This is a genomic window from Pseudomonas sp. ICMP 10191 (genome assembly GCF_001467335.1).
In the GTDB taxonomy this organism is placed as follows: domain Bacteria; phylum Pseudomonadota; class Gammaproteobacteria; order Pseudomonadales; family Pseudomonadaceae; genus Aquipseudomonas; species Aquipseudomonas cerasi.
The window spans coordinates 1-57,671 of the sequence record NZ_LKGW01000046.1; the positions used below are offsets into that span (position 1 = coordinate 1).

Below are 57,671 nucleotides of genomic sequence, written 5' to 3' on the forward strand. Positions count from 1 at the left end.
TTCAATGGCAAGGTATCCGGCTCGGCCATGGTCATGCAGTAGCGTTTCAGATCCAGCGCTTTCATCCATGCAGAGCGGCTTGCCGGATTCGAACGCAGGTGTTCGCATGTTCGCCACGTCCATTGCAGCGGAGAAAAGGCGATGCGCAGCAGGTTGTTTCGCGGATAGAGCAGGAAGGGTTTGCCATCGTCGGCACACAGACAATACGGCTCAGGTTGCCAGTGGCGGCTGACACCACGTACTCATGCAACGTTTCGGCAGTCTCGTCATAGACATACACGTAGCCGTCATACAGCTGGCGAAGGGTATAGCTGCGTGTTTTCAGTTTCGGCATCGCTGCCCAGCGGCTGCCCTTGAGTAGCGGTTTCAGCTTCTGGGGCGCGGTATCGTAGCGGGAGCGATCCAGCGCATAGCGCACGGGCACGATGGCGACGTCAGGTCCGCGGAAGGGACACAGGCTGGTGGCCGTGGCGGGAGTTTTGGCGAACGTTGCAGCACGTCGTTGAGTATGGGTGCCGGATTTATCGGTCATGCGTTGCATCCCTGTCTATACGAACTTTTCTGACGGTATTCATCGAGTACGGTTACGCGGAGCTCCGGGGGCAAGCGCTGTTGCTCGGTGTATTGAGCACACCAGGATTGGTAGTGGCCCTGTGGCGAGCTCGTAAAGCCAAGACCCCAGTCGTGGCAGATGTCGGCCCATGTCGCCAGTGCGTACTCGCTGACCAGACCCCATTCAATTGCGCTGTCCACAGCACGCTTCAGCCATATTTCGATTTGATCGTCGCTCTGGTCCAGAAAGGCCAGCGAATCCTGCTTTTTGACCCATTCATAAAGGCGCTCCTCGAAGAGCCATCGATAGCAGCTTTCGAAGGCTTGCAACTGACGTTCGCTTACCAGAGAAAAAGGCGCCCGAGAGACTTTTTGCGCACGTTCGTTAACAAATGTCGTGATCGCTGGATCGAGGTTTTGTTGCCAGCTGCGCAGGGGGGACTGAACCCAGAGTTGATCGATGGGGCCTAGCGTCGAGTTCAAATGTTCAGGGTCATAGCTCGATAGCCAGTAGTGCATCACCAGCGGATCTGCGAAGCGCAGCAGGCTTGAATGACCGAGATAATCAAAGGGATTCAGGAAACGCTGCAAATGTTCAGAGACGATTTTCAAGGGCGCATTGCTGAAAAAAATGCAGGCGTCGATACGCTGTTCAGGATGTCGACGCCACTGCGCAATGAGTTCGGAGGGATGAGCCGTGCGCACAAGTACCGGGCCTAAATCCATGATCTCCGCCCACCGTGTGCCGAGATAAAGCGGAGCGATCTCGATAGGCTCGTCGCACTGGTATAGCTGCTTTACGGCGTCAGGTCTCAGCAATCCGTCAATCAACAGATAATTGGCTTGATTCATTTTTTTCTTTCTTCGGTTGCTTGCGAGCATTGGCTACAAAGTGGGCTGCGTATCATTGCCTGTCGCTGTGCGGAGATCAGCATGTCACCTGATTCGCCAGCTTCTGGTCGCTCTGCATTACCTGGAAGTAGAGGGGTGGCTCCAGAGCCGTTTCCGGGGCTGCCCCCCGAATTGAGCTTTATCTGAGGCCCGGTCGCGGTCACACCACTGGCATCGATCTTGATAAAGGAGCCGCCTGCATTGAGCGTGATTTCCAGCCCCGCTTCGATGATCAGTTTGTTACCGGCTTTGAGATGGATTTCCTGTCCGGCGTGGGCCAGTAATCCATCACCCACTCTGATATGCCGGGTTCCGCCAACCGTGACGTGATCGCTCGCTTTTACCTCGGTCAGCCGGTCGCCATCCACAGTCTGATGTTCCTCGGCCTTGAGCTCGCTGTAGCTGTTGCCTTCGATCCGCTCATGCCGATGATGACCGACCCGGATTTTCTGCTCATGCTCAATGTTCTGCTCCCAGTCGCGCTGGGCATGAATGTAGATCTGCTCCTGGCCTGCACGGTCTTCAATACGCAGTTCGTTGGAACCATTGCCTCCGGGGCTGCTCAGGGTCTTGAATACACTGCGCGTCTGATGTGCTGGCAGGTCGTAGGGCGGGACGTGCTCTGCGTGGTACAGGCAGCCGCTGACCAATGGACGGTCAGGGTCGCCGTCAAGGAACGTCACCAGTACTTCCATACCGATCCGCGGGATAACCATGCTGCCGTAGTGATGACCGGCCCAACCGGACGAAACCCGTATCCAGCAGCTGCTGTGATCATTGGCCTGACCCTCGCGATCCCAATGAAACTGCACTTTGACCCGACCGTGCCGGTCGCAGTGTATTTCCTGATCTTTCGGGCCGGTGACCACAGCGGTCTGGCTGCCGAATATTCTTGGCTTGGGATGATGCCGGGGAGGGCGATACGAGGCTTGCCACGGTGTAGCGAGAAAGGTATTGCGATATCCCTGATGAAAGTCCCCCTTGTTCTGTAATGCATGGGCAGACTCCTCAAGCCCCTGCGGCTGGCGGCCCTCATGACGGACTTCGGTCAACAGCCAGAGGTCGTTCCATTCCTCGTTGGGGTGCTCGCGCAAAGGTAGAAAATGGCCGCTGACCAAGGTGGGTTGATCACTTTGGCCATCGCCCAGTCTGTAATCCTGGCGATGGCGCTCAAGTGCGCGGCTCGCCAGATGCGCTCCTCGATCCCGATGAATGAAGCCGCCCGGGTATTCGTAGTGCTCCAGCTCCGGCCGGGCGTCGTCATATGCCGCGCCTTCCATTTTCAGAAGTGGTTTTTCAAAGTGATAATCGCGATGAGTAACGCTGTTTGTGCGTATTTCCAGGCGCAACCTGAAGCGCTTGATGACCGACTTAGCCGGTACCAGGCCACTGTCCGGCTTATAGATAACCGGGTTTAGTTTCGGAAATACGGTCTGGTCATCACCAAATACCAGTTGATGTGCTGTGTGGCTGTGTTTGAAGTGGTAGTGCAGGCCTTCCTCTTCGCAAAGCCGCTGGATGAAGTGCAGGTCGGACTCGCCATACTGCACGCAGTATTCGCGCTCCGCGTAAGTCGTACCGAGCTGGAAGCTGTAGGCATCGCCCATCAGGTGATGTTCTTTCAATACCTGCTCAATAATCTCCTTTACTGTTCGATTCTGAAAAATACGCTGATTGGTACGATGCCTGAGCCTTGCCAGATTCGGTCGCAAGGTGACTGAGTAGTGCGTAAGACGCCTGCCGGAATCGCCTTGGGAAACCTGATCGATCACTCCATGAATGCCGTTGCCCCTTGATGTGTACTGCAGAAATGCGGGGCAATTCAGCAGGCTTTCGAGATTCAGCGATGCGCGCTCGCTGACCAGCTCAAGCTTGAAACAGAAGGGCTGATTGATAGCTTCATGGCCGGTAAATGAAAGGATTTGAAAATCATGCTCAGGGCCGTCGATGATCAGGCTGAAATAAGGTCGATCAGTGGGGTTAAGCGTCATATGGACCACCGTGCCTAGCCGGTTTATGAAAACCCCGACGATCCTGTCGAACCGCCGGGGCAGCGTAGTTATGCCGACTTAGGACTTCTCCAGTCATCAGACCCGGTAGTAGTGGCCTTTACGTGGTCCCAGGTTATTTTGCGATAGCTGAATTGAACGTCCTCCAGATGTCCAAAGTGCGAGTTCTTCGGATCCTGGCAGTTGTGCATGTAGGACCTGATGTTGACGATGACCGCATCCTCCAGGGTGGTGGTGTAATAGTGTTCCTGCTTGCCATCGATAGACGTCCGGTACCACTTGATTTCGACTTTGCTTAGTGTTGAGCCTGAGCAAAGAGCCTCCAGAAGCAATGGCGAGGTCTTGTCGAAAATTTTCGTGACACACGCAGGACCATGAATGCGTTGGCCAGTAGGCTGCCCTGACTGAGGATCACAGGGTGTAATAATGTTATGGCTGAATGCCTGGATTATTGCTTCATCTTCATGGCCTTCCTGATAGACGTTGCCGACAGAGTCTGTTGTGAAAGCTCCTGCTGTCAGTATTTTCTGATTGGCGTCTATGACAGTCATATAGGCGGGTGTAGGCATTAACGTACTTCCTTACAGTCGGTGGCGCCTCACAAGCAAATCGGCTTGGAGGTCGAAGCATCGCTATAACAAGTTACGTGCCAGGTATCTCTTAAGTCAGTATTGTCAGCTGGTTTGGCCGTTTGAACGGATATGAGGGTGCTGCTCGTTGTGAGTTTTTTCGAGTAATTTGTGCAAGTTTTTGCGCGCTATTTTCATTTTTTTGCGCAGCTTTCCAGGACTCTATCCAAAAATATCCATATTTTATATTTGGCCTTGTTGTATGGGAGGTCATGGATTTTTTCAGTGCTGTTGGCAAGATGGCTGGCCGTTTAGTGGCCTCTCGTGGTTAAGTTTTAAGCAAAATACATCTGTGGATTCTGATGGGCACGCAACAGCGTATTTGGTCAATAGATAGTTAGGTTGTTAAATATTTTGGTACATAAATTATATGCTTTCCTACATATTTTCTTCGTTTGTTTGTAAGAATTTTCCGAAAGTTTAATATTTTCCAAGTGTCGCCTTGCTTGCTGGTTTTCATGGCGATAAGGTCTGTCTGGCTTTATGAGTGGTTGGAAAAATCGTCAACAATGAAATGCGCGCCGTGTGGGAATATGGGCAGTGGCCAATAAAGACAAACTCTCTATTCGATATCTGGATCTGGGCCGGCATCCTGTCGCAATGGGTGATTATGCAGGCGAAGACATCCGTTTTTCTACGGCGTTTGAAGCCTTGGAGCGTGAGTTGGGCGGTGCACAGGCCATTTTCGGGGAAGTGAATGTAGACTGGCTGCGGATCAGAGAGGGCTGCGAACATATTCTTTCAAACCAGTCTAAAGACTTGCGCGTCGCCAGCTGGCTGGCGTGGGCTCTATATGAATGCGAGTCTGTTAGCGGATTATCTGCGGGGCTGGGATTGATTCATTATTTGTGCAAAGAGCATTGGCTGCTATTTCATCCCCAAAAATTACGAACACGTTCAGCGGCCATGCAATGGCTCTTGCTAAAACTCGACAATGCGCTGGGAGAAGATATTTCCATTACTCACCAGCTTCTTGAATTCCAGCAACTGCTCAGACAGCTTGATGGCCTGGATGAGATATTTAATCTGTATCTGGGAAGTGATGCTCCGTTGCTGCTGCCGTTGAGAAGACGGCTCGCCTGTATGATTCAGCGCGCTGAGCAAGTTGAGAAAGAGCCTGTCAAGGTGGTGGAGCGTGTCAAGCAGGCTGCGGTCCAGTTATTTTCAAGTGACTCTTACATCGACAACGAGAAAGACGCCCAGCGGACGTTAAGTGTGCAAGAGCACTCGGTACGCAGCCTTTGTAGATGGTGGCTTAAGCAAAAAACTACAGACCCGCGAGCGTTCCGCCTGGGTCGCTCGCAGACCTGGTATGCAGTGGACAGTCTTCCTGAAAGAAACAGTGAAAAAATAACCCCGTTAAGGAGGTTGCCCGTTGACAAATTGAGCAATTACCAAGAGCGATTCGAACAGGGTCTTTACGCAGACCTTATTGTAGATGTTGAGGCAAGTCTTGCAGGGTCGCCTTTTTGGTTTGATGGTCAGCGAATGGTCTGGAACTGTCTGAAAGCCCTGGGGGGCGAAGCGGCAATGCGCGAAGTAGAAGCTCAGTTTGCTCTGCTTTTAAAGCGCATTCCAGACCTTATTGAACTTCGCTTTCACGACGGTGTGCCGTTTGCAGACACGGAGACATTACAGTGGATCGCCGCTTATATCCTGCCTACCGAGGTCCATGTCGGAAATGCATCTGGCAGCGAAAGTCAGCATGACACTTCAGAACGAAATTCGCTGTACCACGACGCACTGCCGGTTTTGCAGACAAAAGGGCTTAAAGCCGCTGTGCAATTAGTGAATGATCACTTGAACGGTATGGAAGGCGGGCGAGAGCGATTTTTCTGCAAGCTGTACATCGCACGTCTCTGTATCGATGCAAAAAAATACGAGTTGGCGAAGGTTCAACTTGAGTATCTTGATCAGGAGCTTCAATCGGCAAGCCTCCCGGCATGGGAACCCACGATATTCCTCGAGGTGTCTCGGTTGTTATATAGCTGTTATGAGCGAATGGCGCTGAACGACAAGGCCGCGGCGCGCAAAGAAGTGATTTACCAGAGGTTATGTCATCACGACCTTGAAAGATTTATTGATGGCTAACGTACAGTTTAATAAATTGAGGGGAAATGGAATGGCCAGAGAAGGCTCTGTAGCGCCCAAAGAGCGGATCAACGTGACGTTCAAGCCTGCTGTTGGTGGTGCGCAGGAAGAAATAGAACTGCCACTTAAGTTGCTGGTTCTTGGCGATTTCATACAGCGCGCGGACGAGCGAAAGCTTGAGGACCGTAAATCAATCAGTATCGACAAGAACAATTTCGATGATGTGTTGGCGAAGCAGGAGCTTGAGCTGGTACTGAATGTACCTGACCGCTTGCAGGCTGACAGCGGGGCTGACGAGCTGACTGTCAGCATCAAGGTCTCTTCAATGAAAGACTTCAACCCTGCCAGTCTCGTCGAACAGATTCCTGAGCTTAAAAAGTTGATGGAGCTGCGCAACGCCCTCATGGCGCTCAAGGGGCCGTTGGGGAACATGCCTTCTTTTCGTAAGGCCATCGAGCAGGTCATTACGGATGAAACATCGCGTAAGACCGTGCTGGATGAGCTTGGCCTGGATGTCGCCGCGCAACAGTAACATCGGACCCATTGTCAGGAATTAAGATATGAACACAAAAGCCATACCGCAGCGCGATGCAAGTGAACTTCACCTTGGAATTCTCGACCAGATTATTGCGCATACCCGATTAGAGCCTTGTGACGACGCCTATGGTATTGCCAAACGAGGGGTGGCTGCATTTATTGAAGAACTGCTGAAACCGCGTAATAACAACGAGCCGGTCAAGAAAGCGCTGGTTGATCGAATGATTACCGAGATTGACGTCAAGCTGAGTCGCCAGATGGACGAGATCATCCATCATGCAGAGTTTCAGGCGTTGGAAGCATCATGGCGCGGGCTACAGTTACTGATTGATAGAACCGATTTTCGCGAAAATATAAAAATCGAGTTGTTAAGTATTTCCAAGCAAGATCTTCTGGACGATTTTGAAGACTCACCTGAAGTGGTGCAGTCGGGACTCTACAAACATGTGTATACCGCTGAATATGGTCAGTTCGGCGGTAATCCCGTGGGCGCGATCATTGCCAATTATTTCTTCTCGCCAAGCGCTCCCGATGTGAAGACCATGCAGTACGTTTCAAGCGTTGCCTGCATGGCGCATGCACCTTTTATTGCGGCTGCAGGCCCGAATTTCTTCGGGCTTGAGCAGTTCACCGGTCTGCCCGATCTAAAGGATCTGAAAGATCACTTCGAAGGGCCGCAGTTCGCCAAATGGCAAAGCTTTCGGCAGCGGGAAGACGCCCGTTATTTCGCACTGACAGTACCGCGTTTTCTTTTACGCAGCCCCTACGAGCCTAAGGAAAATCCGGTGAAGACGTTTGCCTATGAGGAAAACGTCTCGAACGACCACGAGCACTATCTGTGGGGCAATACGGCCTATGCATTTGCTACCAAGCTGACAGACAGCTTCGCCAGATTTCGGTGGTGCCCCAACATCATTGGTCCTTTGAGCGGCGGTGCTGTTGATGACCTGCCTTTGCACCACTTCCACAGCATGGGTGAAATCGAGACCAAGATTCCGACTGAGGTACTGGTGTCTGACCGCCGTGAATACGAGCTGGCGGAAGAGGGCTTTATCGCATTGACCATGCGCAAGGGCAGTGACAATGCGGCGTTCTTTTCTGCCAGCTCAGTACAGAAGCCCAAGTTTTTTGGCAACAATCCAGAGGGGAAAATAGCCGAGCTTAATTACAAGCTAGGCACTCAACTGCCCTACATGATGATCGTCAATCGCCTCGCGCACTACCTCAAGGTGCTGCAGAGAGAGCAGATAGGTTCCTGGAAAGAACGAGCGGACCTGGAGAGTCAGCTTAACAAATGGATACGTCAGTACGTTGCCGATCAGGAGAATCCGAGTTCAGAGGTGCGTGGCAGACGACCGCTGCGCGCGGCACAGGTCATTGTCAGTGATGTTGAAGGTGATCCCGGCTGGTACCGGGTCAGTCTAAATGTTCGTCCTCATTTTAAATACATGGGTGCTGACTTTACGCTGTCGCTGGTCGGCAAAATGGATAAAGAGTAGATCATCGATTGATGATGAATCCAAAAGGTAGCCTCTTTCAACGCCTGGCAGGTGACACCTTGAAACAACAGTCTTTTGACAGGGAAGAGCAGTTAATGATGTTGATATCGGCTCATCTGACCAAGATGCTGGGTACGCGAGCCGGTAGCGTAAAGATGTTGCCTGATTATGGTTTGCCTGACTTGAACAATAGAGGTCTCAGCCTTGACGATACGCTGAGGTACTCTCGCATGATCATCGAAAAGATGATTCGTACATATGAACCACGATTATTCGATGTTCACGTAACGGTGGAAAAACACGAGAGTTGTCTGCTGAGGCGAACATTCTCGATCGGTGCGGCTCTGGACATTGCAGGGGTAAAGAAGTCTGTTCGATTTTCTGCACTGCTCGGTGGCGACGGTAAAATAAGCATTGTTTGAGTAAGTTTTTCCCCTCGCGAAGCGGTGCGCCGATTATCTATCGGTTTTACACCCAGATTTTTCATTATCGATTTACGACCGGCCAGGTAGAAAGAACGGTGTCATTTAACCACTATTATCAAGAAGAATTGACGGCTCTTCGAGAGTCTGGACGTCGGTTTTCCGAGCGTAATCCGGCGTTGGCTCCTTTTTTAGGGCAGGCGGGCCAGGACCCGGACGTAGAACGTTTACTTGAGGGAGTTGCTTTCCTGACGGGCCGTTTGCGTCAAAAACTGGATGAAGACTTACCTGAGCTGACCCACTCCCTCATGCAGTTGTTATGGCCCAATTACCTTCGACCTCTGCCCTCGGTGAGCATGCTTCAGTTTGACGCTCTGGACGGCTCCGGCCCGGGTTTCGTGGTCGAGCGAGCAACACCTGTAGAAAGCGAACCAGTGAATGACCAGGTGTGCTATTTCCGTACCTGCTTTGCCACTCAGGTATTGCCGTTGAAACTGACTCACCTCTATTGTTCGTCAAGCGGGGGCGGGACAACGCTGAAGCTGTGTCTGGCGATGAATGGAGACAGCCATTTAGGCGAGGTAAAGTTCAGTCAGTTGCGTTTGCATCTGGCGGGTGAGCGTCGCATCAGCCAAGCCATTTACTTCGCGATGATGCAGAAGCTCAAGGGCATCACATTATTGCCTCTTGATGCGATGGGCGATCCGTTACTGACCTCCTCAGGCAAAGCGATCGAACTGATCATTCCTGTGGAACACGTGAAACCTGTAGGCTTCGCTGAAGAGGAGTCGTTGATTCCCTACCCACTAAATACCTTTCGGGGCTATCGCTACCTGCAAGAGTATTTCTTTTTTCCTGAGAAGTTTCTTTTTGTCGATGTTCTCGGTTTAGATGTCATTCACTCATTGACTGACGATTTGCTGAAGCGCGCGTGCGGGCTACAGCTTGTTTTTGATGTGCAAGGGAAGGACATGCAACCCCTTCGCCCTACCGTCGAAAACATCAAGCTTTACTGCACGCCGGTCGTGAACCTGTTCAAACAGGATGCCTTGCCCATTCTTGCGGATGCCCGGCAGGACGAATATCTGCTCATTCCTGCGCATTACGCACACGGCGGTTGTGGTGTGTACTCGGTCGATAAGGTTGTTGGCTGGCAGCCTGGAGGGCTGGGCTATCAGAATTACGTACCCTTTGAATCGTTTGAACACGACGCTGCGGTCGATGTGGATAGTAACTCGCCTTACTACAGCGTGAGGCATCGTACTTCCATACAGCACAAAGGGCTCGATACATTTTTAAGCTTCGGTCTTCGAGCTGGGCGAACTGACGAGACAATGTCCATTGAGATGACATGCACTAACGGTGACCTCCCGTGGCAAATCAAGGCAGGAGGCCTCTGTAAACCATGTGAGGGCACCCCTGACTTTTTGCGCTTCAGAAATATATCGCCTGCCACAAAAACATTTGCGCCACCCATGGACGGGGATTTTTTCTGGCGTGTGATCAGCAACATGTCGCTCAACTACCTGTCGCTCGAAAATATCGAAGCACTGAAAGTGATTCTCGAAACGTACGATTTGCCTCGGTATTACGATTCGCAGGCAGAGAAAGTCAGCAAGCATCTCTTGGGCGGGTTGAAGTCCATTCGTCACCAACATATCGACTGCCTGCATGACGGGCTGCCTGTAAGGGGAGTCAGGACGGAGTTAACCGTCGAACCTGACGGCTTTGCAGGAGAGGGCAGTTTGTTCTTGTTCGCCTCCGTCCTAAACGAATTCTTTGCGCTCTACGCGAGCCTGAATTCCTTTCACGAACTGCATGTAAAGAGCACACAAGGTGGAGGATACGAATGGGCACCGCGCATGGGCATGCAACCGCTGCTTTAGCCAGGCTGAGTCAGGACATACGGCGGTACTCTGTTTATCAGGCGATACCGCTGATTCTCAATACTTTACGTGAAATTCATCCCGGTACGGATGAGCGCCGCGTTCATGATTTTCTCGAGTTGCGGGCAAATCCGGGTCTTGGATTTCCTGGCAGTGATATTGAATGCATGGAGCTTTTTTACGAGCAGGGTCAGTTGCACGTACGACTTGATCTCAATGTGATGAGCTTGGTCGGCTCCGGCTCACCGTTACCCGCTTTTTATGCTGAACAAGCCTTGGGTGAGCGGGATAAGCCTAATGTGACTCGCGATTTTCTGGATATCTTTAATCGTCGATTGCAGATGTTAATGCTCCCCGTATGGCGCAAGTATCGCTATCACGCCATGTTTACCCGTGGCGCGACAGATTCGTTTTCCGAACAGCTGTTCGCACTGATCGGCCTGCACGGGCAGCGCATTCGCGAAACTCCCGAATTGAACTGGAAACGGCTATTGCCCTACCTAGGACTTTTGAGCCTGCGCGCTCATTCGGCCGCCTTGATCGAGTCTGTGCTTCGTTATTACTTCAAGCACGCACAGTTGTTTATCGAACAGTGTGTTGAGCGAACCGTCGAGATCAGCTGCTCTCAGCTTAATTGCCTTGGAAAAACCAATCACCGATTGGGGCGCACTGCGGTGCTGGGTAGCCGGGTGCCTGACCGGAGTGGCAAGTTCCGCGTCCATGTGAAACAGCTCGACCGGGAACGTTTCCACGAATTTTTACCCGTCGGTTCTGGCTACCGTCCGTTGGGCGCCCTTGTGCGATTCACGTTACGCGACCCGCTGGACTACGACGTCTGTCTTGAGCTGTGCCATGAAGACATCAGAGAACTGCGCATTGGCCAGTCGAACACCTGTCACCTGGGCTGGACCACCTGGCTCGGGCGCGAGCATGCGCAGGGTCTGGTCACGCTCAACAGACCGATACATTAAGGACGACTCATGATCGATGTAGATTTGCAGCAACTCGTCAATGCCCTCGATGCGCCTACACGCGGAGAACTGGAGGCAAGCGCCGAACGCTGCGTTTCGAGAGGCAGTAGTAAAATCCTGGTCGAAGACCTGTTGCTTGCCCTGCTGGAACGACCTGATGGAATGCTATCCCGTGCGCTCGTAGACGCTGAGGTTGGGGCCGACGAACTTGGAGGCTTTCTTCATCCGCCAATCGAACACAGTGCGACCCGGAGCCCGGCATTTTCTGCCGAACTTGTTCAATGGCTTCAGGACGCGCTGTTGATTGCCAATCTGGATCTGGGCCAAAGCCTGATTGATCAGGCTGCGTTGATTCTTGCCTTGCTGCGTAATCCCTTGCGCTATGCCGACCGTCCATACCAGCCATTATTGGCGAAGATCAACATTGAGCGCTTTCGTGATTACGCCCTTGCCGAACAAGTGCCGGACGTAACAAAACCGTCAGTGAGGCAATGTGACTCGCTGCTCGAACGCTTCACTCATAATCTGACGCAGCAGGCCAGGGATGGGTTGCTTGATCCCGTGCTGTGCCGTGATGACTGTCTGCGTCAGATGATCGATATCCTGTCTCGTCGACGCAAGAACAACCCCATAGTGGTGGGCGAGGCGGGTGTCGGCAAGACTGCGGTTGTCGAAGGGCTGGCGCTTAAGATCGTTCACGGTGAAGTCCCCGATCTATTGGAGAACGTTGAATTACTGTCTCTGGATATGGGGCTGCTCCAGGCGGGTGCCAGTATCAAGGGCGAGTTTGAACGTCGCTTGAAGGGCGTGATTGACGAGGTCAAATCCTCGTCCAGGCCAGTTATTCTTTTCATCGATGAAGCCCACACACTCATCGGCGACGGTGCGCAGGCGCGTGGTTCGGACGCGGCCAATCTGTTGAAGCCGGCGTTGGCACGCGGAGAATTGAGGACCATTGCAGCGACGACGTGGGCCGAGTACAGACAATATTTTGAAAAGGATCCGGCGCTCGCACGTCGCTTTCAACCAGTCCGGGTGCTGGAGCCGACAGTCGAGCAGGCCATCACCATTCTGCGCGGGCTTGCTCCGCTATATGAACGTACTCACGGTGTGCATCTGCGCGATGATGCCGTAGTTGCGGCCGCCAGGCTTTCGGCGCGCTATCTCACCGGGCGCCAGCTGCCGGACAAGGCAATCGATCTGCTTGATACAGCTTGCGCTCGCGCACGAATCGGTCTGATCGCCGTACCTGAGCGTCTAGAACATCTACGAAGCGAGATGGCACGTCAGCAGAGGCATTTCGAGGCAATACGGCGTGATGCCAATGCCGGGATGTCGGTTGATGACAAGGCAGTGGATACGCTGACTTCCGATCTGTCATTGATGCGGAGCGAGGCTGCAGCACTGGAGTTCAGATGGACTGATCAACGGGCAGCCGTCGAGCGTCTGCTGGAACTGCGCAAGCAACTGGCTGAACTAACAGCACTGTCGGCTGATGCGGGTGAGAGTGAGTCCATACGTTCGCTTGAGTCCGAGTTGACCCAGGTTCGACGGACCCTGATCGATATTCAGATGAGCGACCGTCTCGTGAGCTTTGAGGTATGCCCCAGGCTGATAGCTGAAGTAGTGGGTGGCTGGACCGGTATTCCCGTATCGCGCCTTGCTCAGGAGCACAGCCCGGCAATCAACAGCTTTTCCTCAGAACTGCGCATGCGCATCCGTGGTCAGGAGCAGGCGATGCTGACCATTGAAAAGGCTGTCCGTGCATCGGCTGCGGGGTTGAATGCACCCGGCGCCCCGACAGGTGTATTTCTTCTGGTTGGACCCAGCGGAGTGGGCAAGACGGAAACAGCCATTGCTCTGGCTGATCTGTTGTATGGCGGCGAACGTTTTCTCACGACTATCAACATGTCCGAATTTCAGGAGAAGCATACCGTTTCCCGATTGATCGGTGCCCCTCCGGGCTACATCGGTTATGGCGAAGGGGGTATGTTGACCGATGCCGTTCGATGCAAGCCCTATTCGATCATTCTCCTTGATGAGGTGGAGAAGGCTGATCCGGATGTACTTAATCTGTTCTATCAGATTTTCGATAAAGGCACGGCCAACGATGGAGAGGGCCGGGAAATCGATTTCCGTAACACACTCATTCTGATGACCTCCAACCTGGGTGCCGATCTGATCCACGCAAGTTGCCACGAAGGCAGACGACCTGATGTCACAGAGCTGAAAACCCGGCTGAAACCGATACTGAGCGCGCATTTCAAACCGGCATTGCTGGCCAGAATGCGGGTTGTGCCTTATTACCCGATCATGGGGGCTGCGCTGCGTGAACTGGTCGAGCTAAAGCTGATTCGTCTTGGCGAGAGACTTGAATCCCGTGGTCTGACCTTCAGTTATTCGCATGATCTGGTTTGTCATCTGCTTGAACAGTGTACGCAAGACGGCAGCGGCGCCCGGCTGATCGATCAGTTACTGGAGTCCAGTCTGACCCCCTTGATAGCAGACCGTTTACTCGACGCCATGAGCCGTGGTGACAGGGTCGTCAGGGTTCACGCAACACTCGACAGCTCAGGTGGTGTTGTCTGTGAGTTCGAATAAGGTGGCCTCGTCCTTTCATTTGCTACACGACCCATCAGGCTATGCCCAAACATTGGTTTCGCAGTACTCGGCTCTCTCCCGGTCAGCCGATAGCCAGTCGCTGCAGCATGATTTTGCACTCTCTGCTGCGGAGCTCAGCGACTGTCAGGCAAGCCAGTTGTTTCTACTCGATGCGCGTCACAAACACCTCTGCCTTGTTACTGAAGTCGTTGACAGTGTCATTCAGCCTGATCAGAAAACGACTTCATTTAAAGACTACCGGGACGAGCCTTTACTGCAGTTCTCTCTGCTTCAGAACCGGGTTGTCAGCGTGCCGGAAATCAGCAGCAGTCTTCACGGGACCAGCTTCCTACCGGTAGGGGCGCAAGAGTGGACGTCACTGCTGTGCGTCCCGCTGCACAATCATGAGCGGATAGCCGTCGGGGTCTTGATATGTGCGAGCAGGCGCTCCGAAGAATTGGAATGCTACGCAGAATCGCTAGGCGCGCTGGGAACGTTCGTGATTTCCCGATTATCTGTTCTGCAGTCATCACCCAGGTCTGTGTGCGCGAAGCTTAATCCGCGCAGGTGCATCTCACCGGAAGGGCGTTTTGGACTCATAGGGCGTAGCGCAGCCCTGGAAAGAACCACCCATCTTCTGAGCAAGATTCTCGACAGCACCTGCACAGTGTTGCTTACGGGTGAGACCGGGACAGGCAAGGAGATAGCGTCTCGTGCCATTCACGAGCACGGACCTCGTCGCTCCAAGGCGCTCGTTGTACAGAATTGCGCTGCCTTTCCAGAAGCTCTTTTGGAAAGCGAACTCTTTGGTTATCGCAAAGGCGCGTTTACCGGCGCTGACCGTGATCGGCGTGGCCTGTTTGACGAAGCTGATGGCGGTACGCTGGTACTAGACGAAATTGGCGATATGCCGCTGCAATTACAAGCAAAGCTTTTGCGGGTGTTGCAGGAGGGCGAGATTCGCCCGCTGGGCGGCAATGAAGTTCGCAACGTGGATGTGCGAATCATCGCTGCTACTCATCGTCATCTACCGACACTGGTCGCCGAAGGGCGCTTTCGAGAAGACCTCTATTACCGTTTGGCGCAGTTCCCCATAGAACTTCCTCCGCTACGTCATCGCGTGGAAGACATCGAAATACTGGCCCGGCATTTCTCCGACAAGGCTTGCCAGAACTCACAACGAGAGTCTGTGCAGTGGTCGGAAACCGCATTGAGTGCGTTATCGGGATATGCCTTTCCTGGAAACGTTCGAGAGCTGAAGGGGTTCGTCGAGCGAGCAGTGTTGTTATGCGAAGACGGGGAGTTGCGACCGGAACACTTTCCCATGGCCGCCGATTCGACAAGCCATCCGGTTGGTTTTTCACTGCGTGAACGCATCGAACAGTTCGAGCGTGGCGTTCTGCTTGAGAGTCTGCGCGACACCGGCGGTAACCGGAGCCTTGCAGCGCGTACGTTAGGGGTGTCGCGGCGCACACTGCTTTATCGGCTGGCACATCTGAAGATCGGCGCTGCTCATGGACGGCGTACCTAGCCATTCAATAATCACATTTAGTTAATTTCCTGTCTGGAGACGTTCCAATGAACTTTCATTGTTGGCGCATTGTGCCTATCACATTCGTTGCGCTGATTTGCCTCGGGGGGTGCAAAGGTCATTTCAAGTTCAGTGATGATCAATACCGCGCGTTGGGCAGTCCAGAACCCACCGGCCGCCTGGATGTATTACGGCAGGATTCGATTTCTCAAAAACAGATGTCAACGCCGCATGCCTTTTCGATTGCTGCCCTGCGTCAGGATTTTCAGGAATGATCTCCGTGAGCGCTTGCGTTGCCCGAGGCTTCCAAAAGGTACTGATAGTACTCCTGGTTTTGATCTCAGGTTGCTCCGCACTATCGCCGTACTCAACGCAAACACGTCTGGATATCAGACTGAGTGCCGATGACCGACTGAATCCCGATGTGAATGGCAGACCGTCTCCGGTTGTTTTCAAGTTGCTTGAACTTCGACGTCCCGTCACGTTTGAGAGTATGGATTTTCTCTCGCTTTATAAACGTACCGGGCAGGCGTTGGGAAATGATCTGGTGGCCAGCGAAGAGTTTGAGCTTCGTCCCGGCGACAGTATTGAGTTGAAGCTGAAGCTGGATGACAGCAGTCGTTATATCGCTGTGCTCGCGGCTTATCGGCACTTGTCCGAAGCCCGCTGGCGTCAGGTGATTCAGATCGCCCCTAACCAGCAGAACAGTGCCGTTTTCATGTTGAGTGATTCCGGTATTCAACTGGAAGACAGCCCAACTGACACAGGAAGTCCGTTATGAATCAGCACAAGGTTATCTGGCAGGAAGGCATGCTGCTTCGCCCGCAGCACTTTCAGCATCATGATCGTTACTACGACCACCAGTTGCGGCTTCGTACTCAGTTGGCAGGCGCTTACAACTGGGGCTTTACAGCCTTGGAAATCGATCCGCAATTTCTGGGGGCGGGGCAAATCGTCATTGCCCAGGCCTCGGGCATTCTGCCGGATGGCAGTGTCTTTGATATACGGGGCCATGAAACTCCTTTGGCGCTGGACATTCCTCCCACTACTTCAAACGTCTCGGTGTATCTGGCACTGCCGATCGTGGCGGGCAACTGCATTGAGTCTCGCAGTCACGAACAGCCGGATGTGGTAGCACGGTTTACAAGCTATTCAGCGAGCATCCGCGATTCAAACGCGGGTGAAGACCGTTTCACGCCTGTGTTGTGCGCGCGTCCAGAGTTCCGATTGTTAATGGGCGAGCCCCAGGGAGAGCATACCTACAGCATGCTCAAGGTCTGCCACGTTCTGATCTGCAGTCCTGACAAGTCGCTTTCGCTGGACCTCGAATTTTCACCTGCCTTCATCAGCGCCAGTGGCTCCCGCTATGTGATGTCGTGCCTGAGGGAAGTGGCGGGTCTGCTGAATCACCGTGGGGACGTGATTGCCGAGCGTATCGGTGTTTGCGGTCAGACCCGTGGCGCAGAGGCGAGCGATTTGATGATGTTGCAACTGGTCAATCGAAATGCATTGGTTTTTCAACACTATCTCAATATTCGAAGCGTCCATCCTGAGGAGCTATACCGTGCACTGCTATCGCTGTTGGGTGAGTTATCGACATTTGGCGATGAGAGCAGACGTCCTGGACTGGAAGGTACTTATCAGCACAGTGACCAGGGCGGCACATTCAGAGGCGTAATGTCTGCGATTCGACAGATGCTGTCGATGGTTCTCGAGCAGCAGGCCCAGGAGCTCGAGTTACAGCCCCGGCAGTATGGTGTTCTGGTTTCGCCTCGGGTGGATCGTGAGCTACTGGGGGACGCGTCATTCATCATTGCTGCCCGCGCAGATTGCGATGCCGAAGAACTGCGTCTGCGACTGCCTTCGCATCTTAAAGTCGGCTCGGTAGAACGTATTCGCGAGCTGGTGAGCCTGCATTTGCCAGGTTTACGCATAAGACCACTGCCTGTGGCGCCTCGGCAAATACCTTTTCATGCTGCCAAGAGCTATTTCATTCTCGATGTCGATGACCGGGAACAGACCGGGATCGATCAGTCAGGAGGATTCGCTTTCCATGTATCAGGTGAGTTTCCCGGGCTTGAACTGCAGTTCTGGGCGATCAGAAATTGAACAGGGTGGCGGATATGCAAAGCGGCCTCGAAGATCATTTTGCCTTAGAACGGGACAATACCGGGTCAGGGAATGGCTATTTCACCGACACCCACAATTCGGATCTTTTCGAAGGTCTGCAGGAGCAGTTGCTGTACAGCACTCGGCGAGTATCTGAAAGACAGGTCCGTAGCCACGTCAATCCACTGGTTTCTGCAGCAGGTGAATTGCTGGCTCAGGTGGCGAAGCTGGGTACAGCAAAAGACGTTGGGGATATCCATCTTCTGAACGTACAGCTTTCCGACCAGGTGAAACTGTTCGAAGCCAGGGCACGGCGGAACGCGATAGCAAACGAGCACCTGCTGGCTGCCCGCTATGTGCTGTGTACGGTAGTGGATGAGGCTGTGCTGAACACGGTTTGGGGTAGCCAGAGTGACTGGTCGAAGATCAGTCTGCTCAGCCGTTTTCATAGGGAAACCTTCGGCGGCGAAAAATTCTTTCAACTGCTTGAAAAACTCTCCGCAAACGCTTTCAGGCATCTCTCGATGCTCGAGTTGATGTACCTGTGCCTCGCACTCGGTTTTGAGGGGAAATACCGCTCTCATCGTCGCAACGGCAACGAGCTGGAAGATATCCGGCATAACCTTTATCTGCAGATAAAACACGTAAGAGGCGATGTTTCGCGAACGCTTTCACCTCACTGGCAGGGCGCACGCTCCGACGCTGCTGACCGGCTGCGCATTATGCCTGCGTGGCTGATTGTGTTGTTCACCGCTATAAGCCTGACCGCGCTGTATTGCGGATTTGCCTGGGTCCTCGGCGAGCAGCGTGAGGCGGTACTCAAGCCTTATCAGTCAGCGGATGCGGTAGTCATCGAGCGGCGGTCTTGAAATGAAAGATGCAGTGAAAACCTTGTTTAAAAAACTCATGACGCTATTGGGCAGCACCTGGTTCTGGTCGCTGCTGTTGATACTGACGCTGGCCGCCTGTATCTGGATGTTCGGTCCCCTGCTGGCGATGGCCGATAACAGGTTCTGGGAGAGTCCTGTTGTGCGTCTGGCAACTATCAGCGTGTTATTGCTGATCTGGGGCCTCGGGGTTGTATTTTCCAACTGGCGCAGCGGCTGGCAAAAAAGGCATGCGCAGGACAGCCACGAAGGTCAAGAGCTTCTGCGTAAGGCTGTTGCTGTGGAGAAAGAGCGCCTGGAGCTTGTGGGCCGGTTCAAGCATGCCTTGCGCGTGCTCAAGGATTCGGACCTGTATGGGGTATTAGGCGCTCGGGACCGAAATGAGCTGCCGTGGTATGCGGTGATCGGCCCGCAGGGTAGTGGCAAGACCAGTCTGCTGGATTTTTCCGGGCTCGATTTTCCCTTGGACAGGCGCGGGCGCAGGCTGACGCACGATATGCGCAGCACCAGCAGTTGTGGCTGGTATTTCACTGAGCAGGCAGTTCTGCTGGACACTTCCGGGCGCTATCTCCAACAGCCCCTGCCCGAGGTCGACGGCAGCGCATGGAGCACGTTATTGGAGTTGTTGCGAAACCGCCACCGCGCGCATCCACTCAGCGGGGTGCTGGTGACACTGCCGGTCGACACTTTGTTTGACGAGCAAGACAAGCGCCTGGAAAAAATCGCCGAAGACGTGCGTGCCCGCCTGGACGACGTATTTCATCAGTTGCATGTCGATGTGCCGGTTTATCTGGTACTCACCAAGGCTGACTCGATAGCGGGCTTCGACGCCTTTTTCGATCAACTCTCCCGGGAAGAAAGTGAACAGGTCCTGGGCACTACGTTTCGGCAGGGCGAGCAAGGCAGTAATATCGATGTCCTCGGCAAGGCGTTCGATGCCTTGCTGCAGCGCCTTGGCAGTCAGGTTATTACCCGCATTCATCAGGAGCGGGACAGCCGACGCCGAGGAGAGATGCTTGAGTTTCCCAACCAGCTTGGAGGCATCGCATATCGACTGAGCGTCTTTGTCGAGCTGGCATTTTCCGGGAATCGCTATCAGCGGGCCAGCCAGTTTCGTGGATTTTATCTGACCCGAGCGCCGCAAGTTGTTCAGAACGATCAGCCATCCGATGGGGAAAGCGATACCGGCTCACCGACCTGCTATAGCGGAAAGGCGCGATTTATTCATGATCTGTTAAGACATGTGATTTTCCCTGAGGCTGATCTTGCGGTTCTCGATAAAACAGCACGCCGAAAGATTCAGTGGCGCCAGCGGGGTATGTGTTGCGCGGCGCTGTTGTGCCTGTCTGTGTTCGGCGTGCTGTGGGCGACCGGTTTCAATGCCAATCACGACAGGCTGGAAAGGCTGCGGGTTCTGGGCGAGCAGTGGGCGCAACAACGATCATCGCTAGGCGCCGAGGACGATCTGCTGACGGTCCTTGATAGCTTGAACACGCTTTATCTGGCAGCCCGAGTATTTCCGGATGGCGATGAGGTCGTTTTGTATGAACGCAGTGGCCTTTATCAGGGCAAACCTGCCAACGACGTTCTGATGCACACCTATCATGCCGAATTGCAGAGGCAGTTGCTGCCACGCGTGGCCCACATGATCGAGGCGCGCATAATGGCTAGCCTGGGGGATCGCGAGCAGTTGCTGGACAGCTTGCGTGCTTACCTGATGCTGGTCAAGGACGAGCACCGGGAACCCTCTGCACTGAAAACGTGGGTAGCGACCGACTGGTCAGTCCGTTATGTTGGTCATGAGCAGGCTCAGAACGAACTGGCTCAGCATTTCGAGCGTTTGCTTGCACAAACCTTCGCCTATCCGGTAAACGACGCGCTGGTGGCACAGGCCCGACAGGTACTTCGCAACGAGTCCTTTGCCAGCATTGTTTATCGAGTGCTGCGTGAAAGGGCACGCACACTCCAGGACTACAGTCTGGCTCACCATGTCGGCCCTCAGGCAGGTTTGTTGGCGGGTACTGAGTACCGAATCCCCGGACTCTACACCCGCCACGGTTATGAGCAATATTTCGTCACTCGTGGCACGGGTCTGGTGACCGAACTCATGCATGACAATTGGGTTCTGGGTGAGGGTGCGCAGCTCAATGCACAACAGCTGCGGGTGCTGATGGTCGAACTGGAAAAGCTGTATTTCCGGGATTATGCCGATTATTGGGCCGAGGCAATCGGACGGGTTTCGCTGCAACCCTTCGAGGGGCCAGGTGCGGCTGCGGTGCAGATGGCCGGGCTGACGGCAGCCCATTCGCCGTTGTTGCAATTACTGATCGAAGTACGTGAAAATACGCTTTTTCCGGTCCTTGCAGACAGTCTCGACGCGATGAAGGCTGAAGCTGATCAAGCGGTATCGCGACCATCGCCACTCACTCAGGTGGCTGCGATTGGCGATAAGATTCAGCAGACGGTGACCGTCAGTCTGCCCGGGACGGCAAAGAAATCGTTGCAGCGCCGCTTTGATCCCTTACACCGTTTACTGGACGGCGATAATGGTCCGACTCCCGAACTGATTGCCGCATTGAGCGCGATCAATGAATTGCAGATGCAAATGGCTGCTTTGGGACGCTCCGGTCAGCCCGATCTTGCTGCCTACGAGATGGCAAAGGGACGAATGTCCGGACAGCGGGATGCACTGAGCAACCTGCGCAACGCGGCGACCGGCCTGGCGCAGCCTCTGGGCGGGTTGTTCCATACGCTCGCGGAGGATACCTGGAGCTTCGTGCTGTATCAGTCTCATCAATACCTCAATCAGCGCTACAAGGCCGAGCTTTACAGTTTCTACGAGCAGTCTCTCGACAAGCGCTATCCGTTTTATGCACACAGCAGCAGTGATGTGGCGCTTAATGATTTTCGCGAATTTTTCGGCTCGCAGGGGATAGCTGATCGCTTCTTTGATAATTACCTGAAGCCCTTCGTCAATGGCGATCCGGGGAGATACAAACTGCGCAGCATTGACGGCTACAGCCTGCCCATGAGCCGTGCCTATCTGGATCAGATGGCGGGTGTGCATCGAATCCGCAAAAGTTTCTTCGCCCATCGCACCCAAGAACCGCAGGTGCAGTTTACCCTCGAACCCTATACGCTCGATCCAGGTGTTCGCCGCGCAGAGTTCCGGCTGGGCGAGCAGTCACTGGAGTATCGACATGGCCCCATCGTGCCGACCTTGTTCAAATGGCCTGCTGATGCTGAAGAAGGGCGTACGAGTCTGGTGATGGAAGGGATGGTTGGAAGGCCACTGGGGATTGAGAAGAGCAACGGTCCTTGGTCGCTGTTCCGCCTTCTGGATCTGATGCAGACCGAGCCTTTGAAAGGGCGCGATGTTCTGCTGCTCAAGGCCGACGTGGGCGGGATGCGCGCCAACTATCTGTTGTCGAGCCAGCGGGCACCCAATCCGTTTGATATGAGTGCGCTGCGCGATTTTCGTATGCCTGCGCAGCTGTGATGCCATTGAATGGACTTGAACGCTGATTAATTGAAAGGACCTCGCATGCTCAATCTGGATTGGCTCAGCAACCACATGCACCACAGCGACACGATGGCGCTGTGGCTCCATCGGCAGTTCGATTACGAGTTTGCATCGCAATCACTCGCTGACTGGCAACTGGACTTTTCTCAAGGACAGGCAAATGGTAATTGGAAGTGCCTGATTGCCATGGAGGATGGTGAGTTGCTGGGCGGTGCATCGCTGGCCAGCGACGATCTGGCCGAGCGTCCGGATCTTGGGCCTTGGCTGGCGTGTGTTCTGGTAAAACCGGAAGTGCGAGGCAGGGGCGTTGCAGGACAGTTGATCGACGGTATTTGCAGTCATGCAAGGTCTGTCGGTATCACCACGTTGTATCTGCATACCCATGATCAGCACAGGTTCTACGGCAAGCGCGGTTGGCGGATGTTGGAGCGTATTGAGGCGTGGGGCAAGGAGCACTATCTGATGTCGCGGGATCTCTAGAGATCCTGTGTTGTATCGGTATTTGGAGCGCTTATCGGCACGGGGATGAGTCTTGCGTTCAGGGTGACGCGGAGCGTCACGAACTGCATTCCCACGCGGAGCGTGGGGACGATAATCATTGCTCGAAACTCCGTTTTCTTGCCGAAGAAATACTCAGCGTTAGCCCTGTTTGTCAGTCAACCAACTGCACCAGACTCGGCTCCATCCCATCTGAATTCATTTCAAGTATTGCCAGCGTCACCGGGAGTTTGAAACGCCGCCGTCCGGCGCCGCCAGGGTTCAGATACAGCGTGTCGCCGCGCCAGTCTATGAGGGGTTTGTGTGAATGGCCGGTCACGACCAGTTTCACGCTGTCATCCAATAACGCTGGAACGTCGGCGATGTCGTGTACCAGCAGGACTTGCCAGCCGTCGATGTCGAAGCGCAAGTGATCGGCAATGGGGGTTGCCCAGTCTGCATCCATGTCGTTGTTGCCGCGCACAATGTGTAGTGGGGCGATGGCGGTCAGTTGCTCGACGATGTCCTGGCTGCCGATGTCACCGGCATGGATGATCTGTGCGCAGCCCTGTAGCGCAGCGATGGCTTCAGGACGGAGCAGTCCGTGGGTGTCGGAAATCACACCAACTTTCATACGGGGGCCTCGGGTCTGGGGCAGGGTAGAAGCGCAGTGTAACGCGTTGCGCTTCTACGGCCAGTTACAGGATGCGCGTTATTGGCCGCACCCAAGCGCCAATACCAGCCGCTCCAGCCCGATGCCAAACCCGGCACCCTCTCGATAGGCGCCGCCGCCAACTACTTGCTGCTGCGCGCCCAGGCGTGAACACCGTACCTCGAAGCCGTTGCCTTCCAGGTAGTAGCTCAGGCCCCGTTTCACGGCGGTATTGAGTTCATAGTCCAGGCCCAGCGAATCCAGAAAACCGGTGCAGATGGCCTGGCTGCGCAGCAATGCCTGCTGCGGTGAAGGGCTGAGGATTTCCAGCCCCAGCTGGGTGAATTCGCGATAGCGTCCGGCTTGTGGCCGCTCGTAGCGATAACAGCGTGCCACGTAGAAAAACAGTGCTTCACGTCGCCCCTCAAGCAGCGCTTCGCTGCGTTCCTGAAACAGCGCTGTGGCTTCGGGTATCAGGCAACAGGCGCGTCCGGCCTTGTCCTCGAAGGCCCACATCTGGCCGATAATTTCGCTGCCGCCGGCTTTTTCGATAAAGGTGTCCTGGCCCCATAAGGCCGGCACTATCGCTTCCTCAGCTCCGGCTTCGATGAAGATAGCTCCGGAAACGGTTTTCTGTGTCACGCAGGGTTGAGGCTTCTGTTCCGGTCACGATGCGGGTTCCGCGTAGCATGGTCATGAGGGATGATCTCCAGTTTTTTCAGGCAATAAAAAAGGCGCCGTGGGCGCCTTGGTCGGTTTCACTGATGAGTCAGAATGTGGATCTATATCTGGCCAATCGATGAGCACAAGCAACCGCAGCACCTTGAAGCGGGCTGTGGTGGTGATGTCGGTTGCTTTGGGGAAATTGATTCATGGCTGATCCTTGCATGCTTTAACGCATCGCTCAAGTCGCGGTGTTGACGGACACGGTTTATCTGAGCCGCGCCATGCTCAAGGCATCGACGAACAGGCCATCGCGCACCGCGTAGTTGCGCAGCCGGCCCTCTGTTTCGAAACCGAATTTGCGATACAGACCCTGGGCCGCTTCGTTGTCGACATACACGGTAAGCTCCACCCGGTGCAGGTTCATCCAGTTGTCTGCGATGTCCAGTGCGGTTGCCAGCAACTTCGAGCCGACGCCTTTGCTCTGCCAGGCCGATGCGACGCCCATGCCGATAGCGCCGACATGGCTTTGCCGACTGCGCGAATACTGCTCCAGGCCAATGCTGCCAATCACCTCGTTGCCATGGAGCGCGACCAGCTTCACGTGTCGCTCGGTACTGGCAGCCAGGCGTTTGCGCCAGACTTCAATGGACTGATAAGGCATTTGCAGCACCTGACGGCACACCGCAGGCTCGTTATAAAGTGCAGTGACACCTTCGAGGTGAATGTCGGCCATGCGCTGGATGAGGATTTGCGGGGCAGGGGCGTGCACGTTGATTCGTTCCTTGAATTGCGTTTGGTGGTGAGGCTAAAAGAGCGTTCTTACGGCGTAGCTGTCGCCGTGTCATACCGGTCAGACAATATATTCGGGTTTGCCCATCGCTTGCCATTCTGCAAAACGGGCATCTATGACTGGGGACAGTTTGTCGTAATTGGCCCAGGTGTCTTCAACGCTGTAGAAGCACTTTGGCAGCGGATCATGCTGGCCGCAATGGGTAAAATTGAGATCGGCGCCACCGCGACTCAAAAAGTAATGCATTTAAAACAACCGAATTGAATGAGTGCCAGCGACACCGCCATTCTGTTCGCACTCATCAAACAAGGAATGACCCTGCCAATGACGGAGCAAAAAATTTACGGTGTTGAAGGCGAAAGCGAGGACTTTCGTGTCGCGGTTGCCAGTGCGCAGCGCACCTTCAGATTCTTCTGGCGCGAGATGTCCTGGGAGCGTCGCCGAATTGTGAAAGCGCTGGACCTGGCTGCGGTAAAGGTGTCCTTCACGACTGACTCAGCCGATCCCGACAGCCCATCGGTTGAGAACATGTGGGTCACGGATATCGATTTCGACGGCCTGACCCTCTCGGGCATTCTCATGAATGAGCCTGTGTGGGTGAGTTCGATCAATGTCGGGGACCCTGTGTCGGTTTCCCTGGAGCGCTTGAATGACTGGGTCTATGTGTTTGGCGGTCGCGTATTCGGCGGTTTCACTATCGATACCCTGCGGTCCGGCATGTCTGCGGCCGAGCGCATCGAGCATGACCAGACGTGGGGGTTGGACTTTGGTGAGGCGGGGACCGTTATGCTTGTTCCGGCAGCAGAGGGCAAGTCACCGGTCTGCTTCTCTCGCGCACTGGACAGTGCAGCGGATAAACGTGCCTTGAACGAGCTGGGGCGGCTTGAGCATCCGATGGGACTGAACGCACAGGGTGCCGTGGAAGAGGGCCTTCGGGGTGATCCGGGTCTGGCCACTGACTACGACGACTCGGGCTGGCAAATGATCCATCGCGAAACCCTCGCCGGTAATTGCAATTTCGTCGCTACGCTTCTGTACATGGGGGCAGATTCTGCGGCGACCAACAGCAACGGCCATGACGTACTGACGCTTGCGCGTATTGCAGGATGGCCGAGAACCATCGAGCTGTTGGAGGGGGATCGGTCGAACCTTGAAAAGCACGTACAGCGTCGCGGTTTTCCAGCCTGGCCCATTGGGCTGACGATGTCGGTCATCGGGGTGGTCGGCCTTTATTTTGCTGCCTTGAGTCAGTCGACAGGTTCTCTGATTGTCAGAAACGATAGCCTTCTCAGCACTGGGCTTTTCATTGCCCTTGTCTGGTTCCTTGGCCAGGGTCTTATTCTCTGTACAGGTCCCTGGTATTTTCGACTCCGGGAGCGCACGCCGATATGGGGCAAGGCCAGAGCGCTGGATTTGCTGGCAATGCTTATCGGAGTATTGCTCGCTTTCTTCCTGCACGATCACTTGGGCAATTACCTGCATCCCCTTTAAAACGTCCCGCGCCAAAACAGGCTATTGCTTCCACTTCTTCATAAGTGTACCGTTGTGTTCACTTATGAAGAGGGTCGCACCATGTTAGCCACTTCGCTCGTTCAGCTGTCACAGGAGCCCATCAAGCCAGGTATCGGCGCGCGTATTTTCAACGGCAAGCAGGAACTGCTGTCGGGTCGATTCGCTGGGGAGATCCGGGAGCTGCTGGAGCAGCGAGGGGTGTTGGTGTTCCCGCAGATTCATTTCTCCGATGCAGAGCAAATTGCCTTTACCCGCACGCTGGGTACGTTCTGTCCTGAACCCGGCGATGGGCAGAACATCACCAGGATCAGCCTGGATGTGAAAGAGAACCCGGCAGGCGCGGAGTTTCTAAAGGGCTCGCTCTACTGGCACATCGACGGTACGAGCAGTGATTCACCCATTCTGGCATCGTTGCTGTCTTGCAAGGTGCCCGCCACGTGGGGAGGCAACACGGGGTTCTGTAACACTTACGCGGCGTACGAGGGGTTATCCAGCGCTGATAAACATCGTTACGAAAGCTTACGAGTAATTCACGCGCCATGGGCATCGTTACTCTATTACAATCCAGAGCCTGGCCTTGCGATGCTCGAGGCCATGCAGGCTATCGGCGAGAAGGAGTTGCCGCTGGTCTGGAAGCACCGATCCGGGCGCAAGTCGCTGATTCTGGGCTGCACTGCGCAGCAGGTCGTTGGCGTCGGCCTGGCGCAAAGTGCGCGGATTCTGGTCGGCCTTCGCGAATGGGCCACGTCCGAGGCGTTCAGTTACAGCCATGTATGGCAGGTCGGTGACCTGGTGATATGGGACAACACCGGCACCATGCATCGGGCGGAAGCCTATGACCCTGAGTGCGGGCGAATGATGCACCGTACCAAGTTGCAGGGCGAAGAGCCCTTCGCCTGATGCGCCGACCGCGAGAGCAGGGCGCCGCCCTGGCTTTTATACTGAGTAGCTCATTGTGAGCCACATCGTTTTGCCGGAATTGGAGAAACGAGAATGTGCAGACCTAAAGAACCCATTGCGGGTATTTTTCTGTTGTTGGTCCTGGCCGCAGGTGGTTGGGTGGCTCAGGAGCCGTTTCCTCATTTCGGGATTGATCTGCCTGCTGAAGCCTTGCTGGACGGCGATCACCCGGTCACACCTGTGCCGCCCCGATATCGCCTGCAACTCGACGAAGGCCAGTTCAGCAGCGCCTTGTTAGAGTCCGTGCCCCTGTATGCGCTGGCAGAGCAGCCTGTCAGCCCGTGAGTCGACAGTGCTGCTTCAGTGCGCAGGCCCGGGTCAACTGCCTTCGTTGATGTTGGCGAAGAAAATGCACCCGATCAAGCGGGCGAACAGGGTCAGGGTTTCCGACAGATCGGGGTCGTCAAACAGCGTCGGGCTGGAGTCCAGCGCGCACAACGCGCCATACAGTTGTCCGTCGGGAAGGTAGATTGGCACTCCGGCATAGCTCTCGATGGCGTAGCGTTTCACCACCGGCAGGTTCGCGTACCGGCCGTTCGTGCTTATCTGTGGCACGAACAGCGCTTCGGGGTTGACGCAAAACTCGTTGCAGAGCGTGGTTTCGAGTTTGAACACGTCGCCGTCGTCGATACCCAGGTCTGTCGGGTCATAGACAGAGCAGGCGATCCAGTCGGCATCGGTAAACTTGGCAATACCGGCGAAGCGCATGCCTGTCAGGCGGGTAACAAGTCGCAGTACATTGGTCGTGGCCTCGATCTCGGCAATTGCAGAGCGCTCCTCGATGGTCAATAAGCTGCTTTTTGAGGCGATCAATTCCAGACTCATGCACTTCTCCAGAATACCCAAATGTGCGTAAAGGCCCATGCTAACTGACTCGGATGGAAATGCCATCGGGGTGAACCACGCCCCAAGGGATTTATTTTCAAGCGAAATATTGACGCCAGTTTTAAAGTTTTAATCCGCGCTGCCGACATTTGTGAATTGTATAGATAGATGGCAAGGACAGGCCTCTTGCATTCCACTGATGACCAACAAAAGAGCGACTCCCTGTGATAAATACTCTGAGCAATATTTCGGTAAGGTCCAAGCTCGTGCTCGGGTTTGCTTTGGTCATCGTACTGACGGTGCTGATTGCGCTGACAGGCTGGACAGGCATTACTTCACTGAGTGAACGAAGCGAGCGGATTTCCGATATCGGCAAGCTGGGGGCGCTCACGCGAGATGTCCGCATAGCCCGATTGGCCTATTCGGTCAATTATGACGCCGAGCGCGCCAGCAACTGGCTGAAAGCACTCGAAAGTCTCGAAAATCATGTGAAGTACGCGCAGCAGGTGTTCGACTCGCCGTTGAATACACCGCTGGTCAATACTGCCGCAGATGCCTTGAAGGATTACCGCATCCACTACGACAACCTCATGCAGGCAACCGCTGCCCGTGAGGCGACCCGTTCGGTATTTGGCCAGTACGCCGATGCAGGCGCTGACGATTTGCAAAAACTGAACGCTATTGCCCGATCCGATGATGGTACTCCCGCGCAGCGCGATGCCATCGTGCAGGCGATGACGCTGTTCCAGAAAATGCGCTTCGACTTGCGTGGCTACACCTATTCGCTGAAATCGGAAAACCGTGCTCCAGCGGAAACATCGATGAACACGGTTATCGAGTTTGTCAGAAATCTGCAAGGTTTCGAGGGTCAGTCGGCGACCATCAAGCACCTTGTGGACTCTATGCTGAGCTACCAGAACACCTTGAATCAGTTCACCGCGGCGCAGGCCAGGATTGAGCAGGCTCAGGCAGGTATCACTAAAGACATCGGCATCCTGTTTGAATGCGCTGACAAACTGTCCGAGAATCAGGTCAACCTGAGAGTGGAAGATGTGAGCCAGGCCAAGATGCTGCTCTCTGTCTGGCTGATTGCAGCGTTGATCATGAGCGCCCTGGCAGCATGGGTTATTACCAACCTTATCGTAGGCCCGCTGCGTGAAACACTGAAACTGGCCGAACGTGTTGCTGACGGTGATCTGACGAACAACCAACTGGTCACCCGCAAGGATGAATTGGGTCAGTTGCAGGGCAGTATGATGCGCATGACCGGCAACCTGCGGGAGCTGATTGGTGGCCTGCGCGATGGCGTGACACAAATCGCCAGTGCCGCCGAGCAGTTGTCGGCCGTCACCGAGCAGACCAGCGCCGGCGTCAACAGTCAGAAGAACGAAACCGATCAGGTCGCCACTGCGATGCACGAAATGTCTGCGACCGTTCAGGAAGTCGCACGCAACGCAGAGCAGGCGTCACATGCTGCGGTCAACGCCTCGAAAGAAGCTCGCGAAGGCGACGGCGTAGTTTCCAAGGCTGTAGCGCAGATCGAGAAGCTCGCGACTGAAGTTACTCACTCCAAGTCCGCGATGGACGAGCTCAAGAACGAAAGCAACAAGATTGGTGGCGTACTCGATGTCATCAAGGCCGTTGCCGAGCAGACCAATCTGCTGGCCCTCAACGCTGCCATCGAAGCGGCGCGTGCGGGCGAAGCAGGCCGGGGTTTCGCGGTGGTGGCTGACGAAGTGAGAAGTCTGGCCCAGCGCACGCAGACGTCGACCGAAGAGATCGCGGCATTGATCAGCGGCCTGCATACCCGCACGGCGCAGGTAGCAACCATCCTCGACAACAGCCAGGCGCTGACTGCAAACAGTGTCGAGCTGACGCGCAACGCGGGTGTTTCCATCAATAACATGACTCAGGCGATCTCGACGATCGAGACGATGAACCATCAGATCGCCGCAGCCGCCGAAGAGCAGAGCGCCGTTGCCGAAGAGATCAATCGCAGTGTTCTGAATGTGCGAGACATCTCCGAGCAGACGGCTTCTGCGAGTGAAGAGACCGCTGCATCGAGCGTAGAGCTCGCTCGTCTGGGAGTGCATCTGCAAAGCCTGGTCAGTCGATTCCGGGTCTGACGTTCATTCCCGGTAAACCCCGGCGCGCACCATAAAGGCTGCGCGCCGGAGTCGACCCGGTGACCCTCCGGCGGTAACTTCTTACCGTCCCCAGAGCCCCGTCGCATACTCCACAAAACTTCTCAGCTTGGGCAATCGATAACGGTCCTGCACATACAGCAGGGTCGTCGGTCGTCTGGGCAAATGGTAGTCGGGGAACAGTGCAATCAGCCGGCCCTCCTGCAGGTCTCGCTGCACCAGCGCATCCGGAAGCATCACTACCCCCAGGCCTGCCCGAGCCGCCTGATAAAGAGCGGCGGAAGTGTTGGCAACCATCGAACCGCTCACGTCCACCAGCACTTCGCCTTCGGCGCCGGTCATACGCCACTGCGTACCGGCCGTGCGCCATTCGTCTCCCGCCGGATAGGCGAACGCCAGGCAGTTATGCCCGCGAAGTTCCGCTGGATGGATCGGCGTGCCGTTGCGGGCCAGATAGTCCGGCGCGGCGCAGATGGTCAAGGTGTAGTCCTGCAAGGCGCGCGCGATCAGTGGCGAAGATTCCGGAATGTTGCCCAGGCGAATGGCGACGTCAAATCCATTGTCGATCATGTCCAGACGCTGATTGGTCAGCACCAGATCGAGCTTGACCTCGGGAAAGCGCCGCGAGAATTCGACGAGCGCAGGTGCCAGCACCTCCGAGCCGAATGTCAGCGGCGCGGTGATGCGCAGTGTACCCGTGGGATCCCCCTGGGCCTGCTCGGCCAGTTGCTCGGACTGGGCCACCAACCCCAGTACTTCCAGACAACGCTCGTAATACGCGGTACCGAATTCTGTCAGACGCTGGCGACGTGTGGTGCGCTGCAACAGGCTGACGCCCAGGCGCTCCTCCAGTGCGCGCAGGTGATTGCCCACCATGGTGGTGGAAATCGAACACGCTTGCGCAGCCGCCGTCAGGCTGCCTGCCTCGACCACTTTCACGTACACCCGCATTGCCAGAAACAAATCCATTATCAATCTCAGCTTTAAAATGATTGAAGTATTTCGCTGTTTATCCATTTGAGGTGGTTAACGATACTGCAAAAACCGAAACATACCCAAGGAGCTTCACCTCATGACCGCCACCTGCCTGATGAGCACTTACCAACCTCTGGCCCTGAGTTTCACCCATGGTCTGGGCACACGTCTGTGGGACCGGAGTGGGCGCGAATACCTCGACGCCGTGGCGGGCGTGGCAGTGACCAATGTGGGGCACTCGCATCCGCTGCTGGTCGAGGCGATTCGTGATCAGGCGGGGCTGCTGTTGCACACGTCCAATCTGTACACCGTCGACTGGCAGCAGCGCCTGGCGCAGAAACTGACGGCCCTGTCGGGGCTGGACGCAGTGTTTTTCAACAATTCGGGTGCCGAGGCCAACGAGACTGCGCTCAAGCTGGCGCGCCTGCATGGCTGGCACAAGTACATCGAACGGCCTCTGGTCGTGGTCATGGAAAACGCCTTTCACGGCCGCACTCTGGGCACATTGTCGGCCAGTGACGGGCCGGCTGTGCGTCTGGGTTTCAGCACCTTGCCGGGCGATTACATCAAGGTGCCATTTGGCGATCTGGCGGCGTTCGACAAGATTTGCGCGACCTATGGGCACCGGATCTGCGCCGTGCTGGTCGAGCCGATCCAGGGCGAGGGCGGCGCGCAGATGGCCCCGGCCGGGTATCTCAAGGCCTTGAGGGAGCGGTGCACGCGGCGTGACTGGCTGTTGATGCTCGACGAAATCCAGACCGGCATGGGCCGTACCGGCAAGTGGTTTGCCTTTCAGCATGAGGGCATCGTTCCAGACGTCATGACCCTGGCCAAGGGGCTCGGCAACGGCATACCGATCGGTGCCTGCCTGGCGCGGGGCAGGGCGGCGCAACTGTTCACGCCCGGCAGCCACGGCAGTACCTTCGGCGGCAATCCGCTGGCCTGCCGGGTCGGCTGCACGGTGATCGATATCATCGAACAACAGGCGCTGGTGGAAAACGCCGCACTGCAAGGCCGGCAGTTGCTGGACGGGCTGCGCAATGCGCTAGGAGCTCACTCGAACGTGCTGGACGTTCGTGGCCAGGGTTTGATGATCGGTATCGAATTGCGCCAGGCCATACCTGAACTGACACGCATCGCAGCCGAGGAACATGGCCTGCTGATCAATGTCACTCGGGGCAAAATCGTTCGCCTGTTGCCGCCCTTGGTGCTGGACGCCGCTGAAGTGGCGCAGATCGTCCAACGCCTGACGGCAAGCCTGGACCGCGCCTGTGATCGGTCGTTTGCACGCTCTGCCTGACGCAACGGATTAAGGAAAAGGATTACATCGGGCTGTACCAGGATGACCCATATGCGGTAGAACAGACCAGCATCGTGTCGGTCTGTACGCGATGGCTACCCAATGGATTTGAAAGGAGCCCACCATGTTAATCCGGTCCCTGACCCTCGCCACCCTGCTTGTCGCTGCCGGTACAGCGCTTGCTGCCGACAGCGACGGCCCTTTGGCACAGGAGCGCGGCAAGTCGCGTCCCTTGATCATCATCGCACCCAGCCAGGCTGATCCGGCGCTGGGTCACCTCAAGGACGCGCTGAAGGAACCTGCCAATCATAAAGATTTCACGGAGCGCAATATGGTGCTGTTCACGGTGGTGAATACTATCGGCGAACGTGACGGCAAAAGCATGGACCCGCAGTCGACCATGGCCTTGATTCGTGAATTGAAGCTGGGCGCAGGCGTCGGTACCAAGGTCATTCTGGTGGGCAAGGACGGCGAGAAAAAGATCGATAAAACTATCGGGAAGTCAGAATCCATAGACCTCAAAGAGATCTTTGCCACCATCGACCAGATGCCGATGCGCGAGCAGGAAGCCGTGGCGCCTGCTCCAGAGCCGCCAGCCAAGCCCGCGCCTGTCGAAAAACCGGGCAAACCGGTCAAGGGCGGGGCGCCCGGCAAGACGCTGGACGACTGAGTGAACGGCGTAGCGCGCGGCAATCGCGCGCTGCGCCTGACGCGCTGCTCAGGTCATTCGCCGCGAATGTACTGCTCGAGCTGCTTGATAAGACTCGCCTGTTCTGCAATGGCTTCCTTCACCAGGTCACCGATGGACAGCAGGCCCAGCAACTGCCCGCCTTCAACGACTGGCAGGTGGCGCAGATGGCTGTCGGTCATGATGCTCATGCACGCCTCGACGCTGCGCTGCGAGTCGACAGTAATCACTTTGCTGCTCATGATGTCCCTCACTGGTGTACCCACCGACGAGCGCCCCTTGAGGACCACCTTGCGCGCGTAGTCGCGCTCACTGATGACGCCCACCACTTCGTTGCCCTCGACCACCGGCAGCGCACCGATGTTCTTTTCAGCCATTAACCTGAGTGCGTCGAGCACCATCTGATCCGGGCCAATGGTATGCACTTGCTGGTTCTGCAGGTCTTTCAATTTCAGTAGCTGGGCGACAGTTTTCATGGGGCTCTCCGCGATCGGGACCTGGCTGGCTGTAGTGCATTGCCGGAACCACTACAGAATCATCCAGCGCGCAGCATCGAGCAAGCAGTAAATAAAGATCACGGGAATAGGAGGAATCAATTATCCACGCCCTCAATGTGCCGCTAATTCGCCTGCCAGACGCGCCTTTAGCTTCATAGCCAAGTAGAATCAATTGTTTCACCGGGCGGTCGAGGTAACAGCGTTGGATGTACAGCAGGGCTTTATCCTGAGTCGGCACTGGCAAGACACGCCCGCCGGGACCGAGGTCGACTTCTGGTTGGCCACCGATCAGGGGCCGCGCCATATCCGTCTGCCTTGCCAGCCTTCTGTCGCCTTTATTCCTGCCGAGCAGGGTGAGCGCGCCCGATCGTTATTGCGCACCGAACGTGGCGTAGAGCTGCGCCCGCTGGAACTCTGTGATTTCCGTCATCGCCCGGTGCTGGGTGTGTATTGTCAGCAGCACCGCCAGTTGATGAACATCGAAAAGCTGCTGCGCAGAGGCAACGTGGACGTCTACGAAGCGGACATTCGCCCGCCCGAGCGCTACCTGATGGAGCGCTTTATCACTGCGCCTGTGCAGTTTGGCGGCACGCTGGATGCCGATGGCGTGCTTTGTGACGCGCAGATCAGGCCATCGCCCGATTACCGTCCCAACCTGAAACTGGTATCACTGGATATCGAAACCACGGCACGCGGCGAGCTGTATTCGATTGCACTGGAGGGCTGTGGGCAACGCCAGGTCTACATGCTGGGGCCGGCCAATGGTGGCGACGAGCCGCTGGATTTTCAGCTCGCCTATTGCGATACCCGCGCGCAGTTGCTGGAACGTCTCAACGACTGGCTGGCGCTGCACGACCCTGACGCGATTATCGGCTGGAACGTCATCCAGTTCGATTTGCGCGTGCTGCATGAGCATGCCCAGCGCCTGCAAGTGCCGTTAAGGCTCGGACGTGGCGGTGAAGCGATGGGCTGGCGTGAGCATGGCAGTCGCAACAACCATTTTTTTGCCGAGGTGAGCGGGCGGCTGATTATCGACGGCATCGAGGCATTGCGCTCGGCGACCTGGAGTTTTCCGTCATTCAGCCTTGAATACGTCGCGCAGACCCTGCTGGGCGAAGGCAAGGCCATCGACACGCCTTATCAGCGCATGGACGAAATCAACCGCATGTTCGCCGAGGACAAGCCGGCGCTGGCGCGTTACAACATCAAGGACTGCGAACTGGTCACGCGCATCTTTGCCAAGACGCAACTGCTGACCTTTCTGCTTGAGCGCGCCACGGTCACCGGTCTGCCTGCCGACCGCAGCGGCGGTTCGGTTGCCGCTTTCTGCCATTTGTATATCCCGCTGATGCATCGTCAGGGTTTCGTTGCGCCCAACTTGGGCGAGCGCCTGCCGGAGGCCAGCCCTGGCGGTTTTGTCATGGATTCCCAGCCAGGGCTGTACGAGTCGGTGCTGGTGCTGGACTACAAAAGCCTTTACCCGTCGATCATTCGTACCTTTCTGATTGATCCGGTGGGCTTGATCGAAGGCCTGCGGCATCCGGCGGACAGCGAGTCGGTGCCAGGCTTTCGCGGTGCGCGCTTTTCACGCACACGTCACAGCCTGCCAGCCATCGTCGAGCGAGTGTGGCAGGGGCGGGAAGCCGCCAAGCGCGAGCAGAACGCGCCCTTGTCCCAGGCGCTGAAAATCATCATGAATGCCTTCTACGGTGTGTTGGGTTCGAGCGGCTGCCGCTTTTTCGATCCGCGCCTGGCTTCATCGATCACCCTGCGCGGGCATGAAATCATGCTCAAGACCCGCGACCTCATTCAGGCGCAGGGCTACACCGTGATCTATGGCGATACCGACTCGACCTTTGTCTGGCTGGGCCGCCCTCACGGACAGGAAGAGGCGGCAAGCATCGGCAAGGCGCTGGTGCAGCAGGTCAACCAGTGGTGGCGCGAGCACTTGCACGCCGAGTACGGTTTGCACAGCGCCCTTGAGCTGCAATACGAAACGCATTTTCGGCGCTTCCTGATGCCCACCGTGCGCGGTGCGGAGGAGGGCAGCAAGAAGCGCTATGCCGGTCTGGTGACCCGCGCTGACGGGTCCGAAGAGATGGTCTACAAGGGCCTCGAAACCGTACGCACCGACTGGTCGCCACTGGCTCAGCAGTTTCAGCAGGAACTGTACCTGCGGATCTTCAAGCGTCAGCCGTATCAGGATTACGTGCGTGACTATGTGCAGCGCACCCTGTCAGGCGAGCTGGATGACCTGTTGATCTACCGCAAGCGCCTGCGTCGCAAGCTCGATGACTACCAGCGTAATGTGCCGCCCCATGTACGCGCCGCGCGGCTGGCCGACGAATACAACGACCAGCAGGGGCGACCGCGTCAGTATCAAAGTGGCGGCTGGATCAGCTACGTAATGACCACCGCCGGGCCGGAGCCGCTGGAAATTCGCCACGCCCCGATCGACTACGATCACTACGTGACTCGTCAGTTGCAACCGCTGGCAGATGCCATCCTGCCGTTCGTTAACGACGATTTCAGCACCCTGATCGGTGGGCAGTTGGGGCTGTTTTAACGCGAAACCAGCTGCTCGGCGAGCCACGGTAATACCTGCTCGCAGGACGCCTGGATTTTCATTTCAAGCAATTCGTCGGCCCGGGTCTTGCCATGGTTGATGGCGATGACCGGCTTGCCCTGTTCGGCCATCGCCTTGCACAGGCGGAATGCCGACCAGGCCATCAGTGACGTGCCGACCACCAGCAGACCTTCAGCCTCTTCGACACTCTGCATTGCTTTGGCAGCGGTCTGCGCGGCGACGTTTTCACCGAAGAACACGACGTCCGGCTTTAGCCTGTCGCCTTCACAGTGCGGGCAGAGAGGCACCTTGAAGCTGGACTCGAAAGCCGGGTCGAGCAGGGTGTCGCCGTCCGGCGCCTGTGTCGCGTGGACGCCGATCAGATAAGGGTTTTGCTCCAGCATCTGCTCTTGAATGGTTGCCCGGTCGCTGCGCTGCTGGCAATCCAGGCACAGCACCCGGTGCAGGCTGCCGTGCAGTTCGATGACGTCCCGGCTTCCGGCCTGCGTGTGCAGTGCATCGACATTCTGGGTGATCAGTCCTGTGATAGCGTTTTCAGCCTGCAGAGCAGCCAGACCTCGATGCGCGGCATTGGCCTGTGCCGCGCGGATCCGCGGCCAGCCGAGCATCGCGCGTGCCCAGTAGCGCTGGCGCGCTGCGGGGTTGCCGAGAAATTCCTGATACATCATCGGCTGCTTGCCGCGCCGCACGCCGTCCTTGTCGCGGTAGTCCGGTATGCCGGATGCGGTGCTGATGCCTGCGCCGGTTACCACCAGAAACGGTTTGTCGGCCATCGCCTGGCATAGCGTGTCGAGCAGATGTCGAGTTGGGCTGTCGAGCATGTTTGAACCTCGGGTGGCTCTTGCGACTGGTCACCTTATCATCTGGCGCGCAGGCCACGTCGCGGCTGCCACAGCTGTGAGCCGCCGACGCAGAGGTTGGTTCAATCGCTGGTTTCTGGAAGAAGGCCCGGCAGCGGAACGCTACGCCGAGTGCTCCGCGTGGGCATGGCTTTGCGGACGCTCTGCGTCCGATCCTGAGGATGCCTTTGCCTCTCGCTCTCAATCCTTCAGCGCAATTTTCTTGCCGCGTCTGGCGGCGATGTCGCTGGCCTGGCCGTCACGCTGCTTGCCGGTGCGAGCCTGGGTGATGAGGGCCGGAATCAGCGGGCCTTCCGGCAGGTTTTTCCAGAAGCGCGAAGGGAAGTGGCCTTCCATGACCTTGGGGTTCAGGCGCGCAGGGTTGAAGATGTGGCTGTAGTAGGTCAGCCACAGTTCACCATGCGGGTCTTCCACCTGCCGGGCCATGGTCTGCCAGGCAGGCGGGCAGCGTCGTTCATGAATCAATTGCTGGCCGTCGTAATACACGCCGTCCTGAGGCGTGGCGATCATCCAGCGGTGCTGACCCATGCGGCCGATGAAATGCTCGCTGGCACTGAGCAGAATATCGTGGGCCGGTTCGTGCCAGGCCACGTACTGCGGGCGCATCAGGGCTTCGTCGTCAGCCACGGACGGCAGCGCGACAAATCGCAGGAACGCATGCAGATGATGGGCCTCGCGCCTTACCGATTTCAGGCGACGATGCAATTCACTGCCGAGCTTGTCGCCGGCCATCATCGCTGTGCGGTCGCCGTGAGTCACGCGCCACAGCACTTCGTACAGCAGGCTCCAGCGCTGATCGCCCCGGTAACGCGACGCGCTTTCCAGCAACTGCACCAGCTCCAGAGGAACCCTTGCCTGAAAAGGCCCGGCCTCCCTGGGATACTCTTCTTCGCTGCCGAACAGGTCGGCGGCATCCGGCGACTTCCAGCTGACCTGGCTGGGATCGATTTCATGGCTCAACAGCCAGCGAGCCTGTTGCCGCCAGGTATCGAACAGGTCGTCGCAGTCGAGGCAGATCATCCCCACAGCCCCATTTGCTGAGGCTGAGGCCGGTCGCGCAACTGGTGATGCAGGAACTCGCTGGTGGTTTCCGCATGCGGCGGATGGTAATCACTGGTAATGATGAACGGCTTGGCCTTGGCCAGTATGCAGCGCATGCGGGTGAGGTCTTCATAGCGGATGCGACGCTGTCTGCGCAGCTCGACCAGCCGCTGCGTAGTGCGAATGCCAATACCCGGCACCCTGGCGATCAGTGCCGGGTCGGCCTGGTTCAGGTCCAACGGGAAAACCTGCCGGTTGCCCAGAGCCCAGGCCAGCTTGGGGTCAATGTCCAGCGCCAGATCACCGGGACCGTCGAGCAGCTCACCGGCAGTGAAGCCATATCCGCGCAGCAGAAAATCAGCCTGATACAGGCGATGCTCGCGCATCAGCGGCGGTGCCGCCAGGGGAACGCTGTTGGGGCTGTTGGGTATCGGGCTGAACGCAGAGTAGTAGACCCGGCGCAGCTTGAAGTTGCTGTACAACGACTGCGCGCTGTGCAGGATGGTGCTGTCGTCGGTGGCATCGGCACCGACAATCATCTGCGTGCTCTGCCCGGCAGGCGCAAAGCGCGGCGAGCGAGGCTCGTTGCGCACCGTCTGCTCGCCGGTGTAGATCGTCTGCATGGCTTGCTTGATCGAGGCGACGTCTTTTTCCGGGGCGAGGGTCTGCAGGCTCAGGTCGGTCGGCAGTTCGATGTTGACGCTGAGGCGGTCGGCATAGCGGCCGGCCTTTTCGATCAGCGCCGGATCGGCGTCAGGGATGGTTTTGAGGTGGATGTAGCCGCGAAACTCATGTACCTCGCGCAACAGCCGGGCAACTTCGACCAGTTGCTCCATGGTGTAGTCCGCAGAGCGAATGATCCCGGAACTCAAAAACAGCCCGCTCACGCAATTGCGGCGATAGAAGTCCAGCGTCAGGGTGACCACTTCTTCGGGACTGAAGCGCGCACGTGGCACATCGCTGGAGCGGCGGTTGACGCAGTACTGGCAGTCGTAAAGACAGAAGTTGGTCAGCAGGATTTTCAGCAGCGACACGCAACGCCCATCTGGCGTGTAGCTGTGGCAGATGCCCATGCCATTGGTAGAGCCGAGCCCGGACTTGTCCTGCGAGCTGCGCTTGGGTGCTCCACTGCTGGCGCACGACGCATCGTACTTGGCGGCGTCTGCCAGAATGCTGAGCTTGTCGATAAGCTGCATGAAGTGCCCCTTGACTGTTTGTATATACAGTATAGGGGCGAGCGCAGTGTCACAAGTACCGCACGGCGGAGTTCTGCGAGGCGATTCCGGATCGGATTCACGCAGGCTTTGATCTGCATGAGTGGAAAGCAAGGTGCCAGCATGAATGTTATTTAATAACACATACGTGTTTGGTATGTAATACTGTAACAAATAGTTGCAGGTTACTTTTACTTGAAAAATTCTTCTGACGCTTCGACAGCAAGCGCTTCGATAGCAGGCTCCGTGATGGCCCAGTCGGCCTGGAAGCGGGTCCTGTTTTCCCTGGCGATACTGATATTGCTCTGGCTGGCGATTGGCTGGTCGGTGGCAGTTCCATGAGTGCGGCCATCGCTCTGGAAAACCTCACGGTGGCGTACGAGCGCCGCCCTGCAGTGCACCACATCAGCGGGCGCTTCGAAGCCGGTAGTCTGACGGCTATTGTCGGGCCCAACGGCGCGGGTAAATCGACGCTGATCAAAGCCATCGCCGGCACCATGAAGCCTGCTCAGGGACGCGTCGATCGGGGGCGTCTGGCAACCCGCACGATTGGCTATCTGCCGCAGGCTGCGGAAATCGATCGCAGCTTTCCGTTGAGCGTCGCCGATACGGTGTCGATGGGCGCCTGGCACAGCATCGGCCCGTTTCGCAGTCTGACTCGCAATCATGCGCGTCTGACCGGCGAGGCGCTGATGACCGTCGGCCTCGAGGGGTTTGAAGGGCGTAGCGTGGGCTCGCTGTCGTCGGGTCAGTTTCAGCGGGTGCTGTTCGCCCGACTGTTGTTGCAGGACGCCTCGGTGATCCTCCTGGATGAACCGTTCACCGCCATCGACGCGCGCACCACGCGTGATCTATTACAGCTGGTTCGCGCCTGGCACGGTCAGGGGCGTACGGTGATTGCCGTACTGCACGATATCGAACAGGTTCGTCAGCACTTTCCGCAAACCTTGCTGATGGCTCGCGAAGCCATCGCCTGGGGCGAGACAGCCCAGGTGCTCAGCGTTGCCAACCTGCGCAAGGCGCGCAACATGGCCGAGTACTGGAGCCCGGATGCCTTGCTGTGTGATGCCGAGGACGACGACGCATGATGCTTTATAGCCTGGTGGTCGAGCCTTTTATCGAATTCGGTTTCATGCGCCGTGCACTGGTGGCGTGTCTGGCACTGGGCATCGGCTCGGGGCCGGTCGGCGTGCTGTTGATGTTGCGGCGCATGAGCCTGGTGGGCGATGCGATGAGCCATGCTGTGCTGCCGGGCGCAGCGGTGGGCTTTATGGTCGCCGGGCTGTCGTTGCCGGCAATGGGCTTCGGCGGCCTGATCGCCGGGCTGGCAGTGGCTTTGCTGTCCGGTCTGGTGAGTCGACTGACCTCGCTACGCGAAGACGCCAGCTTTGCCAGCTTCTATCTGACCTCGCTGGCCGCCGGGGTGCTGATTGTCTCGCTGCACGGTTCCAGCGTTGATCTGCTGCATGTGCTGTTCGGCACCATTCTGGCCATCGATGACACCGCTATTTACATGGTCGGCAGCATTGCCTCCTTCACCCTGATTCTGCTGGCAATCATCTATCGCCCACTGGTACTGGAGTGCTTCGATCCGGGCTTTCTGCGTGCGGTCGGCGGGCGCGGCTCGCTGTACCACGTTCTGTTTCTGCTGCTGGTGGTGCTCAACCTGGTCGCAGGCTTTCAGGCGCTGGGCACCTTGATGGCCGTGGGCATGATGATGCTGCCGGCAACCGCGGCACGTTTCTGGACCCACTCGCTGAGTGGCCTGATGGTGATTTCGACGCTGCTGGCGACCTTGTCCGGGCTGATCGGGCTGATCGTTTCCTACCACCTTGGCGTCGCCTCGGGGCCGGCCATCGTGCTGACGGCCAGTGCGTTCTACGGCATCTCCCTGTTGTTCGGACGCACGGGCATCGTGCGTCGGCTGTTCCCCAAACCTCACCTGGCTCACTGAAAAAGGTACGTCATGAAACGATTGATGATGTTGAGTTCCCTGGCTGCACTGGCGCTGTCGGCATTCGCCAGCCTGGCCCAGGCCAAACCGCTGGAGGCCGTTGCCTCGTTCACAGTCATTGCCGACATGGTCAGTACGGTCGGCGGTGACCGTGTGCACGTCAAATCGCTGATCGGTCCGAACGGCGATCCACACGTTTACGAGCCCACACCGAGTGACGCCCAGGCGCTGAAAAATGCCGATCTTGTATTTGTCAGCGGCCTGCATCTTGAGGGCTGGATGGATCGTCTCATCAAGGCTTCAGGTTACAAGGGGCAGCCGGTGGTACTGTCCGAGGGCATCAAGACCCGCAGCATGGATGAGGACGGCAAGCGCATTGTCGACCCGCATGCCTGGAACAGCGCGGCCAATGGCGTGATTTATGTACGCAACATCATCGCAGCGCTGAAGAAAGCCGATCCGGAAGGGGCCAGCGTGTATCAGGCCAATGGTGATCGCTACATCGTCGAGTTGCAGCAGCTGGATAGCTATGCACGTGATCAGATCCGTTCGATTCCGGCTGCCAGACGCAAGATCCTCACCTCTCATGACGCGTTCGGCTACTTCGGCGATGCCTACGGGGTGAACTTCCTGTCGCCGCTGGGCTTGTCTACCGAATCTGAGGCGTCGGCCGCCGATGTTTCGAAACTGATCCGTCAGATCAAGACCGAACATGTCAGTGCCTACTTCTTCGAAAACTCCAGTGACCCGCGTCTGGTCAAGCAGATAGCCGAAGCCAGTGGCGCTCAACCAGGGGGTGAACTGTACGTGGAATCCCTGTCGCCAGCCGACGGCCCGGCGTCAACCTACGCGAAGATGTTCCGTTACAACGTCGATACCCTGACTGCGGCAATGAAGCGCAATCAGTGAGCCTGAACTGCCCGGCGCCCTGATTGCAGGCGCCGGGCAGCTCAACGCTTCAGTCGTTGAGGAATTTGAACACAGTGGTCTGGGTGTACGCCTTGCCAGGATCCAGTCGGGTGCTGGGGAATTTCGGCTGGTTGGGCGCATCGGGGTAATGCTGCGTTTCCAGAGTAAAGGCGCCCCAGTGCGGGTAGACCTTGCCAGCCTTGCCGTGAATGCTGCCATCCAGGAAGTTACCGGTGTACAGCTGCACGCCGGGCTCTGTGGTGAACAGCTGCAGTCGGCGGCCTGATTGCGGGTCGCTGACCTCGGCGGCCAGTTTTTTCACGTCACCCTTGGTGTCGAGCACCCAGTTGAAATCAAACCCGCCTTGCTTGGGTTCGGCGTATTTCAACTGTTGATGATCATCCTTGATGTGTTTGCCGAACGCGGTGGGCTTGAGGAAGTCCATGGGCGTGCCGGCGACAGCAGGCAGTTCTCCGGTCGGGATCAGCTTGTCGTTGACCGGGGTGTAGTGCGAGGCGTGAAGAGTGGCGACCTGTTTGAGCACATCACCACTGCCAGCGCCGGCCAGATTGAAATAACTATGGTTGGTCAGGTTCAGCACCGTCGGTTTGTCGGTGGTAGCGCGGTAGTCGATCTTCAGCTCGTTTTTTTCATTCAGGCTGTAGGTCACTTCAGTCAGCAGGGCTCCTGGAAAACCCATCTCGCCGTCCGGCGACAGGTAGGTCAGCTTCACGCCAACCGAATCACCGGTCCTGGTTTCTTCTGCCTTCCACAAGCGCTTGTCAAAACCCTGCGTGCCGCCGTGCAGCGCGTTGGTCTTGTCGTTGAGCGGGACCTGATAGGTTTTGCCATCCAGACTGAATTTGCCGCCTGCCAGGCGGTTGCCGAAGCGGCCGATGGTCGCGCCGAAATAAACCGTACCGTTGTTCTGATAGCCCTGAACATCGTCGAAACCCAGGACGATGTCTTCGACCTTTCCGGCCTTGTCAGGTACCAGCAGCGATTGCAGCGTCGCGCCGTAGGTGATGATGCTGGCCTGCACGCCGTGACTGTTGCGCAGGGTGTATTTTTCGACGGCAGAGCCGTCGGGCAGTTGGCCGAACGCACTGTGTTCGCTGGAGAGTGCGGCGGCCTGTGCGGTCAGGGTGCTGATCATCAAGGACAGTCCAAGGGTGCTGAGGAGCGCATGTTTTTTCATCTGATCTGCCTGCTTTTATTGTTATTGGTAAGACTATTTGATCGGATTCAAGCCGATGCATGGATGTATAGCGTATAAAATGGAGCTTGAAAAATAAATTGTAATACTATTTAGTAGTGCCATCGTCGCTGAAGGCTTGTGACTCACCTTAGCCGATCTGCCGGTTTTTTTTGCCATGCAGCCTGAGATCCGTGCAACGGGTCAGCGCAGGCAGAGGTTGGACAAGACAGCGACACAAACATCCAAAAGTGCCTTTACAACAATAACAAAGGACATTTTTCATGAACTGGCTGCCCGTTTCCGAGCACCGTTTCAAGCTGGCCGAAGGCTCCTTCTGGGATGCCGAGGAGCAGGCTTTGTACTGGGTCGACATTTCCGGGTTCCTGGCGTGTCGGCTGGTCGCCGGGCAGATCCGCCAATGGCGCATGCCGGAGCCGGTTTCTGCATTTATTCCGACCGAGCAGGGTGATGCACTGGTGACACTGGCCAGCGGCGTTTATCGCCTGGACCTGGACTCCGACAAGACTTCTTTAGTGCCGTTCTGCGTGGCAGACCCCACACCTGGCAATCGCGCCAACGAGGCGCGGTGCGATGCGCGCGGCCACCTTTGGCTTGGCAGCATGCAGAACAACATCGATGCCGAGGGCGGCGACGTGCCTCTGGTGCGTCGTTCAGGCGGGTTGTTCCGCGTTGCACCTGATGCTCGCGTGACCCGTTTGCTGGACGGGCAGGGCATCGTCAACACCCTGTTGTGGAATGACGAGGGTAGCGTGCTGTACAGCGCCGATACGCTGGACGACGTCATTTATCACTATCCGGTGCTCGCAGACGGTGCTTTGGGGCCACGCAAGGTATGGGCTGCAAAACATGATCGAGGCTCACCCGACGGCTCGGCGATGGATGCCGAAGGGTATGTCTGGAATGCGCGCTGGGGTGGCAATTGCCTGATCCGTTTTGCCCCGGATGGCAGTGTTGACCGGGTTGTGGAGCTGCCGGTCAGCCATCCCACCAGTTGTGTATTCGGCGGTCCTGACCTGGAAACGTTGTACGTCACCAGTGCCGCACCTGCCGATGCACAGGGTCGTTTCGATGGCGCGCTGCTGATGGCGCAGATCGGCGTCAAGGGCACGCCGTGTCAGCGTTTCGCCGGTTGATAAGCGTATCGCGCCGCCGTCTTTTTTGACGGCAGCGTGATGGTAGATGCAAGGGTGACATTCGGTTACATAGCGGTCACCCGTTATATGGTATGACTATTTGACCGGTTTCGGACGCATTCGCGTTCTCGACCGCCACCTCGCTGAACGTTGTAGCTATTCAATAAAAATAAGGAGCTAGCTATGTTGAGTCGTCACGGGATTCGTTCCCTGTGCTGTGTCGCCGTCACTACCGCCATTCTGGGCATGAGTGGCATCACCTCCGCTGCCGAAGAAGTCAAAATCGGCTTTTTGGTCAAGCAGGCTGAAGAACCGTGGTTCCAGGCCGAATGGGCGGGTGCCGAAAAAGCTGGCAAGGAGCATGGCTTTACCGTCATCAAGATTGCCGTGCCAGATGGTGAAAAGACCCTGACCGCTATCGATAACCTCGCCGCCAACGGTGCCAAGGGCTTCGTGATCTGCCCGCCTGACGTGTCGCTCGGCCCTGCGATTGTGGCCAAGGCCAAAGCGCTGGGATTGAAAGTCATGGCCGTGGATGATCGCTTTGTCGACGCCAAGGGTAACTTCATGGAGGACGTGCCTTACCTGGGCATGGCTGCCTTTGAAGTAGGCCAGAAGCAGGGCGTCGAAATGGCCAAGGAAGCGAAAAGTCGCAAGTGGGACGAGGATGGCTGGAAAGGCACCTACGCGATCATCAACACTTATAACGAGCTGGATACCGGCAAGAAACGCACGGATGGTTCGGTGAAGTCACTTGAGGAAGCCGGCCTGCCGAAGGACCATATTGTCTTCACCGCACAGAAAACCCTCGATGTGCCAGGCAGCATGGACGCCACCAACTCGGCGCTGCCAAAACTTCCAGGCGATGCCAAAAGGCTGATCATCGGCGGTATGAACGACAACACCGTATTGGGTGGGGTACGTGCGACTTCTACCAATGGCTTTGAAGCGGATAACGTGATCGGGATCGGTATCAACGGCACCGATGCGATCGACGAACTTAAGAAGAAAAAAAGCGGCTTCTTTGGCTCTATGTTGCCGAACCCTGGCAAAGAGGGTTACGACACCGCGTTGCATGTTTACGAGTGGGCCACCAAGGGCACCGAACCACCCAAGTACACCGCTCTGGACGACGTGACACTGATCAAGCGCACCAACTTCCAGGAAATACTGACCGAGCGTGGTCTGTGGAAGTGAGCTGAACGAGGGGCCTGATGTTCAGGCCCCTCACACGTGCGAGGAGATTGGTTCATGCAACAGGCTATCGAGCAATACGCCGCAGGCGGTGCCTTGCGCTTCAACGGCATCGGCAAGGTCTTCCCCGGCGTCAAGGCGCTTTCGGACATCAGTTTCGAAGCGCGCCCCGGCAGCGTCCATGCATTGATGGGTGAAAACGGTGCCGGTAAATCCACGCTGCTGAAAATTCTCGGCGGCTCTTATCAGCCCAACAGCGGTGCCTTGCAGATCGGCGAGCAGAGCTATCAGTTCAAGTCCACCGCCGAGAGCATCGCGGCTGGCGTGGCGGTGATTCACCAGGAGCTGCATCTGGTGCCGGAAATGACCGTTGCCGAGAACCTGCTGCTCGGGCACATGCCCAATCGCTTCGGTCTGATCAATCGCGGTGCGATGTACCGCCGGGCCAGCGAGCTGCTCAAGGGCCTGGCTGACGAGATAGACCCACGCACACGTCTGGGCGATCTTTCGCTGGGGCAGCGGCAATTGGTCGAGATCGCCAAGGCCATGTCGCGCAATGCCCACGTCATTGCCTTCGACGAGCCCACCAGCAGCCTGTCGGCGCGCGAGATCGACCGACTGATGGCGATCATCGTGCGCCTGCGCGACGAGGGCCGAGTGATTCTTTACGTGTCGCATCGCATGGAAGAAATCTTCCGTGTCTGTGATGCGGTGACGGTGTTCAAGGACGGCCGTTTTGTAAAAACCTTCGAACAGATGGCTGATCTTGATCACGACCGACTGGTGACCTGTATGGTCGGGCGCGATATCCAGAACATCTACAACTACCGTCCGCGTCAGCACCAGGGGCCAAGTCTGCGCGTCACCGGCCTGCTGGGGCCGGGCCTGCATGAGCCGGTCACCTTTGCCGTGCAGAAGGGCGAAGTATTGGGCTTTTTCGGCCTGGTCGGCGCCGGGCGTACCGAGCTGTTCCGGCTGCTCTCGGGGCTTACCCGCAGCTCTGCAGGCAGCCTGCAACTGGACGGCAAACCGCTGACACTCAAGTCACCGCGTGATGCCATCGAGGCCGGAATTCTGCTCTGCCCGGAGGACCGCAAGAAAGAAGGCATCGTGCCGCTGTCCAGCGTCGCGGAGAACATCAACATCGGTGCGCGCCCCCGGCACGTGAACCTCGGTTGCCTGATTCAGGGCAGTTGGGAGCGTGACAACGCACGCAGCCAGATCAAGTCGATGAACGTCAAGACGCCATCGCCCGAGCAGCAGATCATGTACCTCTCTGGCGGCAATCAACAGAAAGCGATTCTTGGTCGCTGGCTGTCGATGCCCATGAAAGTCCTGCTGCTGGACGAGCCGACTCGCGGGATCGACGTCGGGGCCAAGTCCGAGATTTACGAGATCATCCACAACCTGGCCGCAGACGGTATCGCGGTGATTGTGGTCTCCAGCGATCTGATGGAAGTGATGGGCATTTCAGACCGCATTCTGGTGATGAGCGAAGGCGCAATCACCGGTGAACTCAATCGCGACGAGGCTGACGAGTCGCGACTTCTGCAATTGGCTCTGCCTCGCACGCGCGGCTGACAATCGGTCCCTGACCATGAACAATAAAAAAGAGGTGCGTATGTCTACCGAATCCAGCCTGCAGGCTCCCCGTCAGGGCATGAACCTGCGTCGTTTCGCCGATGACTGGGTGATGCTCCTGGCTGCCGTGGGAATCTTCATTTTGTGTGCCGTGTTCATCGACAACTTCATGTCGCCGCTCAACATGCGGGGTCTGGGCCTGGCGATTTCCACAGTGGGCATCGCTGCCTGCACCATGCTCTTCTGCCTGGCGTCCGGGCACTTCGACCTTTCGGTCGGCTCGGTGCTGGCCTGTTCCGGGGTGATCGCCAGTATCGTCATCCGCGACACCGACAGTGTGTTTCTGGGCGTCTCGGCAGCTCTGGCGCTCGGACTGGTGGTGGGCCTGATCAACGGCATCGTGATTGCCAAGCTGCGCATCAACGCCCTGATCACGACCCTGGCAACGATGCAGATCGTGCGCGGCCTGGCGTACATTTTCTCCAACGGCAAGGCTGTCGGCGTTTCCAACGAGGATTTCTTCATCTTTGGTAATGGCCAGGTGTACGGCGTGCCGGTACCGATTCTGATCACCATCGCCTGCTTCATATTCTTCGGCTGGCTGCTCAATTACACCACTTACGGGCGCAACACCATGGCCATCGGCGGCAATCAGGAAGCTGCGCTGCTGGCGGGTGTACACGTAGACCGTACCAAGATCATCATCTTCGCCGTCCACGGTCTGGTGGGGGCACTGGCAGGCGTGGTGCTGGCCTCGCGCATGACCTCGGGTCAGCCGATGATCGGACAGGGCTTCGAGCTGACGATCATTTCTGCCTGCGTACTGGGCGGGGTTTCGCTGAGCGGCGGCATCGGCATGATCCGGCATGTGATCGCCGGGGTGCTGATTCTGGCGATTATCGAAAATGCGATGAACCTCAAGAACATCGACACCTTCTACCAGTACGTGATTCGCGGCACGATCCTGTTGCTGGCGGTGATCATCGACCGGATGAAGCGTCGCTAAATTGCCCGGGCGCTGGTTCTGATGAATCAGCGTCCCTTTCATGCCGGATTCAGTCCCGTACTGCGTTTCATCAACCGCCCAAAGTGTAACTACCGCGGTAGTTGAAATAGCAAACCGCCCGTGCGTGCGGTCTGAATCCATTCTTTCCGCGTTTCAGCGAGAATGCGGCGCCAGCGCCGAGCTGCCCAGCCGGGTCAGTCCGTAAAGCGCTGCACCGACCGCCAGCATGATGCCTGCTCGCAGCCAGGTTTCCGGACCTTGCTGAGTGAGCAGCAACAGGCACGAAAGAATGCCCAGCAGCGGAATAACCCAGTGGACCTGAAAGTGCCCGGCTTCTACCTTGTCGCGCTTGAGTACCAGCACGGCGATGTTCACGCTGAGAAATACGAAGAGCAGTAACAGCACGACTGTTTCGGCGAGGATGGTCAGGGTGCTGGTGAAGGACAGGGCAATGGCCACCAGCGTGGTCGCCAGAATTGCCAGCCCCGGCGTGCGGCGCTTGGGCAGCACCGAACCCATCACTGCAGGTAACAGTCCTTCGCGGGCCATGCCGAAGGTCAGTCGGCTGGCCATGATCATGGTCAGCAGCGCGCCGTTGGCCACCGCAATCAGCGCAATGACCGCAAACCAGGGCGCAGGTATGCCGAGCCCCGAGGCACTCACTACGTCCATCAGTGGTGCTTGGGAATCCTTGAGTTGCTCGACCGGCAGGACCATCGCTGCGCCCACGCCAACCAGCATGTACACCGCGCCGGCAGCCAGCAGTGCACCGAACAGGGCGCGTGGATAGACCTTGCGCACATCCTTGATCTCTTCGGCAAGATTGGCCGAAGTTTCAAACCCCACGAACGAATAGAACGCCAGCAATGAGGCACCGAGAATCGCTGTGGCGGGGGATGCGCTGTTCAGTTCAAACACGCGTTGCGGCACGCCTTGCCCTTGACTGACGAACCACACTGCCGCAGCGATGACCATCAGCAAGCCGCTCAGCTCGATGACTGTCATGACCAGATTGGCTGAAAGCGATTCCTTGATACCGCGTGCGTTGAGCAGGCCGACGATGATCAGAAATGCTACACAGACCCACTGCGCAGGCCAGTCGAGCAGCGCCTGAAAGTAGTCGCCGGCAAACGCCACGGCCAGCCCGGCAGCGCTGGTAACGCCAGCCGCGACCATGGAGAAGCCGACCAGAAACGAGAGCAGCGGCTTGCCGAAGGCTTTTTCGGCGTACACCGCAGCACCGCCCGCACGCGGGTATTTGGTCACCAGTTCGGCGTAGGACGCTGCGGTCAGCAAGGCAAAGCACAGGGCAATCAGCAAGGGCGCCCAGATGGCTCCGCCGACGCGTCCGGCTATCGTGCCTGCCAATGCATAGACGCCAGCACCCAGCACGTCGCCGAGGATGAACAGGGTCAACATGGGAGCGGTGATCGCCCGGCGCAGTGATGAGGTGTCGGGAGTGGCCATGGTAGAAAATTCCTTTTCATTGACGCTACACAAGGCTAAAGGCCAAAGAGGGTAAGCGTTGGTCTGTTCATTGGCTCGTTCGAGCGTAGACCGTCAGCGACGCTGCTTTCTACAATACGCAAGCAAGCGTCATTCAGGATCTGGCAGCGACAGCAGTCGTTACAGGCATGAAAAAGTGATCCTGATAACGGAGGTAAATTCAAACCGATGGACATCAAGCCTGACCGGCGGCGGTTTCAGTTCCACAGCGCGCAATAAAGTGGAGCATTCGGTTTGCAGGCTGTCTCAACCTTGCACTTGAGCCGATCGACAGAGGATACGAAGGTGGGACATGACAGCCAGCAACAGTTCCGTTTGGTCTGGAAGACACTGCAAACGTTAAGGGCGGAGGTGCGTAACCTGCAGCTCAGTGAACTGGAGCGTGTTGAGCGTTTAAGGGGGCAGCAGACGGTAGACACCCGCGAAGCTATCCAGCAATCGTTCGTCGGGCTTGAACAGGCAATCGATGATATCGAGGCCACGCTGGCGACCATTGGCGAGGCGACCGGAGAGATCGGCAAGCTTTGATCGTCCCGCAGAGCGCCTGACTCCAGAGCCGTCTGATGGCGGCCCTGGAGTCGTTTGCGCAGAGGAAACTCAGATTTTCGGGCCAGTCCAGCGGGGTGCGTTTCTCAAATCTTCACGCTGCTGTTGATCCGGTGATTTATGCGTCTCGCCGTATTCCACATGCAACTCGCCATCCAGGCGGTTGCTCGATGAACCGTCCTCTTGTGGCGTCTCGTCGAAATGCTTCCATTCGGCACTCTGGAAACGAAACAGGCTGTCGTCTTCCGGTGCTTCGCGCTCCCTGTAGTGATGGATCGAATAGTGGGCATACTCGACCTTGTCACCCCAGTCAGCCTGCAACAGGCCGTCAGCCGCCAGGTCGCGATACCAGTCATTTTCCTTTTCGGAGGCTTTCTGCTTTTTATTGTGGTCCACGAAGTAGCCGATGACTCCGCCTACCACCGCAACCACCACCCCGACCAGAAAGAAAGGTCCGGCCAAGGCTGTGGCCGCTGCGCCTCCTGCACCCACCAGTGCGGCGGTGCCCAGCACGCCGGCTGAGGCGCCGAACGCGCCGCCCGCAATTTGCAGACCGCCTGCGGCCTGAGCCAGTTTGTCACCGGATTTGACACCGTCCCTGATGGTAAACGCTCCCAGCACGATGTCGGCGAAACCGCCGGCCAGATCTGTCGCCGGGCCGAGAACCTTGACCACCGAACCGGCAATCTTGCTGGCCATCCCCGGCTTCAACTTGGTCTCGCTGTCCAGTCGCTGAGAGATGCCTTGCATTGCGGTGCGTTCGCTTTCAGCGCTACCGGTCAGGTCACCGATAACGGCCATCCGCGTGTCATCAGGGATGTCCAGTGCATTGCGGATCTCGTCGAGCCGTGCCGCAGAAAGACCGCTGGGGCTGACTTCAACCTTCGGCGGTTTCATGTCCTGCTTGCCCCAGATTTCCGGCACGGTTTTGTCCAGCCCGAGTAAATCAACCAGGCCGCCTTTGCCCATCAGGTCACCCACCTTGTCGGCCAGGCGCACAAAATGGCTGGCGCCACCGGCAAAGCTGAGGAAGTCCTTGGCGATGGCCAGGCGCTGGAGCGGTGTCTCGCCGAGCTTGCCGCCATTCCCGACCATTTGATAAATGGCCGAGAACAAAGACACGCCAGCCGCGACGGAGCCCATGACACCCTTGCTGTTCAGCGTGTTGAAAATCTCGCCCAGCTTGCCGCGATCGGCGACCGGAATATAAGGCTTGGACAGGGCAGTCTTTATGTCGGCCTCACTGACTTTGCCATTTTTCTGATAAGCATCGCCCACTTCCTTCAGCGCCTTGGCGATATCAGCAGGTTTGGCGTTGCCCACGACGCCTTCCTCGATGAATTTCTCGAACGTCGGCTGCAGGAAGCGCGGCATGTCCACCAAAAAGCCCTTGAGTTCTGCCTTGAGCAGGCCGAACAGATCCTTGGTGGCGAGGGCGTTGTTTTCGTCACTGATTTTCGAAGGGTCGGCCACCAGGTCATTGAGGTCGCTGGTCAATCCGTCGGCCTGGATGGACTGCGCTGCCTTGCTGGCGGCTTCGGGATCGACCAGTGCCAGTGAGGACAACGTGTCGCTCAGGTCCTTTTGCGCTTCCTGGCCGAGCCCCTGTTTCTGCAAGTCCTTGAGGTAAAGTACGTAGTCGGGGCTCGCGGTGAGGTCCAGCAGTTTTTGCTTGATCTCGTCCTTGTTGGGCACCTTGTTCACGGCATCGGTCAGCTTGCTCTGGTAGTCCTGCTGCACCGTAGGGTCGGAGAACAGCGTAGTCAGTTGCTCCTGCAGCTTGCCACCGTCAATGATGTCGTGCATGTCCGCCGAGCTCAGCTGAGTCTGCTTGCTGTCGAACTCTCGCCATGTGCCGCCGAATGCACCTTGTGCCTCCTCGTAGCCGGTCAGGCCGCGGCCATTGTCGTAGGCGGCCTGCGCTTCGATGGCCCGGACCAGCTTGGCGCGCGGATCGTCCTTGGGGATATCACCGTTTTTTACGCCTTCGCGGTATTGGTCGAGGAGCTCCTTGGTCGCCAGCTCACCCACATTCAGTTCTTCGGATTTTTCGTCATCCTTGTCAGCCTTCACACCGGTTTTCTGACCCATGAGGTCAACTTCGGACGCACCGGGCAGGTTATGTCGACTGCGGGTTTCACTGATATTGCCGGTGCCCAGCTCATTCCATTTCTGCACCACGTCGTCATACAGCTGGGGGCTGGCGTCCTTGGAGACGATGAACTTGCCGTCGTCGTTCTCGAAGCGGATCAGCCCGGAACCCAGCTCGTCTGGCGAACCGATGGTGATGTCCTGGTTTTTCAGAAAATCGTTGGGGCCTGCCAACGTGTAGCCTTCTTCGCGGCTGCTGTTGATCTTGTCCCAAGCGTCCTTTAGCGTGGTGACCTTGTCGAACAGATCGGGTGTCAGTGCCTGGGTCACGACAATCACTTCGCCGCTCTGATTCTTGTAGCTGATCTGGCTGCCTTCCTGGCCGGGTATCCAGTTGAATTCGGTGATGTCGTTAAGGCCCGGTAAAGACGTGTTGCCGTCGGCGAGGAGTTGTCCTTCATTGACCGCCTTTTCCAGCGCTGCGCGTTTTTCGGGGTCTGAAACGACGCTTTGCAGTCCCGTCAAAAACTTGAACAGGCCGGGATTGTCATCACGGGCGACCACCACTTTTTCGCCGTTGTGTTCATAGCGAATGGTGCCAGGGCCGGCCTCGTTCAGCGGGCCGACGGTGGTGCCGAACACGGGCGGCCAGACTTCATTGTCGCCCGCGCGGCGATAACCTTCCGACTCGCTTTTGCTCAGCCCCGTCAGCGAGTTGTAGGCATCCTTGGCGGCAGCATACAGATCGGGGTTATCGCGCTCGGACACCACAACTTTGTTGCCATCGCGGTCAACATAGCGCATCACCCCCGGTCCGACCTCGTCGACCGGACCGACTTCTGCGAAATCGCCCAGTTTTGCGGGGATTTTTTCATCCGCGCCGGCCGCCCGATAGCCCTCCTGCTGGCTGCTGTTTATGCCGGAAAGGGATTTGAAGTCCGATGCAACCTGCTTGAACAGTTCCGGGTTGTCCTGTTGCGACACCATGATCTTGCTGCCGTCGGCGGCCTCATAGCGAATCAGGCCCGGCCCCATTTCATCCGGTGCCCCGATGCGCAGGTAGCCACCCAGGTTCGATGGCGCCTCGGCACCCGCCGCAGCCGGCTTGTAGCCCTGCGTCACGCTGGTCTTGAAGCCGGCGAGCCTGGGCTGATCCGCTACCACTTGCTGGTAGAGCGCCGGGCTGGTGGACCGGTAGACCAGTACGTGATCACCTTTCTCTGTCACATAGCGAATCGTATCGGCGGCGACAGTGCCCGGCTTTTCTATGGACGCATAATCGCCCAGCGCAGGCGCTTTCTCGGTCGCGCTTGCCGGACGATAGGTGCTGCTGCGGTTGCTCGATTGCAGCACCTGATTGAAGCGGATGTTCGCGTTACCGCTGGGGGCAGGGCTGGGGGCGGGTGTCGGGCTGACCGTTGACGTCGACATGGCGGGTAACTCCTGGTGTGGACAGTAGATGCGATTGGCCGTTGAACAAGATGTACTTCAGCCGCTCGCTAAAATCGCCATGTGTTGCGCAGCAGCCTTGCATGTGTTGCGCAGCAGCCTTGACAGTCAGGCAATACACATTGGCGACCCTGAAGTTTCAAACACATTGCACAGGGCATGGTTAAAACGAGTGCACACTTCTATAGTTTGAACGGGTTCTCGTTTTACGAATGTCCGGTCAGTGAACTTACTGAGCAGACACTAACACTTGGCGGGCGATAAGGAAGATCAATGCCTGCGTTTTCACAACGTTTCACACGCCTGCCGAGTATCAGCTCGTACGTCTGGAGGCCAAGCAGCACAGTATCTGTGGCGTGGCTGATACCTGAAAACTTAATCTCTCCAGAAATAAGACAGTAATAAATATCATTTTGATATCATTGTTGGTTAATTGTTTTAACGGGTTGTGAAAACGCAATTTCACAACTTTTCACAGCATCTGATAATTCGCCTTGCGTAGTATTGATCTGGCGGAACAGTGAACGCATTGCTTGCTGGGAGCATCAAGTAACAATCCCGGGTTCACTGTTCGGTGATGGCATATTGCTCTGCCTCTCGGCAGTTGAAACTTCCCCCTCGAAGCAAGGAGAAACAACATGAGTGAGACTGCACCAGTAAGCTCCGGCAATTCGGACGCGGCAATCGAAAAGATGTCCGCTACCTTTGACATGGCTATCGAGAAATCAGCCAAGATCACTGAAATCTCCACTGCCAAGAAGGCAGAGCTGGACGCTACCAAGCAACGTCCTCAGAACTGATGTCGTGGTGTGGGCGGCGGCGCTGCCGCCCGCACTCGCTTCCTGCACGATTTGCACCACGTCTTTCGATCGACAGCTTTACCCGGCTCTGACGTGCCGTTTCCGGTAGATCACACGGTGGTAACTCGATCATGACAGCCCTGATTTCATTGAGCGCAACGCCAGACGCTGCCGAACAGGATAATGGCGTGGCATTGCTCGAAATTCTCCACGGCTTGCACCAGGGCGTTGCTCTGGCGCTCGACAAGCCGCTCTATACAATCGGCAGTGCCGCCACGGCCGACCTTGTGCTGGGCGATGCCGGTATCGCTGCGCAGCATGCGCGCCTGCGGTTTTCCGAAGAACTCGTTGCCATTGAAGCGATAGGCGGCGACGTAACCGCAATGGATGCGCTTGGCAAAAGTCTGCTTATCCCCGAGGGGCATGGGCAGCGACTCGGGTTGCCCGTCGAACTGACGCTTGGACAAAGCCGTCTGCGCTTGCGCAGTACTCGACCTGCAAAAGCCTCGTCCGTTGAGCCGCGTAAACTGCACGCATTCAAGGTGCCGGTGTTGGGCGCGCTGTTGCTGCTGGTGACATGCGCCACTGCATTTGCGTTTCGTGCGCCGCCAGAGGCTGTGTCGCATAGCGGTGCCGTCGGTATGCCTGCAGCGCCTGCCAATGTATCTGCGCCGACGCTGGCCGAAGCCCGGACCTGGCTGGATCAAGCACTGCGCGACGCCAGGCTTGGTCAATTGCGCGTCCACGAGCAGGATGGTCAGCTGAGTGTGGCAGGCAGCTATCCCGCCGATCTTAAAAGCAACTGGTTAAAGGTTCAGCGCGATTTCGACAGCCGCTTTGGTCAGCGCATCGTCCTGACCCCCCATGTTCAGGTGAGCGCGGCGGTTGCGACACCACGTGTGCGCCTGCAAGCCGTCTGGTTCGGACGCAATCCATATGTCATCGACGAGCATGGCAAGCGCGTCTACCCCGGCGCGATACTGGCGGACGACTGGACGCTGGAAAGTATCGAAGGTGATCAGGTACGTCTGGTGCGTGGTCAGGAACGGTTTGCCTTCACATTATGAAAGTCGACCTGCGACCCATCACCCCGACTTCTCCGGAGTCCTTGCCAGCTGTCGAGCGTGTCGCGCCGACGCAGCCCAGACAAGGCACGCGATTCGAAGCGCTGCTGGATCAACGCGAGCGCAAGGTCCGTCGCTCACTGCGTGGCGAGCTTGAACAGACCGAGCAGGCCGCTGGTGTCGCCGCGCCATTGTTTGGCCCGGCGCGCTCGCTGCAAGTATTGCACTACGTGCTTGATGAAGTGCTGCCCGCGCTGGATGCAGAACCTGAAATCCGCGAGTTGGCTGAAGAGGTGATTCGAGAGGAAATCGAATTGCGTCTCTTGCTTGAACAGCAGCGCGCCGAGGTGCAGCCATGAGTGCAGCCCAGGACCGCGAATGTGTCGAGTTGTTGACCGGGCTCGGTAATCTGTACCGCCGCAGCGGTCAACCGCAGCGGGCACTGGTGATGTTGCTGATTGCCATCCAGCTGGCGCCGACCGACACCGCGCTATTGCACGGTCTGGCTCTGGCATTCACTGACAGTGGAGATGCTGACAGGGCCCTCGCTGCACTGGACCGTCTGGTCGAGCAGCAGGGCGAAAGTCCGTCCCTGCTTTTGTTGCGTAGCCGGGCACTATGGAAGGCCGGTCGCAGGGACGAAGCACGTCAGTGTTTCAGACGTTATCTGGATGCCCGGAGGGCCGCGCAATGACCCTCATGAACCGCCTCAACCGACTGGCCGAAATTGCCTCGAAACGCACCGATGTGATCATCGTAGCGTTCATGCTCATGGCCATCGCAATGATGATAATACCGCTGCCCACCTACCTGGTGGACGCGCTGATTGCTCTGAACATTGCGCTCAGCCTGTTGATTCTGATCGTCGCGTTTTACATCAATCATTCGGTGGAATTTTCGGCATTGCCACCGCTGATCCTGCTCAGCACCCTGTTTCGTCTTTCGCTGTCGATCACCACGACACGTCTGATCCTGCTGGATGGCAATGCCGGTCATATCGTCAAGGCGTTCGGCGACTTTGTGATCGCAGGTCAGGTCGTGGTCGGGCTGGTGGTGTTTCTGATCATTACCGTGGCGCAATTCGTGGTCATCACCAAAGGCGCCGAGCGGGTCGCCGAAGTCGCTGCACGGTTTACCCTCGATGCAATGCCGGGCAAGCAGATGAGCATCGACAACGATCTGCGCAACGGTGACATCGATCAGGCCGAAGCCAGGCGCCGTCGTTCGCGCCTGGAGCGGGAAAGCCAGATGTTCGGGGCCATGGACGGTGCCATGAAATTCGTCAAGGGCGATGCCATTGCCGGGCTCGTGATCCTGTTCGTCAATCTGCTGGGCGGCATGATGATCGGCATGGTTCAGCGGGGTATGCCATTCGCCGAGGCGGCGCATACTTATTCGCTGCTGACCGTCGGCGATGGTCTGATCGCGCAGATCCCGGCGTTGTTGATTTCGGTGGCTGCAGGCACCGTGGTCACGCGGGTCAACAGCGATGGCGAAGAGCGCGACCTGGGCACCGAAATCGTCAGGCAATTGGGGGCTAGCCATCGGGCGCTGGGGCTGACCGCATTGATTCTGCTTGGCGTCGGGCTGCTGCCCGGATTTCCCATGCCGGTATTCGTAGTGCTGGCGGCACTGCTTGGCGGCAGCGCATTTTTCCTCTGGCGTCGTCAGCATCGGGCCAGCCTTCCCACTGCACAGCTCGAGCAACCTGAGCAACTGTCGGCGACTGAACCCGAGCCGGTCGTCGTGCAGGAGGATGCCGAGCGTCCCCGCGACACCCAGGTACTGTTGAGTATCGGGGCAGGGTTGGCCGAGGCGGCACCCCTGCAGCCGCTGCGCCAGCGCATCGAAGCCATGTGTCACGACATTCGCACGGATCTGGGAGTCGAGGTG

The 57,671-nt window shown here is 57.0% G+C and carries 48 protein-coding genes and 4 pseudogenes (1 of these 52 running past the window's edge); 36 read left to right on the forward strand and 16 right to left on the reverse strand.

What is annotated here, in order from left to right; genetic code table 11:
• From AO388_RS04995 to AO388_RS05010, 4 genes and pseudogenes are all read right to left on the reverse strand, one after another.
• Positions 1 to 532, reverse strand: a pseudogene (locus AO388_RS04995) (toxin VasX); the annotation flags it as partial.
• Positions 522 to 1,404 (reverse strand): annotated as a pseudogene (locus AO388_RS05000) (DUF4123 domain-containing protein). The pseudogenes AO388_RS04995 and AO388_RS05000, both read right to left, overlap by 11 nt.
• Positions 1,401 to 3,434: a type VI secretion system Vgr family protein gene (gene tssI, locus AO388_RS05005; protein ID WP_058416134.1), complete on the reverse strand. Its 2,034-nt coding sequence runs from the start codon at positions 3,432 to 3,434 to the stop codon at positions 1,401 to 1,403. Before tssI ends, AO388_RS05000 begins: the two are co-directional and overlap by 4 nt.
• A 68-nt stretch (positions 3,435 to 3,502) precedes the next feature.
• Entirely contained in the window at positions 3,503 to 4,021 is a 519-nt protein-coding gene (locus AO388_RS05010) for an Hcp family type VI secretion system effector (RefSeq protein WP_003434281.1), read from the reverse strand.
• Between the two features lie 600 nt (positions 4,022 to 4,621).
• Here AO388_RS05010 and tssA point away from each other — a divergent pair.
• The 14 genes from tssA to AO388_RS05080 all read left to right on the forward strand — a co-directional run bounded on the left by tssA (position 4,622) and on the right by AO388_RS05080 (position 22,618).
• The gene (gene tssA, locus AO388_RS05015; protein WP_054081538.1) at positions 4,622 to 6,172 is read left to right on the forward strand and encodes a type VI secretion system protein TssA; all 1,551 of its coding nucleotides are present in this window, start codon (positions 4,622 to 4,624) and stop codon (positions 6,170 to 6,172) included.
• Between the two features lie 31 nt (positions 6,173 to 6,203).
• Positions 6,204 to 6,704, forward strand: a complete 501-nt coding sequence (gene tssB / locus AO388_RS05020) for a type VI secretion system contractile sheath small subunit (RefSeq protein WP_003434277.1) — start codon at positions 6,204 to 6,206, stop codon at positions 6,702 to 6,704.
• A 28-nt stretch (positions 6,705 to 6,732) separates the two neighbouring features.
• Complete coding sequence (tssC, locus tag AO388_RS05025) at positions 6,733 to 8,208, forward strand: type VI secretion system contractile sheath large subunit (protein ID WP_003434275.1); 1,476 nt, start codon at positions 6,733 to 6,735, stop codon at positions 8,206 to 8,208.
• Positions 8,209 to 8,219: 11 nt separating this feature from the next.
• Complete coding sequence (gene tssE, locus AO388_RS05030; protein WP_080377370.1) at positions 8,220 to 8,630, forward strand: type VI secretion system baseplate subunit TssE; 411 nt, start codon at positions 8,220 to 8,222, stop codon at positions 8,628 to 8,630.
• Positions 8,631 to 8,728: 98 nt separating this feature from the next.
• On the forward strand, positions 8,729 to 10,516 hold the full coding sequence (gene tssF, locus AO388_RS05035) for a type VI secretion system baseplate subunit TssF (protein WP_058416173.1): 1,788 nt from the start codon (positions 8,729 to 8,731) through the stop codon (positions 10,514 to 10,516).
• Positions 10,480 to 11,487, forward strand: coding sequence for a type VI secretion system baseplate subunit TssG (gene tssG / locus AO388_RS05040; RefSeq protein WP_058416135.1), 1,008 nt, complete (start codon positions 10,480 to 10,482; stop codon positions 11,485 to 11,487). The genes tssF and tssG overlap by 37 nt, the downstream gene beginning before the upstream one ends.
• A gap of 9 nt (positions 11,488 to 11,496) precedes the next feature.
• Entirely contained in the window at positions 11,497 to 14,088 is a 2,592-nt protein-coding gene (tssH, locus tag AO388_RS05045; protein WP_058416136.1) for a type VI secretion system ATPase TssH, read from the forward strand.
• A complete protein-coding gene (locus AO388_RS05050; RefSeq protein WP_083515770.1) occupies positions 14,075 to 15,619 on the forward strand; it encodes a sigma-54 interaction domain-containing protein in 1,545 nt (514 codons plus the stop codon). The genes tssH and AO388_RS05050 overlap by 14 nt, the downstream gene beginning before the upstream one ends.
• A gap of 47 nt (positions 15,620 to 15,666) precedes the next feature.
• The gene (locus AO388_RS05055) at positions 15,667 to 15,894 is read left to right on the forward strand and encodes a hypothetical protein (RefSeq protein ID WP_003434268.1); all 228 of its coding nucleotides are present in this window, start codon (positions 15,667 to 15,669) and stop codon (positions 15,892 to 15,894) included.
• Entirely contained in the window at positions 15,891 to 16,400 is a 510-nt protein-coding gene (gene tssJ, locus AO388_RS05060) for a type VI secretion system lipoprotein TssJ (protein WP_054081526.1), read from the forward strand. Before AO388_RS05055 ends, tssJ begins: the two co-directional genes overlap by 4 nt.
• Positions 16,397 to 17,728 carry a type VI secretion system baseplate subunit TssK gene (tssK, locus tag AO388_RS05065; RefSeq protein ID WP_058416138.1) on the forward strand — a complete coding sequence of 444 codons (1,332 nt, stop codon included), beginning with the start codon at positions 16,397 to 16,399 and terminating at the stop codon, positions 17,726 to 17,728. Before tssJ ends, tssK begins: the two co-directional genes overlap by 4 nt.
• Before the next feature lie 14 nt (positions 17,729 to 17,742).
• Positions 17,743 to 18,597, forward strand: coding sequence for a type IVB secretion system protein IcmH/DotU (gene icmH, locus AO388_RS05070; RefSeq protein WP_003434267.1), 855 nt, complete (start codon positions 17,743 to 17,745; stop codon positions 18,595 to 18,597).
• Positions 18,598 to 18,610: 13 nt separating this feature from the next.
• Entirely contained in the window at positions 18,611 to 22,114 is a 3,504-nt protein-coding gene (gene tssM / locus AO388_RS05075; protein WP_058416174.1) for a type VI secretion system membrane subunit TssM, read from the forward strand.
• 45 nt (positions 22,115 to 22,159) lie between these two features.
• Positions 22,160 to 22,618, forward strand: coding sequence for a GNAT family N-acetyltransferase (locus AO388_RS05080; RefSeq protein WP_003369114.1), 459 nt, complete (start codon positions 22,160 to 22,162; stop codon positions 22,616 to 22,618).
• 172 nt (positions 22,619 to 22,790) lie between these two features.
• Here AO388_RS05080 and AO388_RS05085 read toward each other — a convergent pair whose 3' ends face one another.
• From AO388_RS05085 to AO388_RS05095, 3 genes are all read right to left on the reverse strand, one after another.
• Entirely contained in the window at positions 22,791 to 23,249 is a 459-nt protein-coding gene (locus AO388_RS05085; RefSeq protein WP_058416139.1) for a metallophosphoesterase family protein, read from the reverse strand.
• Between the two features lie 78 nt (positions 23,250 to 23,327).
• Complete coding sequence (locus AO388_RS05090) at positions 23,328 to 23,909, reverse strand: ATP phosphoribosyltransferase regulatory subunit (protein WP_032609613.1); 582 nt, start codon at positions 23,907 to 23,909, stop codon at positions 23,328 to 23,330.
• 289 nt (positions 23,910 to 24,198) lie between these two features.
• On the reverse strand, positions 24,199 to 24,702 hold the full coding sequence (locus AO388_RS05095) for a GNAT family N-acetyltransferase (protein ID WP_025990900.1): 504 nt from the start codon (positions 24,700 to 24,702) through the stop codon (positions 24,199 to 24,201).
• On the opposite strand from AO388_RS05095, the gene AO388_RS29135 reads away from it, so the two are divergent.
• From AO388_RS29135 to AO388_RS05115, 4 genes are all read left to right on the forward strand, one after another.
• Positions 24,697 to 24,987, forward strand: a complete 291-nt coding sequence (locus tag AO388_RS29135; protein WP_058416140.1) for a hypothetical protein — start codon at positions 24,697 to 24,699, stop codon at positions 24,985 to 24,987. The genes AO388_RS05095 and AO388_RS29135 overlap by 6 nt on opposite strands.
• A 60-nt stretch (positions 24,988 to 25,047) precedes the next feature.
• The gene (locus AO388_RS05105; RefSeq protein WP_236713897.1) at positions 25,048 to 26,214 is read left to right on the forward strand and encodes a YegJ family protein; all 1,167 of its coding nucleotides are present in this window, start codon (positions 25,048 to 25,050) and stop codon (positions 26,212 to 26,214) included.
• Positions 26,215 to 26,295: 81 nt separating this feature from the next.
• Positions 26,296 to 27,135 (forward strand): TauD/TfdA dioxygenase family protein, encoded by an 840-nt coding sequence (locus AO388_RS05110; protein WP_054081535.1) that lies wholly within the window; start codon positions 26,296 to 26,298, stop codon positions 27,133 to 27,135.
• Positions 27,136 to 27,228: 93 nt separating this feature from the next.
• A complete protein-coding gene (locus AO388_RS05115) occupies positions 27,229 to 27,480 on the forward strand; it encodes a hypothetical protein (RefSeq protein WP_003434260.1) in 252 nt (83 codons plus the stop codon).
• A gap of 33 nt (positions 27,481 to 27,513) precedes the next feature.
• On the opposite strand, the gene AO388_RS05120 is transcribed toward AO388_RS05115, so the two are convergent.
• Complete coding sequence (locus AO388_RS05120; protein WP_003434258.1) at positions 27,514 to 28,020, reverse strand: GAF domain-containing protein; 507 nt, start codon at positions 28,018 to 28,020, stop codon at positions 27,514 to 27,516.
• 224 nt (positions 28,021 to 28,244) lie between these two features.
• Here AO388_RS05120 and AO388_RS30180 point away from each other — a divergent pair.
• Positions 28,245 to 29,291: pseudogene (locus AO388_RS30180) on the forward strand (methyl-accepting chemotaxis protein); the annotation flags it as partial.
• A 255-nt stretch (positions 29,292 to 29,546) separates the two neighbouring features.
• Positions 29,547 to 30,146 (forward strand): annotated as a pseudogene (locus AO388_RS30185) (methyl-accepting chemotaxis protein); the annotation flags it as partial.
• Positions 30,147 to 30,227: 81 nt separating this feature from the next.
• Here the strand turns inward: AO388_RS30185 and AO388_RS05130 are convergent.
• On the reverse strand, positions 30,228 to 31,133 hold the full coding sequence (locus AO388_RS05130; protein WP_003369133.1) for a LysR family transcriptional regulator: 906 nt from the start codon (positions 31,131 to 31,133) through the stop codon (positions 30,228 to 30,230).
• 103 nt (positions 31,134 to 31,236) lie between these two features.
• Here AO388_RS05130 and AO388_RS05135 point away from each other — a divergent pair, with 103 nt between their 5' ends.
• Together AO388_RS05135 and AO388_RS05140 are read left to right on the forward strand one after the other, a co-directional pair.
• Positions 31,237 to 32,439, forward strand: a complete 1,203-nt coding sequence (locus AO388_RS05135; protein ID WP_058416142.1) for an aspartate aminotransferase family protein — start codon at positions 31,237 to 31,239, stop codon at positions 32,437 to 32,439.
• Between the two features lie 124 nt (positions 32,440 to 32,563).
• Positions 32,564 to 33,109: a DUF4174 domain-containing protein gene (locus AO388_RS05140; RefSeq protein WP_003434251.1), complete on the forward strand. Its 546-nt coding sequence runs from the start codon at positions 32,564 to 32,566 to the stop codon at positions 33,107 to 33,109.
• A 53-nt stretch (positions 33,110 to 33,162) separates the two neighbouring features.
• On the opposite strand, the gene AO388_RS05145 is transcribed toward AO388_RS05140, so the two are convergent.
• Positions 33,163 to 33,603 (reverse strand): CBS domain-containing protein, encoded by a 441-nt coding sequence (locus AO388_RS05145; protein WP_003434249.1) that lies wholly within the window; start codon positions 33,601 to 33,603, stop codon positions 33,163 to 33,165.
• Between the two features lie 223 nt (positions 33,604 to 33,826).
• Between AO388_RS05145 and AO388_RS05150 the strand changes: the two genes are divergently transcribed.
• Positions 33,827 to 36,190, forward strand: coding sequence for a DNA polymerase II (locus tag AO388_RS05150; protein ID WP_054081517.1), 2,364 nt, complete (start codon positions 33,827 to 33,829; stop codon positions 36,188 to 36,190).
• On the opposite strand, the gene AO388_RS05155 is transcribed toward AO388_RS05150, so the two are convergent.
• From AO388_RS05155 to AO388_RS05165, 3 genes are all read right to left on the reverse strand, one after another.
• On the reverse strand, positions 36,187 to 37,032 hold the full coding sequence (locus AO388_RS05155; protein ID WP_003434245.1) for an NAD-dependent protein deacetylase: 846 nt from the start codon (positions 37,030 to 37,032) through the stop codon (positions 36,187 to 36,189). The genes AO388_RS05150 and AO388_RS05155 overlap by 4 nt on opposite strands.
• Positions 37,033 to 37,251: 219 nt before the next feature.
• Positions 37,252 to 38,091, reverse strand: coding sequence for a TIGR03915 family putative DNA repair protein (locus tag AO388_RS05160; RefSeq protein ID WP_003369140.1), 840 nt, complete (start codon positions 38,089 to 38,091; stop codon positions 37,252 to 37,254).
• The gene (locus tag AO388_RS05165; RefSeq protein WP_003434243.1) at positions 38,088 to 39,308 is read right to left on the reverse strand and encodes a putative DNA modification/repair radical SAM protein; all 1,221 of its coding nucleotides are present in this window, start codon (positions 39,306 to 39,308) and stop codon (positions 38,088 to 38,090) included. Before AO388_RS05165 ends, AO388_RS05160 begins: the two co-directional genes overlap by 4 nt.
• A gap of 356 nt (positions 39,309 to 39,664) precedes the next feature.
• Here AO388_RS05165 and aztA point away from each other — a divergent pair, with 356 nt between their 5' ends.
• From aztA to AO388_RS05180, 3 genes are read left to right on the forward strand one after another with little or no spacing between them, the layout of a single operon-like run.
• On the forward strand, positions 39,665 to 40,414 hold the full coding sequence (gene aztA, locus AO388_RS05170) for a zinc ABC transporter ATP-binding protein AztA (protein WP_003369147.1): 750 nt from the start codon (positions 39,665 to 39,667) through the stop codon (positions 40,412 to 40,414).
• Positions 40,411 to 41,280 (forward strand): metal ABC transporter permease, encoded by an 870-nt coding sequence (locus AO388_RS05175; protein WP_003410031.1) that lies wholly within the window; start codon positions 40,411 to 40,413, stop codon positions 41,278 to 41,280. Before aztA ends, AO388_RS05175 begins: the two co-directional genes overlap by 4 nt.
• Before the next feature lie 12 nt (positions 41,281 to 41,292).
• Positions 41,293 to 42,189 carry a metal ABC transporter substrate-binding protein gene (locus AO388_RS05180; protein ID WP_054081516.1) on the forward strand — a complete coding sequence of 299 codons (897 nt, stop codon included), beginning with the start codon at positions 41,293 to 41,295 and terminating at the stop codon, positions 42,187 to 42,189.
• 49 nt (positions 42,190 to 42,238) lie between these two features.
• Here AO388_RS05180 and AO388_RS05185 read toward each other — a convergent pair whose 3' ends face one another.
• Entirely contained in the window at positions 42,239 to 43,387 is a 1,149-nt protein-coding gene (locus tag AO388_RS05185) for an aldose epimerase family protein (protein ID WP_003434240.1), read from the reverse strand.
• A 281-nt stretch (positions 43,388 to 43,668) separates the two neighbouring features.
• Between AO388_RS05185 and AO388_RS05190 the strand changes: the two genes are divergently transcribed.
• The 4 genes from AO388_RS05190 (at position 43,669) to araH (ending at position 48,322) form a co-directional block, all read left to right on the forward strand.
• The gene (locus AO388_RS05190) at positions 43,669 to 44,541 is read left to right on the forward strand and encodes an SMP-30/gluconolactonase/LRE family protein (protein ID WP_058416143.1); all 873 of its coding nucleotides are present in this window, start codon (positions 43,669 to 43,671) and stop codon (positions 44,539 to 44,541) included.
• 183 nt (positions 44,542 to 44,724) lie between these two features.
• Positions 44,725 to 45,738, forward strand: a complete 1,014-nt coding sequence (locus AO388_RS05195; RefSeq protein WP_058416144.1) for a substrate-binding domain-containing protein — start codon at positions 44,725 to 44,727, stop codon at positions 45,736 to 45,738.
• A gap of 54 nt (positions 45,739 to 45,792) precedes the next feature.
• Positions 45,793 to 47,316 carry an L-arabinose ABC transporter ATP-binding protein AraG gene (gene araG / locus AO388_RS05200; RefSeq protein WP_058416145.1) on the forward strand — a complete coding sequence of 508 codons (1,524 nt, stop codon included), beginning with the start codon at positions 45,793 to 45,795 and terminating at the stop codon, positions 47,314 to 47,316.
• Positions 47,317 to 47,356: 40 nt separating this feature from the next.
• A complete protein-coding gene (araH, locus tag AO388_RS05205; protein ID WP_003369163.1) occupies positions 47,357 to 48,322 on the forward strand; it encodes an L-arabinose ABC transporter permease AraH in 966 nt (321 codons plus the stop codon).
• Between the two features lie 153 nt (positions 48,323 to 48,475).
• On the opposite strand, the gene AO388_RS05210 is transcribed toward araH, so the two are convergent.
• Positions 48,476 to 49,789 (reverse strand): APC family permease, encoded by a 1,314-nt coding sequence (locus AO388_RS05210; RefSeq protein WP_058416146.1) that lies wholly within the window; start codon positions 49,787 to 49,789, stop codon positions 48,476 to 48,478.
• 324 nt (positions 49,790 to 50,113) lie between these two features.
• On the opposite strand from AO388_RS05210, the gene AO388_RS05215 reads away from it, so the two are divergent.
• Positions 50,114 to 50,356, forward strand: coding sequence for a hypothetical protein (locus tag AO388_RS05215; RefSeq protein WP_042930737.1), 243 nt, complete (start codon positions 50,114 to 50,116; stop codon positions 50,354 to 50,356).
• Between the two features lie 69 nt (positions 50,357 to 50,425).
• On the opposite strand, the gene AO388_RS05220 is transcribed toward AO388_RS05215, so the two are convergent.
• Positions 50,426 to 53,896 carry a hypothetical protein gene (locus AO388_RS05220; protein WP_058416147.1) on the reverse strand — a complete coding sequence of 1,157 codons (3,471 nt, stop codon included), beginning with the start codon at positions 53,894 to 53,896 and terminating at the stop codon, positions 50,426 to 50,428.
• A 656-nt stretch (positions 53,897 to 54,552) separates the two neighbouring features.
• Between AO388_RS05220 and AO388_RS29305 the strand changes: the two genes are divergently transcribed.
• The 5 genes from AO388_RS29305 to sctV form a co-directional block, all read left to right on the forward strand.
• A complete protein-coding gene (locus AO388_RS29305; protein ID WP_003369172.1) occupies positions 54,553 to 54,714 on the forward strand; it encodes a hypothetical protein in 162 nt (53 codons plus the stop codon).
• 131 nt (positions 54,715 to 54,845) lie between these two features.
• Positions 54,846 to 55,781: a SctD/MshK family protein gene (locus tag AO388_RS05225; protein WP_058416148.1), complete on the forward strand. Its 936-nt coding sequence runs from the start codon at positions 54,846 to 54,848 to the stop codon at positions 55,779 to 55,781.
• On the forward strand, positions 55,778 to 56,137 hold the full coding sequence (locus AO388_RS05230; protein ID WP_003434228.1) for a hypothetical protein: 360 nt from the start codon (positions 55,778 to 55,780) through the stop codon (positions 56,135 to 56,137). The genes AO388_RS05225 and AO388_RS05230 overlap by 4 nt, the downstream gene beginning before the upstream one ends.
• Positions 56,134 to 56,472: a tetratricopeptide repeat protein gene (locus AO388_RS05235; protein WP_003369180.1), complete on the forward strand. Its 339-nt coding sequence runs from the start codon at positions 56,134 to 56,136 to the stop codon at positions 56,470 to 56,472. Before AO388_RS05230 ends, AO388_RS05235 begins: the two co-directional genes overlap by 4 nt.
• A protein-coding gene (gene sctV / locus AO388_RS05240) for a type III secretion system export apparatus subunit SctV (protein WP_058416149.1) crosses the window boundary here: on the forward strand, positions 56,469 to 57,671 show its 5' portion. It continues 945 nt past the right edge of the window; the window shows 1,203 of its 2,148 coding nt (coding positions 1–1,203); its start codon is at positions 56,469 to 56,471; the stop codon falls past the right edge of the window. Before AO388_RS05235 ends, sctV begins: the two co-directional genes overlap by 4 nt.

Excerpts from the sequence above, each read along its gene's own strand:
- icmH (WP_003434267.1), top strand. The coding sequence starts at position 17,743 with ATGCAAAGCGGCCTCGAAGATCATTTTGCCTTAGAACGGGACAATACC.
- AO388_RS05160 (WP_003369140.1), bottom strand. The coding sequence starts at position 38,091 with ATGATCTGCCTCGACTGCGACGACCTGTTCGATACCTGGCGGCAACAG.
- AO388_RS05130 (WP_003369133.1), bottom strand. The coding sequence starts at position 31,133 with ATGGATTTGTTTCTGGCAATGCGGGTGTACGTGAAAGTGGTCGAGGCA.
- AO388_RS05055 (WP_003434268.1), top strand. The coding sequence starts at position 15,667 with ATGAACTTTCATTGTTGGCGCATTGTGCCTATCACATTCGTTGCGCTG.
- araH (WP_003369163.1), top strand. The coding sequence starts at position 47,357 with ATGTCTACCGAATCCAGCCTGCAGGCTCCCCGTCAGGGCATGAACCTG.
- aztA (WP_003369147.1), top strand. The coding sequence starts at position 39,665 with ATGAGTGCGGCCATCGCTCTGGAAAACCTCACGGTGGCGTACGAGCGC.
- AO388_RS05220 (WP_058416147.1), bottom strand. The coding sequence starts at position 53,896 with ATGTCGACGTCAACGGTCAGCCCGACACCCGCCCCCAGCCCTGCCCCC.
- AO388_RS05165 (WP_003434243.1), bottom strand. The coding sequence starts at position 39,308 with ATGCAGCTTATCGACAAGCTCAGCATTCTGGCAGACGCCGCCAAGTAC.
- AO388_RS05135 (WP_058416142.1), top strand. The coding sequence starts at position 31,237 with ATGACCGCCACCTGCCTGATGAGCACTTACCAACCTCTGGCCCTGAGT.
- AO388_RS05115 (WP_003434260.1), top strand. The coding sequence starts at position 27,229 with ATGTGCAGACCTAAAGAACCCATTGCGGGTATTTTTCTGTTGTTGGTC.
- AO388_RS05120 (WP_003434258.1), bottom strand. The coding sequence starts at position 28,020 with ATGAGTCTGGAATTGATCGCCTCAAAAAGCAGCTTATTGACCATCGAG.
- araG (WP_058416145.1), top strand. The coding sequence starts at position 45,793 with ATGCAACAGGCTATCGAGCAATACGCCGCAGGCGGTGCCTTGCGCTTC.
- AO388_RS05085 (WP_058416139.1), bottom strand. The coding sequence starts at position 23,249 with ATGAAAGTTGGTGTGATTTCCGACACCCACGGACTGCTCCGTCCTGAA.
- AO388_RS05180 (WP_054081516.1), top strand. The coding sequence starts at position 41,293 with ATGAAACGATTGATGATGTTGAGTTCCCTGGCTGCACTGGCGCTGTCG.
- AO388_RS05110 (WP_054081535.1), top strand. The coding sequence starts at position 26,296 with ATGTTAGCCACTTCGCTCGTTCAGCTGTCACAGGAGCCCATCAAGCCA.
- AO388_RS05235 (WP_003369180.1), top strand. The coding sequence starts at position 56,134 with ATGAGTGCAGCCCAGGACCGCGAATGTGTCGAGTTGTTGACCGGGCTC.
- tssK (WP_058416138.1), top strand. The coding sequence starts at position 16,397 with ATGAATCAGCACAAGGTTATCTGGCAGGAAGGCATGCTGCTTCGCCCG.
- AO388_RS05225 (WP_058416148.1), top strand. The coding sequence starts at position 54,846 with ATGACAGCCCTGATTTCATTGAGCGCAACGCCAGACGCTGCCGAACAG.
- AO388_RS05080 (WP_003369114.1), top strand. The coding sequence starts at position 22,160 with ATGCTCAATCTGGATTGGCTCAGCAACCACATGCACCACAGCGACACG.
- AO388_RS05010 (WP_003434281.1), bottom strand. The coding sequence starts at position 4,021 with ATGCCTACACCCGCCTATATGACTGTCATAGACGCCAATCAGAAAATA.
- AO388_RS05105 (WP_236713897.1), top strand. The coding sequence starts at position 25,048 with ATGACGGAGCAAAAAATTTACGGTGTTGAAGGCGAAAGCGAGGACTTT.
- AO388_RS05210 (WP_058416146.1), bottom strand. The coding sequence starts at position 49,789 with ATGGCCACTCCCGACACCTCATCACTGCGCCGGGCGATCACCGCTCCC.
- AO388_RS05175 (WP_003410031.1), top strand. The coding sequence starts at position 40,411 with ATGATGCTTTATAGCCTGGTGGTCGAGCCTTTTATCGAATTCGGTTTC.
- tssG (WP_058416135.1), top strand. The coding sequence starts at position 10,480 with ATGGGCACCGCGCATGGGCATGCAACCGCTGCTTTAGCCAGGCTGAGT.
- tssC (WP_003434275.1), top strand. The coding sequence starts at position 6,733 with ATGAACACAAAAGCCATACCGCAGCGCGATGCAAGTGAACTTCACCTT.
- tssJ (WP_054081526.1), top strand. The coding sequence starts at position 15,891 with ATGATCTCCGTGAGCGCTTGCGTTGCCCGAGGCTTCCAAAAGGTACTG.
- tssE (WP_080377370.1), top strand. The coding sequence starts at position 8,220 with ATGATGAATCCAAAAGGTAGCCTCTTTCAACGCCTGGCAGGTGACACC.
- AO388_RS05230 (WP_003434228.1), top strand. The coding sequence starts at position 55,778 with ATGAAAGTCGACCTGCGACCCATCACCCCGACTTCTCCGGAGTCCTTG.
- AO388_RS05190 (WP_058416143.1), top strand. The coding sequence starts at position 43,669 with ATGAACTGGCTGCCCGTTTCCGAGCACCGTTTCAAGCTGGCCGAAGGC.
- AO388_RS05145 (WP_003434249.1), bottom strand. The coding sequence starts at position 33,603 with ATGAAAACTGTCGCCCAGCTACTGAAATTGAAAGACCTGCAGAACCAG.
- AO388_RS05140 (WP_003434251.1), top strand. The coding sequence starts at position 32,564 with ATGTTAATCCGGTCCCTGACCCTCGCCACCCTGCTTGTCGCTGCCGGT.
- AO388_RS05185 (WP_003434240.1), bottom strand. The coding sequence starts at position 43,387 with ATGAAAAAACATGCGCTCCTCAGCACCCTTGGACTGTCCTTGATGATC.
- AO388_RS29305 (WP_003369172.1), top strand. The coding sequence starts at position 54,553 with ATGAGTGAGACTGCACCAGTAAGCTCCGGCAATTCGGACGCGGCAATC.
- tssI (WP_058416134.1), bottom strand. The coding sequence starts at position 3,434 with ATGACGCTTAACCCCACTGATCGACCTTATTTCAGCCTGATCATCGAC.
- AO388_RS05155 (WP_003434245.1), bottom strand. The coding sequence starts at position 37,032 with ATGCTCGACAGCCCAACTCGACATCTGCTCGACACGCTATGCCAGGCG.
- AO388_RS05195 (WP_058416144.1), top strand. The coding sequence starts at position 44,725 with ATGTTGAGTCGTCACGGGATTCGTTCCCTGTGCTGTGTCGCCGTCACT.
- tssB (WP_003434277.1), top strand. The coding sequence starts at position 6,204 with ATGGCCAGAGAAGGCTCTGTAGCGCCCAAAGAGCGGATCAACGTGACG.
- tssH (WP_058416136.1), top strand. The coding sequence starts at position 11,497 with ATGATCGATGTAGATTTGCAGCAACTCGTCAATGCCCTCGATGCGCCT.